Genomic DNA, 57,671 nt, shown 5'->3' with positions numbered 1-57,671 from the left:
TAAGTTAATCTCCTTACTTTAACGGTTATGATTTCTAATTATAGCATAGTGGGTCGGCAAACTAAATTCGTACCATCACTACCTTTAGCGTTTCAATCATAGGTATTTTGTGGTACGTTAGATTAATAGATATTCACACAAAAATAACGAGTGAATACAATAGAGGAAATGATAGATTGATTAAAGGGAGTGGAAAGAGTGAAAAATCACTTAAGGAAATTATTACCAACCTCTAAAGTGGGATATATAGCTATCTTTTTATTGATTGTTTCTATAATTGGAAATATCATAATCGCCAATTATATGACTCCAACGCCTCTTTATTTCTTTTGGTTGGGCGTTATTTCCATTTCTATGTATGTAATTGATTATACAAAAGACATGAAGGACGGAGCGGAAAAATGACCGATCGTTTATGCGTTAACAAAGACTGTTGGCCTAGCTTTTTATAGATTGCAGACTTCCTATATAAAAAATCCCTCACCCTCCAACTTTAACGTTGGAACGTGAAGGATATAAGCACTTAGTTATTTGCCACCTCTTGCGTGATCATAGTGATAAGTTCGGCTATTTTTACAAGCTCTGCAATCGGAATCCGCTCATTGGTCGTGTGGATTTCTTCATAGCCAACAGCTAAATTAACCGTCGGAATTCCAAATCCTGCAATTACATTTGCATCACTTCCACCACCACTTTGCACCAACTCACTATCCCTGCCAATTATTTTTGCTGCCTGTCTAGCCACTTCTACTACTTTGTCCCCTGCTTCCTGTTTATAACCTGGGTACATGATCGAAACATCTAAATCAACGGATCCACCCATCTCCTCCGCCGTTTTCTCAAAAGCACTACTCATTTTTTTAACTTGCTCTTCCATTTTTTCTGGAACAAGTGAACGTGCTTCTGCCAAAATTTCCACATAATCACACACAATATTGGTTTGGGTGCCACCCTCGAAACGACCTATGTTGGCGGTTGTTTCCTTGTCAATTCGGCCGAGCGGCATCTTTGCGATTGCTTTTGCTGCAAGTGTGATCGCTGAAATGCCTGTTTCAGGTGCAACTCCAGCATGGGCTGTCTTTCCCTTTACAACGGCCTTCACTTTAGCTTGGGTCGGGGCAGCAACAATAATATCTCCCACTTTACCGTTACTGTCGATTGCATAGCCAAATTTCGCCTTTAAGTGCGTACGATCCAATGATTTAGCACCGACAAGTCCTGATTCTTCTCCAGCTGTAATAACAAATTGGATATCTCCATGCTCTAGTTTATTTTCCTGAAGAAGTCGGATAGATTCTAAAATAGCAGCTAATCCAGCCTTATCATCTGCACCGAGAATGGTAGTTCCATCACTAACGATATACCCGTCTTTTATGGATGGTTTTATCCCCTTACCTGGCACAACCGTATCCATATGGGAAGTGAAATAAATAGGGTCTACCTCTGCTTTATTCCCTTTTAATGTGCATATTAAATTTCCTGCCCCATGACCAGTCTTAGCTTGACTATCATCTTCAACTACTTCAAGTCCAAGTTTTTGAAACTTTTTCTTAAGCACAGCCGCTATTTCTTTCTCATACTTTGTTTCAGAGTCAATTTGTACCAACTCCATAAACTCATTTACGATACGATCCTTATTTACTTCTACCATGTACTGACCTCCCTGATCTAAATGCACATCCTCTACAAGTGTGTGATCCTTTACAATGGGATATTACCGTGTTTTTTGTATGGACGTTCCTCTTGTTTATTATTTAGCATTTCTAACGCATTCATTAAGGCAATTCTCGTTTCTCTAGGATCAATGACATCATCAACCATTCCGAGACCAGCTGCTACATATGGATTCGCAAATTTCTCTCTGTACGTTTCGATTTTTTCCTGTCTTGTTTCATCCGAATTTTCACTTTCTTTTATTTCCTTGGCAAAAATAATATTTGCCGCCCCTTCTGGCCCCATCACGGCAATTTCAGCATTAGGCCAAGCATACACAATGTCAGCACCAATCGATTTACTGTTTAATGCCACATATGCTCCGCCATATGCTTTTCTTGTAATAACTGTGATTTTTGGAACGGTTGCTTCTGAATAAGCATATAAGATTTTTGCGCCGTGACGAATGATGCCACCATGCTCCTGTTTGACACCAGGGAAAAATCCGGTCACGTCTTCAAATGTGATTAACGGAATATGGAAGGCATCACAAAATCGAATAAATCGAGATACTTTGTCACTGGAATCAATATCAAGTCCTCCTGCTAGATACTTGGGATTATTACAGACTAATCCAATTGATTTTCCTTTCAGCCGCGCGAACCCCACCACAACGTTTTTAGCGAAGTCGGAATGAATTTCAAAAAATGACTGTTCATCCACAATCTGTTCAATGATTAATTTTACATCATAGGGGCGGATCGCATCAAAGGGAATCAGATCGGTTAACTCTGGACGATAATCGGATTGAACTTCCGCTACTTCTTCTTCAATTAAAGGTGGTTTTTCCTTATTGTTCGAAGGAAGATAATGAATCAGTCGTTTTACAGCATCAAGCGCTTCCTCTTCATTACTTGCTTTTATGTGTGCATTTCCACTTTTACTATTATGTACCGCAGCGCCTCCCAAATCTTCAGATGTTATTTTTTCACCGGTTACCGTTTCGATCACTTTCGGCCCTGTAATAAACATCTGAGACGTCTCCTCGACCATCACAACAAAATCGGTTATTGCCGGGGAGTAGACGGCACCACCCGCACATGGACCCAAGATGACAGAAATTTGTGGAATAACCCCTGAATAAATGGAATTGCGATAAAAAATATGACCGTAGCCATCCAAGGAAGAAACTCCCTCTTGTATCCTAGCACCACCAGAATCATTTAACCCAACAAATGGTGTCCCATTCTTTGCAGCTAGATCCATAACGGCTGCAACCTTTCTTGCATGCATTTCACCTAAAGCCCCACCGTAAACGGTAAAGTCTTGGGCAAATAAATACAAAGGGCGTCCATCAATTTTTCCATATCCTGTAACGACCCCTTCTCCAGCTGCCTTGCTCTTATCCATACCAAAGTCGGATACTCGATGTTCCATAAATGGATTTAATTCAACAAAAGATCCGTCATCAAGGAGATAGTCGATTCGTTCACGTGCAGTCATTTTTCCTTTTTCATGCTGTTTCGCTATTCGCTCATCGCCACCACCGAGTTCCACCTGCCTCCTTTTATCGTAAAGTTGATTGATTTTTTCGTAAATGTCCACTATTCCTCACTCCCTTTGACATGCTTTGTTAGTTCAAACAAGACACCATTCGCTCCCTTTGGATGAATGAAGGCGATTTGACTATTGTTCGCACCTTGTTTCGGCTCCTCATTTAACAATGGGACTCCTTCGTTTTTCAATTGAAGGAGTCGTTCTTCAAGACTATCCACCTCTAAAGCAATATGATGAATGCCTTCTCCTTTTTTATTCAAAAATTTACGAATAGCTGATTCCTCGGAAAGTGGTTCTAAAAGTTCTATGCGGCTTTCCCCAATTGATAAGAAAGCAACTTTCACTTTCTCGGTGTCTACTTCCTCTACCATGTCCAATGCTAAACCTAGCATGTGCTCGTAAAAAGGTAGCGATTGATCGATACTCTCTACCGCTATTCCAATATGAGAGATTTTTTTCGGCGATTCTAAAACCTTTTCTGAATGAACTAATCCTTTAATGTAGTGCGCTAACAAATCTGTCGATGCCCCGCTCGTAAATATTTTTTTTACTCCTTTTTCTTCTAAAAAAGCAATGTCCTCAGACGGTATAACACCACCACCTATAACAGGAATATCCTCCGCATTTTTACTTTTTAAGGCTTCGATCACCTTTGGGAACAAGGAACGATGCGCTCCAGATAAAGAGGACAAGCCAACAACGTCTACATCTTCCTGAACGGCAGCCTGTGCAATTTGTTCAGGTGTTTGTCTTAAACCGGTATAAATAACCTCCATTCCATGATCTCTTAGCGCTTGAGCAATGATTAAAGCCCCACGATCATGCCCATCTAACCCAGGTTTTGCTATTAACACACGAATTTGCTTCATATTAGATTCACCCCTAAATTCCAGTATACTCTCCAAATTCCTCTCTTAATACATTGCAAATTTCACCCACAGTAGCATACGCTTTGACCGATTCTAATATATACGGAAGCAGGTTTTCACTATCGTTTCTTGCGGCCTTTCCTAGACGATCCAAGCAATCCTGCACTTTATCGAGATCGCGACTTGCTTTTATTTGTGTTAACCGTTCTTTTTGGTTTGCCTCAAGGGTTTCATCGACTTTCAATAAATCAGGGTTCACCTCTTCCTCTAGCTCAAATTGATTCAGCCCAACAATAATCTCTTCTTTTTTTTCAATGCGTTTTTGTGTGTCATATGCGGTCTGATGAATTTCACGCTGCATATAACCATCTTCTACAGCTTGAACAGCACCACCAAATGTATCTATTTTTTCAATGTACTCCATTGCTTTCCTTTCTATTTCATTTGTTAAGTGCTCTACATAATAGGAGCCACCTAGTGGATCAACCGTATCGGCAATACCACTTTCATTTGCTAAAATTTGTTGGGTTCTTAATGCAATTCTAGCTGATTCTTCCGTTGGCAGGGAAAGGGCTTCATCGCGAGAATTCGTATGTAAGCTTTGCGTACCACCCAATACAGCTGCAAGCGCTTGCAGTGTTACCCGAACGATATTGTTGTCCGGTTGCTGTGCGGTTAATGTCGAACCACCCGTTTGTGTGTGAAAGCGCAGTTTCCAGCTTTTTGGATTTTTTGCATGATACCGCTCTTTCATAATCTTTGCCCATATCCTTCGTGCTGCACGAAATTTTGCTGTTTCTTCAAAAAATTGATTGTGTGCATTAAAAAAGAAAGCGAGCCTTGGTGCAAATTGGTCAATATCCATACCAGACTGAAGTGCAGCATCCACATAAGCAATACCATTTGCAATCGTAAAAGCAACCTCCTGGACAGCTGTAGATCCTGCTTCCCTTATATGATAGCCGGATATACTAATCGTATTAAATTTTGGTGCGTTCTCTTGACAATATCTGAAAATATTCGTAATTAAACGCATCGAAGGTTTCGGTGGATAAATATAAGTACCTCTAGCAATGTACTCTTTCAGTATATCATTCTGAATCGTGCCTGTAAGCTTTTCTGAAGGAACTCCTTGTTTCTCTCCTACCGCAATGTACATACATAATAGAACGGAAGCTGGTGCATTAATCGTCATAGATGTGCTAACCTTCTCAAGTGGGATCGATTCAAATAATTGCTCCATGTCTGCTAATGAATCGATCGCAACACCAACTTTACCTACCTCTCCTTCTGCCATTGGATCATCTGAATCATAGCCAATTTGAGTAGGTAAATCGAAAGCAACGGACAATCCCGTTTGACCTTGCTCTAGTAAATAACGGAATCGTTTGTTTGTTTCTTTAGCAGAACCAAACCCTGCATACTGGCGCATCGTCCAATATTTACTTCGATACATGGTTGGTTGGATACCCCTTGTATATGGAAACTGACCAGGAAAGCCTAATTTATCAATGTATGAATCACTTTCTTGCTCTGGTGTATATAATCGATCAATTGGAATATCGGAGCTTGTTTTAAAATCTTTTTTTCTTTCAGGAAAGCGTTCAGTTGTTTTCTCGGTTTCCTTCTCCCACTCCTGTTTTACGTGAGAGAACTGACTTTCTTGTTTCATTGTGACTAACTCCTCCTTTAAGTCCGTTCTAAATACAATCCTAACATGTTATCATTCGATACTACCCATAAAAAATCCTTTTACTTGCTATCTTTTACTTGAAATAATTACCTTGACTTGTCCATTTCTTCTTTTCACGGTAAAATACAAGTAGTATTTGTGTGAAGGAGGCGTTCATGTGGCAACAAAAACCAAAAATCCACAACCACGAAGAAAGTCCAAGCGTGAGAAAAGAATAAAGATTATCGTCTATATTATGATTATTGCTATGATACTATCAACTATTACAGCAGGATTAGCAATGTTTATTTAACATCAAAACGACTGGTGGGGGGTCGAACCTTTCATCAGTCTTTATTTTTTTTCGTGTTTTCCAATCGTTCCTTTTTATGAAACGCTGGTTTTCCATTTTTGTTTATCGTTTTTTTAAGAATTAAATATTGCTCTATTTCCTGTAACAACCTATACAGATTCGCTCTTGTTTCAAACTCTTCCCGTGTTTGAGGCAAGGCATCCTCTTCAAATTTCTTTTTTAATCGATGCACTTTTTCCAGAAATATTGTAGACGTATTTCCTGGGTGAACACTATCTGATAGTTCATCAAAAAATGTAGCCATCTGAAACGATTGGGCATAAGTATGGTTTAGCTGACTTGCAAGTGGCAGCATTCTTTTTAATAGTTCAAATTGCTTTCTCCTCATTTGAAAATAACTATAAAATGGGTGATGGGATCTGAGCAAATGATTCTCAATATCACGAACAACATAGCTTTCAGCATGATCCAAAATGACTTCTGTTTCTGTCAATTCTTTTCCAGACCAAGCCTGATCACCATCTCGCAAAAAAGTGGCTATTTCCTTCAAAATAACTTTAAAATGATGTTCTAGCCTTTCTTGGTACTCCAACAATTTTTTGTCTAGACTTGGCATATATAAATTTAAAAGCAATGCTGTTCCGATTCCAACGGTGATTAACAATAATTCATTTCCAATTAACTGAAATGAAATATCTCTTGCTTGGTATAAATGCAAAATAATGACCGTGCTTGTCACGATTCCAGGAGTAATTTTCCACTTAACTGTTATTGGAATGAATAAAAGTAGCACAATTCCAATTGTGATAGGATGGTAGGTAAGACTTTCAAACACAACAATTGAAATGAACATCGCTAGTAAAGTCGCAATAAATCGATGCCATGCACTAAGGACAGAACTTTTCCGAGTTGTTTGAATACATAAAATCGTTAAAATCCCAGCAGACACAGCGCCATCAAGCTGCATAAGCTGTGCTATCCAAATAGCAATTGGTGTTCCAACAGCCGTCTTAAGTGTTCGGTACCCGATTCGCACAGATGATTTCCCCTTCTAAAACATGCTTGCTATTTATCTTCCCTTAGTGTACCACTTAGATATGGGAAAACCCCTTGTCACTACGTGTGGCAAGGGGTTTGGTATGGTGATCTATTAAAAGCCTAATCTTAAATTAAACCTCTTGGCAATGCTCATCAAACAGCCTTTGCAATTTTCCAACAACATCAACAGGACCAAAGCCTTCAATATCGTGGCGCTCTACCATTGACACAATCTTTCCATCCTTTAAAAGTGCAAAAGATGGTGATGATGGTGGGTATCCTTCGAAGTACGCTCTTGCACGTTCCGTTGCATCTTTGTCTTGTCCAGCAAATACAGTAACTAAATTATCAGGACGTTTATCAAAGTGAATCGCATTAGCTGCAGCTGGTCGGGCTACCCCTCCTGCACAACCACAAACAGAGTTGACCATTACAAGTGTTGTACCTTTTTGGGTAAGTACTTGGTCCACCTCTTCTGGAGTTCTTAATTCTTTATAGCCTGCCTCTGTTATATCTTTACGAGCTGTGTCTACCACGTCGTTCATGAATAAATTGAAATCCATTGATCCTTCAACTCCTTTGTTGATTTCCTAAACATAAATTTATCATAGCAAAAATGTTCCAGTTTTTCAATTCTAGGCAACTATAAACATTTGATATATCACCAAATATACAGTTTACTAGCCCCTGCAACTATCCTGCACAACACGATAGTTTGGATACATCTTTATCGAAGGTCAATGCTGCAAGCTTCATTCCTTCTGCCATTGTTAAATATGGGCATAATGTCTCATTTAAATCTTCAATGGTCAATCCAAATTTCACTGCCAATGTTGCTGCATAGATAATATCTCCCGCATTCTCAGCAACGATATGGGCACCAATTATTTTGTTCGTTTTTTCATCTGCAACTAACTTGAAAACCCCTGTTGTTTCTCGGTTTACAAGGGCTCTTGGCACTGCTTCTAATGGTAGAACAGACGTCTTTACATTGTACCCTTCTTCCTTTGCATTTGCTTCCGTAAGCCCGATAGATGCAATAGACGGATTTGTGAAAGTAACAGCGGGAACATGTCGTAAATCCATTTTACGTTTAGCTACACCGAGTGCATTATCTGCTATAACTGCACCACCATAGGCTGCCACATAAACAAATTGCGGAGCTAGTGTAACATCACCTGCCGCGTAAACTCTAGGATTTGTCGTTTGTAAATAGTCATCAACAACAACTTCGCCTTTTTTCCCTATTTCAACCCCCGCGACTTCTAAGTTTAAGGAAACTGTATTAGGTGTTCTTCCTGTCGCAACTAAGACTTGGTCAGCTGTGATTACTTGTTCTTCTCCATCTTTTTCAATAATAATTCGTTTTTCTGATCCATTTTGTTCTACACGTTTATATGTTGTAATTCCTGTAATTGTATGAATGCCTTTTTCATCTAAAAAATTGGCAACAGCTTCTGAGACTTCAGGATCATATTCTTTTAGAATCCGTTCACTACGTTGCATGAGTGTGACTTCCTCTGCCCCAAGATTGTGAATCATTTGTCCTAGTTCCATGGCGATGTAGCCTGAACCGATCACCGCTAATCGTTTTGGAAGCTCTGTTAATTGAAGTAAAGTTGTACTTGTCAAATAATCAATTTCGTTTAATCCAGGTATATTCGGAATAGACGGAGATGCTCCAGTTGCAATCATGATTCTTTTCGCTGTTTTTGTTTCCCCATTCACTTCAATTGACTTCTCATCCACAAACTTTGCTTCCCCTTGAATAAAGTCAAACCCATATTCATCAATTAAATTCACATATTTTTCACTTCGGAGTTCATTTACAAGTTCATCTTTATTGCCAGTTAGCTCTTTTAAATGAACTGATCCAGCAGATGTATTTAAGCCATTAAACGGATTAGATGCAGCCATTTGATTGATTTCACCAGCACGGAGCATTGTCTTTGATGGGACACAACCAATGTTGACACACGTTCCACCTGTTGTCCCGCGTTCTATCATTAATACTTTTGCAGCTTTCTCAACAGCTTGAATAGCAGCTGAGAATGCCGCACCCCCTGATCCGATAATTAAAAGGTCATACTCTCCTTCATCACCTAAATGTAGTTTTTCTTCACCACTAACAATGGCTTCGTTTCCTGGTTTGTAGCCTGTTTCGCGAATCGCTTCTTTCGCTTTTTCCAAATCTCTTTCATCTATTTCGAACACTGCTTCACCTCTACGAAAATCCGCACTCGAATTTTCCGCCCCAGACTTGTCCAATGCCTCTGTAATGTGTTCTTCACACCCTGTACATGTCATCCCTTCTATTGGTAATCGTACTTTTTTTAAATTACTCATTATACCGAACTCCTTTTTATTTTTTATGCAATCGTTAGTCTTTGCATTCTATAGGCATACTCCAATATTTTATCCACTCTCTTGCACATAGTGCTTCACAAATCCGCCTGACTGAAACCATAGAAGCAGCATTATAAAAGAACGCCAATCCCTCCAAAAGTGGCTGCAACACCTTTATCTTTTTCTTTCTTTTACATTAATATTCCACTCCTTTACATAAATTATAATATTTTAATGTATTCCTCGCTTCTCATACACGTATCACTTATTTATCTTATTGTTTGTCGTAACAATATCATATTAAAATATAATAATATAATAAACTGAATAGTCTACTGTGTCAAAAACCACGATTCTGTTATAATTATCCATAACACACTATTAAAGCCAAAGTAACAATAACTCTTGAATGAGGAGAATGTATGATGCAGAAATATTTGTTTCAAAAGTTTTTTAACGGAATGAAGCATCAAACGTTTCATATCACCTATTGGGATGGTGCTATGGAAAAATACGGGGAAGGAGAGTCTTCTTTTACGATTGTTTTTCATGAGAAGATCCCATTTTCACAATTAGCCAAAAGTCCTGCTTTAGCCATCGGAGAAGCTTATATGAATGGGACAATTGATATCATCGGTGATATAGAAGAACTAATTAAAACGGCTAATGCAAACAAAGATTCTATCTGGTCACAAACACTTTCTCATCTACCTAAGGGAACTTCGGTAAAAAAACAAAAAGAAGATGTTCAGTACCATTACGATCTGGGGAATGACTTTTATTCATTATGGTTAGATCAAACGATGAGTTATTCCTGTGCATACTTTCAAACAGCTAGTGATTCTCTTGAACAAGCCCAATTGCAAAAAATAGATCATGTTTTAAAGAAACTACAATTACAACCAGGAGAAAAACTGTTAGATATAGGAAGTGGATGGGGATGGCTGATTATTCGTGCAGCACAGCAATATGATGTGCAAGCAACAGGGATTACATTAAGTGAAGAGCAATTCAAAAAGACACAGGAGCGGATTAATGAACTAGGTTTACAAAGCAAGGTAGAAGTGGAACTAATCGACTATCGCGAACTAGCAAAAAGTGGAAGAACTTTTGATAAGATCGCAAGTGTTGGAATGTTTGAACATGTAGGACAGGCAAACTATCCAGATTTTATGAAAACGGTGCAAAATTTACTGACTCAAGGTGGTCTGACATTGCTTCATTCAATCACGCATCCGACAGAAAAACCAATTGATCCGTGGATCTCCAAATACATATTTCCAGGCGGTTATATTCCATCCTTACGTGAAATAATTTGGTTATTGCCCGATTATGATTTTCATACGATTGATGTTGAAAGCTTAAGAATCCATTATGCGATGACACTTGATCAATGGGGAGAACGCTTTGAAAAAAATGTCGATCCGATACGTGACAAGTATGGAGAACGTTTTGTACGTATGTGGCGATTGTACTTGAGATCTTGTGCTGCATCCTTTCGTATTAGCGGCATTAACATCCATCAGATATTGTTCTCTAAAGGGTTAAACAATGATCTTTCTTTGACCCGCAAACACTTATACATCTAATCATTTTGGAACTAATAATTAGAAAGTTTTTACAGCGATAGAAGGTGATCCATTGCGTTCTGTCACCTTCTAATCGCTGTTTAGACATGAAATTGGTGCAGTTGAAATTGTTTCGATATATCCTCTAATACGTGAACACCTATAACACTGTTTCCTTTTTTATCAATAGGTGGACTAATAACTCCTATTCCCATTTTGCCAGGAACGACAGCCATAATCCCGCCGCTAACACCACTTTTCGCAGGAAAACCTACTTGAACTGCAAATTCACCTGACGCATTATACATCCCAGATGTCATCATAATTGTTAAAACAATTTTCGCAATTTCTGGTTCAATGATTTGTTCCTTGCTGTGAGGATGCTGCCCCCCGTTACTTAACCATAGGCCAATTTTAGCTAGGTCGCTACACGTGACATTAATAGAACAAATCTTAAAGTATAAATCTAAAGCTTCTTCAGGATCGCCTTCTAGAATTCCTGTGCTTTTCATAAAATAAGCCAGTGATCGATTTCGATTGCCTGTCTCTTTTTCTGATTGATACACAGCCTCGTTTAATTCGATATGTCTAGAGCCAGTAATCGTTTGCAACAACTGAATAATACGATGGAAACTAGCTTCCCCATTTTGTCCTTTTATAAGAGAAGTAATCGCTATTGCCCCCGCATTGATCATAGGATTAAATGGCTTATTTGGTTGTAACGTTTCTAATTTAATAATTGAATTAAACGGATCACCACTCGCCTCCATTCCTACTTTTGAAAACACTTTATCAAAGCCACAATCTTTCAAAGCAACAATTAAAGCAATAACCTTTGAAATGCTTTGAATGGTAAAACGCTGATCACAGTCACCAATTGTAAAGGAGTCCCGATTAATGGATGCGATTGTAACACCTAGAATAGTCGGATCCATGTTTTTCAACTCTGGAATGTAATCCGCTACTTCTCCACTATTTATTTTTTTATGATTTCGACTTATAATTTCTTCTATTTCCTCTCTGTTCACTACCTTCCCTCCATTTCGTAAATACACTCTACATATGTTCCCCAAATTAGGCGAACTTAGTATTAACGTTAACTCGTTGGGAAGAAGTATATGATTAAGACATATCAAGTAATAGATAGAGGAAATCAAGTAAGGGAGGAATTATAGAAGTCATATTTGGGTGGTGGATTTAAAACCCAAAAATAAACCCTATATGACGGACTTCATTTCACCGTCAAATAGGGCTTCATACTAGACGCGGACGCAAGAACTAATAAGATTGGCATTGTCCGCAACAACGGATTGTACCAAATGGATCATTTCCTGAACCCTTGGATCTGTTACTTTATAGTAGACAAATTTCCCTTCCTTTCGAGATGTGACAAATCCGCACGTTTTTAAGCATGCCAATTGATTGGAAATCTGCGACTGTTTCATACCCAGTTCATCGACAAGCTCACCAACATTTTTTTCGTTGTTCATTAAAGATAGTGCTATTTGTAACCGAACAGGATTTGATAGACCATGGAAAAATTTTGATATCAACTCGTTTTGTACTTGTTCAAAATCTATTTCTACGCTAGAATTCATTAATAATCACCTCGTTTTTAAAAATCGGAAGTTTAATCAATATGATACACAAAGTATTATAAAATATTATAATACTTTAATAAAAAAAAGTCACTTAACAATAAATCCGAAAATCTAGTCAACGCGTCCTCATCTGAGTTATGAGGACGCGAACTGGGTCATACTGTTCCCGAATATTACTTTTGAACACCCTCTTTAAAGTTAAAGTTATCCAGCACAGCAAGATAATTTACTAACGTCTTTATCAAGTGTTAAAGCAGCAAGTTTCAACCCTTCAGACTAGGTTAAATAAGGGTCGATTGTATTTTTAATACAAATAATCCTCAAAGTGGGTGAATGATCCACAATGAGGATTTTTTGTCCGTAATCCTAATAAACAGTTGTATTCTCCTTTGACATGTTCTCTAAAATTTCTTTTAGACGTGCTAAAAATTGCCCACAGATAAGTCCGTCTAAAATACGATGATCAAGGGAAAGGCATAAATTAACCATATCTCTCGCAGCGAACATCCCATCAATGATGACTGGTTTTTTTACAATGGATTCAACCTGTAAGATGGCAGCTTGTGGATAATTAATGACGCCCATGGATTGGACTGAACCAAAGGAGCCAGTATTGTTAACAGTAAAAGTTCCGCCTTCCATGTCAGCAGCTGTTAATTTTCCGTCCCGTGCTTTAGCTGCCAATGTATAAATATCCTTAGCAATTCCTTTAATATTTTTTTCATCGGCATTTTTTATAACTGGAACAAAAAGCTCCTGATCTTTTGCCACGGCGATCGAGAGATGAACATCTTTATGTTGAATAATCTTGTCACCAGCCCAAGAACTATTTAGCTGTGGGAATTCTTTTACAGCTTGTGCTACAGCCTTAACGAAAAAGGCGAAGTACGTTAAACCAAAGCCTTCTTCTTTTTTAAACTGATCTTTTACCGCTTTACGATATGCTACAAGATCGGTAACATCTACTTCGACCATCATCCATGCGTGTGGGATTTCTGTTTTGGCACGTACCATATTCTGTGCAATCGCTTTTCGAACTCCTGTCACAGGTATCTCCTTATCACCAGACAGAGACATAGCTTCTATTCCATCGGTGGAAGGCATATGTAAATCCGTATCGGGAACAGAATGCCCCGTCGTCTTGGCTGTTGGTTGTCCCCCTGCTGCAATGATTTTTTCTATGTCTTTTCTAGTGATTCGACCACCTCTACCAGAACCGTTCACTTCATCTAATACAATATCATTTTCCTGTGCGAGCTTTAATACTGCAGGCGAGTACCGCTTTTTCATAGGTTGATTGCCCGGTTTGTCTTGATTTGATTGTTCTGAAACCTCTTCTGTTGATTGTGGTGTAGATCTGGAGGCTTCATTAGTAGTACTATCTGAAATATCTTCTGTATCGATATAACACATTAATTCGCCAACTTCTAACGTTTCATCCTCTTTGGCAACGATTTCCTTAATCGTTCCAGTAAATGAAGATGGTACCTCAGCATTCACCTTATCTGTCATGACCTCAGCGATTGGGTCGTATTTATTGACGTGGTCTCCCACCTGGACTAACCAATTGCTAATCGTTCCTTCTGTCACACTTTCACCTAGTTTAGGCATATTAATTTTCTCTGTTGTCACTTGGATTCCCTCCTTCACCGTTAAAATTCTGCTAAATCGCGCATCGCTTTTTCAACTTTATCTGGATTAACCATGAAATACTTTTCCATTGTTGGAGCGTAAGGCATAGCAGGCAGATCTGGTCCAGCAAGTCGTTGAATCGGGGCATCTAAATCAAAAAGACAATTCTCAGCTATGATTGCTGCAACCTCCCCAATGATGCTACCTTCCTTGTTATCCTCAGTAAGCAGGAGTACCTTCCCAGTTCTGGAAGCTGCCTCTATAATCGCTTCTTTATCAAGAGGATAAACCGTACGCAGATCTAAAATATGTGTATCGATTCCGTCTTCGGCAAGTTTTTCAGAGGCTTGTAGAGCAAAGTGAACACATAATCCATACGTGATAACGGTAATATCAGAACCTTCTCTTTTGACATCTGCTTTTCCAATTGGGAGGGTGTAATCTGTTTCAGGTACCTCACCCTTTATCAATCGATATGCCCGTTTGTGCTCGAAAAAAAGAACAGGATCTTCATCACGAATTGCAGCCTTTAACAGCCCTTTGACATCATAAGGCGTGGATGGCATGACAATCTTTAGCCCTGGTTGATTCGCAAACATTGCTTCAACGGATTGCGAATGATAGAGCGCGCCGTGTACCCCTCCACCATAAGGAGCACGAATAGTAATGGGACAATTCCAATCATTATTCGAACGGTATCTAATTTTAGCTGCCTCGGAAACAATTTGGTTAACGGCAGGCATAATAAAGTCTGCAAACTGTATTTCGGCAACAGGTCGCATTCCGTACATTGCAGCTCCAATACCTACTCCTGCTATTGCTGATTCTGCTAGCGGCGTGTCTAACACCCTTGCTTCTCCAAATTCATCATAAAGCCCGTCGGTTGCACGGAATACACCACCACGTATTCCAACATCTTCCCCTAGTACAAATACCTTCTCATCACGCAGCATTTCTTCTCTTAATGCTTGCGTGACAGCTTGAATATATGAAATTACAGCCATAACGATTCCCCCTCCTTACTCTCTATATACATATTTAAGCGCATCTTCTGGCGCCGCGTAGGCCGCATTTTCTGCGTAATCTGTTGCCTCATTTACTAAATGATTAATCTCTTTCGTTAGCTGGTTCTCTTTTTCCTCTGATAAAATACCCATCTCCCGAAGATATGTCGCAAATGTATGAATGGAATCTTTCTCCCTAGCGGCTTCTACTTCTTCCTTTTCACGATAGGTGCGGTCGTCATCATCACTAGAGTGGGCTGTTAACCTGTACGAAACAGCTTCAATGAGCGACGGGCCTTCACCTCTTCTGCCGCGATTAGCCGCTTCCCTTACCGCTTCATACACAGCAAGTGGATCATTTCCATCAATCGTAATACCTGGCATTCCGTATCCTTGAGCACGATCCGAAACTTTTTCACACGCTAATTGTTTATTTGCAGGAACAGAAATCGCATATTTATTATTCTCTACCAAGAAAACGACAGGGAGTTTATGGACCCCTGCAAAATTTGCCCCTTCATGAAAATCTCCTTGGTTCGATGAGCCCTCCCCAAAAGTCACCAAGCTGACAAAATTCTTTTTTTCCATTTTTCCAGCCAAAGCGATTCCGACCGCATGTGGAACCTGAGTAGTCACTGGGGATGATCCCGTAACAATCCGGTTCTTTTTCTGTCCAAAATGACCAGGCATTTGTCTGCCAGCTGAATTAGGATCCTCTGCTTTTGCAAAACCAGAAAGCATTAAATCTTTTGCAGTCATACCGAACGCTAGTACAACTCCCATGTCACGATAATACGGAAGCACATAATCCTGTTCCCGATCAAGTGCAAACGCTGCCCCAACCTGTGCCGCTTCTTGCCCCTGACAAGAAATGACAAACGGTATTTTCCCTGCCCGGTTCAGTAACCACATTCGTTCATCAATTTTTCGAGCTAACAGCATGGTTCGAAACATATCTAACACTTGTTCATCTGTTAAACCTAATTTTTCATGACGGTTATTAGTCATTTGTTTACCTCCTAACAATAGATTTTCAGCCGTGTATTTGTTTTTCATCCACAGCTAATGCCGCTTCTCCGATAGCCTCTGACAAGGTAGGGTGTGGGTGAATACTTTCACCAATTTCCCATGGTGTCGCATCTAGCACTTTCGCTATACCAGCCTCAGAAATTAGGTCGGTCACATGAGGTCCCACCATATGAATCCCTAGTAAATCATCTGTTTGTTTATTTGCAATGATTTTGACAAAGCCATCCGTTTCACCATAGACTAATGCTTTACCAATTGCCTTAAAGGACATCTTTCCTGTTTTAATCTCATATCCTTGTTCAATTGCCTGTTCTTCCGTTAATCCGATACTTGCAGCTTCGGGATTAGAGTAAATACATGTTGGAACATTGATTTCGTTCATTTTTACTGGATCCTCTCCAGCGATATGCTCTACAGCAATCACACCTTCATGTGATGCTACATGTGCTAGCTGTAATCCACCAATTACATCGCCAATTGCGTAAATATGGGATTCCTTTGTTTGATAAACATCATTTGTTTGGATACAACCATGTTCATTTGTTTGAATATCCGTGTTGTCTAAACCGATGCTTCGGCTATTCGGAGATCGTCCAACAGAAACAAGCATTTTATCTGCTTGATATGTTTCTGATTTACCATTTTGATCTACTTGGACTTCAACCCCATTATTTATTGTAAGTGTATCTGGGAGCAATTTAGCGTTCGTATGAATAGAAATTCCTTTTTTCTTCAAAAGTCGTTTCATTTCCTTTGATACTTCTTTATCTTCAGTTGGAAGGATCCGATCCATAAATTCAATAATCGTTACTTGAACACCAAAATCAGCAAGCATGGAAGCCCATTCGATCCCGATTACACCACCACCAACAATTAAAATAGAAGCAGGCAGCTCTTCCATCAATAATGCTTCATCAGAAGTTACGACATATTGACCATCTATTTGTAATCCTGGTAGGGACTTTGGTTTAGAGCCTGTCGCAATTAACACATTTTTCGGGATGAGCATTTCGTTTTCTTCTCCATTGTTCATTTCAACAGATACTGTACCTGCAGTAGGAGAGAAGATGGATGGGCCTAATATACGACCATACCCTTCAAACACATCTATTTTCCCTTTTTTCATTAATCCTTGCACGCCTTGATGAAGCGTGTTCACAATCGTTTGTTTTCTTTCTTGTACTTTCAAAAAGTCAACCTTAGGATCTGCTGTGGTTATACCGAATTGGTCTGCTTCCTTCGTTTGCCGAAACACTTCTGCACTTCTTAATAAAGCTTTGGAAGGTATGCAACCCCTATGTAAACATGTCCCACCAAGCAAACCATGTTCTACGATTGCCGTCTTTAAGCCAAGCTGTGAGGCTCTGATCGCAGCAACATAGCCACCAGTACCTCCTCCTATTATTACTAAGTCGTAATCTTGCGTCATATCATTCTCTCCCTTTCCTACTTGCATTCGGATATTGCTTTGGAGTTTCTTCCTTTTTCAATACACGAAGCGTCCCTTCACAGAGTGCTTGTAATTCGTTTTCTCCAGGGTAAACCATAACATCTGCAATCCAATTCACCCGCTCCGAGATCATCGCTACAAATTCTTTCCCATATGCTAAACCACCTGTTAGGGCAATAGCATCCACCTTACCATATAATACAGCACTCATTGAACTGATTTCCTTTGCTATTTGGTAGGCCATTGCTTGATAAACAAGTACTGCATCCTGATCCCCTGCTTGAATTCGATTTTCTACGTCTCGAGCATCGTTCGTATCCAAATAGGCAACAAGTCCACCTTGACCAACAAGCTTTCTCATGATTTCATCACGGTAGTACTGTCCCGAAAAACAAAGTGATACGAGATCACCTGCTGGAACAGTACCTGCACGTTCAGGGGAAAATGGACCGTCTCCGTGAAGACCATTATTCACATCAATGACACGTCCTTGTTGATGTGCCCCGACTGTAATCCCACCACCCATGTGACAAACAATAAGATTCAATTGCTCATAAAGGTTACCGAGATCTTTCGCTACATGACGAGCAACCGCCTTTTGATTTAATGCATGAAAAATACTTTTTCTTGGTATTTCTGGTACGCCAGAGAGTCTGGCGATTTGTTCCAATTCATCAACGACAACAGGATCTACGATATATGCCGGAATATTTAAACCACTTGCAATTTCATGTGCAAGAATACCACCAAGGTTCGAGGCATGCTCTCCGTTGTATCCCATTCTTAGATCCTGCAGCATATTGTCATTCACTTCATATGTTCCACCTTCTATTGGTCGTAACAAACCACCACGTCCACACGTAGCGTTCATTTTAGAAAGATTGATCCCTTCCTTATCTAATTCCTCTAAAATAACCGTTTTCCGAAAATCGTATTGGTCAATAATGCGATGAAAAGAAGCAATATCGTCGTTGTTGTGTCGGATTGTCTTCTCAAATATGCATAATTCATCATCAAACACACCAATTTTAGTAGAGGTAGAACCTGGATTTATTACCAATATTCGATACGTTTGTTGTTGCAAAACAATGAACCTCACTCTCTATGTTCGCTACTGTTATCTTCTGCTAATAATGTGGTGCCCATTTAATAAAAATGTACTTCTGGATTGTTGTAATCCCTGGATACGTTCCTCGGCCATCCGGTCTGCAGCTACATAAGTAGGAATGTTGTCTCTTTTAGATATAGCGAACACACGCATTAAATTATCATATATGGTTTCCACTCTTTTCATTGCGCGTTCACTGTCATACCCATTTAGTTCATCTGCTACATTAATGACTCCGCCAGCATTGATCACATAATCAGGAGCATAAACAATTCCTTTTTCATGCAAAATGTCTCCATGTCTTGTTTCTTTAAGCTGATTGTTTGCGGCACCAGCCACAATCGTTGCTTTCAATTGAGGAATCGTTTCATCATTAATTGTTGCACCTAACGCACAAGGTGCATAAATATCACAATAAACGCTATAAATCTCATCTGGTTCTACAGCCTTTGCACCATAATTTTCGACTGCACGCTGTACGGCTTCCTTGTTTATATCTGTGACGATTAAGTTTGCGCCCTCTTTATATAGATATTCACACAGTTTATAAGCTACATTGCCAACACCTTGGACGGCAACCGTTCTTCCTTCTAATGAATCAACGCCATATGCTTGTTTTGCAGCTGCCTTCATTCCCTTATATACGCCATACGCTGTAACTGGAGAGGGGTTTCCCGAAGAACCAAAGGCTGGGGAAATACCTGTTACAAAATCCGTCTCTTCATGAATCGTATCCATATCGTTTACGGTTGTTCCGACATCCTCTGCAGTAATATATCTGCCGTTGAGACTTTGGATATACCTGCCAAAGGCACGAAACATTGCTTCGTTTTTATCTTTTTTAGGGTCTCCAATAATAACCGTTTTTCCACCGCCAAGGTTAAGTCCAGCCGCCGCATTTTTGTAGGTCATTCCTTTTGCAAGTCTTAGTGCGTCAATGATGGCGTCTTCTTCTGAGGCATATGTCCACATCCTTGTTCCACCTAATGCAGGTCCTAACGTTGTGTCGTGAATCGCAATAATTGCTTTTAAGCCTGAAGCCTTGTCTTGACAAAAAACAAGTTGTTCATAATCGTACGTTTCCATATATTTAAACATTTCCATGTCGTTACCTCCTAATGGTTAGATGACAAAAGAGCCAAAGCGATCGAATATAGCTTATTTTCCGCTGAATCAGATCTAGATGTTAATACGATTGGTATGTTTGCACCATAAATAATCGAAGCTACCTTCGCATGAGCAAAATAAACAAAGGACTTATATAATGCATTACCAACTTCAATTGTTGGTACCAATAAAATATCGGCATCACCAGCGACTTCTGAGCTTATTCGTTTTTCAACTGCTGATTCCTTGTTTACTGCATTGTCAAAGGCTAACGGGCCATCAACAATACAATCTGTGATTTGATTTCGTCGTTGCATTTGTGTTAAAGATGCCCCATCCATGGTTGCTTGCATAGAAGGATTAACATGTTCAACAGCTGCAATTGGCGCAACTTTCGGCAAATGGATGCCAACACGATTTGCTACTTGAACAGCATTATGAATAATTTGTGCTTTTTCCTTCAGAGAAGGTGCAATATTCATTCCAGCATCTGTTAAAAAAATAAGCTTTTCTCGATCTGGAATTTCAAATAAGGCTACTTGTGATAGGATATTATCTGATCTTATACCAACATTCTTATCCAAAACGGCAGTTAATAACTCTTTAGTAGAAATATCTCCTTTCATCAGTACATCTACTTCGTCACTAGCTACTACTTTCATCGTTTCGTATGGAACGTTACGATCATCTTGAACATGCACGATTGTGATGTTATTTTGATCCACATTTAAGTGAATGTTTGCCGCAATCATTTTTATTTTTTCCTGATCACCAAATAAAATAAAGGAGCACAAATGAAAATCTAACGCATTTTGAATTGCTTGTAACACTCCTTTGTTAGCTGCTTGAGCAACAGCGATTGTTTTCTTTTTGGATATATCTATTTCTCGTAATAATTCGGATAGCTGTTCCATGATCTGCCTCCAACATTTTTGATCCTCCACAAATTAATGATGCAAAAATCGTGCCAATACCTATTTAATGAAAGCGCTTCATTGTGTTCAACCAACACCTGCACATTTTAGCAATCATGCAAATTATTGCATGCCATCTTTATCAATTTTGTATTTATCCATTTTATAATACAGGTTTCGAATCGAAATACCTAAGGCGATCGCCGTTTTCGTTTTATTATAACCATTTGCCTCAAATGCATCTGTTATGACTTGTTTTTCAAAAACTTCAACGGACTCCTGTAACGAAAGTTCCCCTTCCCAATGAAAACTTCCTGATATTTCTTGTCCATCATCGTGTTCCATTTTGGACAGAGAAGGGATGTGGCGGCGTTGAATCATTTCTTCATTTACTTCAATATAAATCATAGCTCGTCCTAGCACATTTTCTAATTCTCTTACATTTCCAGGCCAATGATAGCTCTTTAAATAGGAAATTGCTTGGCTACTAATGGACGTAACATTTCGACCATAGTCCTGATTAATTTTTTGGATTAAATGATTCGTAAGTTCCTCTAAATCGCCAATCCGTTCTCTTAGTGCTGGGATAAAAATGGGTAAACGATTTAAACGGTAATATAAATCTTCTCGAAAATCTCCATTCATGATCGCTTTTTCAAGATTTACATTTGTAGCGGTGATGATACGAACATCAATCGTTACAGGCTTGGTTCCGCCTACTCGTACAATTTCATTTTCTTGCAACACACGTAAAAGCTTAGCTTGCATATGTAAAGACAACTCACCAATTTCATCTAAAAAAATACTGCCATTGTTCGCTTCTTCAAACAAGCCTTTTTTACCACCTCGTTTTGCTCCTGAAAAGGCACCCTCCTCATATCCAAAAAGTTCGCTTTCCAGAATGGACTCTGCAATCGCGGCACAGTTTACCCTGATAAACTTGTTATGTCGGCGCCCACTTTCGTTATGAATAGCATGGGCAAATAGTTCCTTACCAGTACCTGATTCCCCACGTAATAGTACAGTTGCTGGTGTTCTAGCACCAACTTTTGCCTGTTCCAATGCTAATGTCATTTCATTCGAATCTCCAATAATGTCATCAAAGGTGTATTTTGCTTCTAGATTTCGAATAATTTGGCGAGCGCGTTTTAATTCACTTGTCAGCTCGCGTATTTCTGTTACGTCATGCAAAACACCGACGCTTCCCTTTAGCTTTCCATCTACAATTACTGGAGCCACATTAACGAGTACATCTTTTTTGGTTGGACCAACCTTCATTCGGACTCCGCGAACGCCTCTTCTCGTTTGCAATACTTTCATGTGCATACTTTCACCTTCAGAAATGTCTACAGTTGCTGGTTTTCCAACTATTTCTTTTTCTGTTAATCCAGTTATCCGTGTGTATGCAGGATTTACCATAATTCCAATTCCGTTTTCATCAACCACACTAATTGCTTCATCTGACGAATGAATGATTGCTTCTAGCATTGTCTTAACGTCTTTTAAATCCGTTAATTCCTCAGCAAGATCAACCACTTCTGTAATATCACGAAAAATAGCAAACGCACCTTTGAGGTTGTCCTTTGCATCAATAATAGGAATTCTAGTTGTAATGATCTTTCTTCCGTTTTCTAGTGTGAGTTTTTGATTTACTTCCTTTCTTCTTGTCCTTAATGTGTGTGGTAGCCGCGTATGTGAAATAATTTCTTCAATCGGTCGAAAGAGAAATTGATCCTGCGGTATGCCCACAATACGCTCAGCACTTCTATTAACAAACACCACGTCTTCCTGGTCGTTTATAACGATCATGCCCTCATGGATATGATTGAGGATTAACTCGCGGTTTGCTGCTTGCTGCTTCATTTCATGTAATAACGTTTCTTTTTCCTCTAGTAATTCTGCTGTTATTGTAGCAACTGAGCCAGGGATCACAACGGTTTTTCTGCTTCGTTCCTGAAGAATTTGCTCTAAAACTTCTTCACTCCCTGTTGCTTCTATTACGATGTCAATTCCTTCTCTTATCCAGTCTCTCCATTTATGGGCGGTTGTTATGCTATGTTGAGCGGCTAACTGCAACCCTGGGGCATCCTGCTTTATATCCACGATCGCCACTATTTCCATTCGATTTGTCTCTAGCAACAATTTTAATAAGGCAGTTCCACCCTTTCCAGCACCAATGATTAATACTCGTTTCAATCGCTCATCACATCCTGCAATTTTTTGCGTACTTTTATCGTAAACGATTGTGCATAATATGGCAAGAGTGGAATGGTTTTCAGAATCCTACTGCTTTGCTATACTAAAAATGCGTGTTCAAAGTGAGAGGAGTTTAAAATGGGTAGATTGATGGCACTTTTAATACTAGTTATTCCTGGTATTTTGGCAACGATTGGAATAAAAATAATGAGGGATGCCCTTTTTGGGGTTTTTTATCCTATTTTCTTTTATTTAGGTATACAGTTTTTCCTCGGACTTATATTTTTCCTTGGAGGATTAAGTTTCATTGCAGGCTTTATTTTTTATCGTGATAAAAAAAGAAATCTCACAAAGGGGAAGGGACGCTCTAAAAAAAAACGATGAGGATGCCCGTAAAAAGGCACCCTCATTTTTTTCATTGATTAAAAAACATGTCGTATAATGATCTTACTGCTGGCTCTAGATTGGAAGATTTCACACCAAACATAACCGATACTTCGGACGAACCTTGATTAATCATTTCAATATTTATATTGGCATTTGCAAATGCGGCAGTTGCATTTTTTGCAACACCAACGGCACTATTCATTCCTTCTCCAACAATCATGATCATAGCTAAGTCTCGTTCGATTGAAATGGTATCAGCTTTGAGTTCTTCTTTGATCCGACTCATAATTCGTTCTTCTTTTTCAGGTGTTAATTGGCTTTCTCTTAAAATGACTGTCATATCATCAATCCCAGACGGAGCGTGTTCAAATGAGATATGTTCATCCTCAAGAATATTTAATAAACGACGACCAAACCCTATTTCACGGTTCATTAAATACTTACTAATATACAAACTAATGAAACCTGTATCACTAGCAATACCTACTACTGGGTTACCATTAAGCTTTCTTTCAGACACAATCATTGTGCCACTTGCAGAAGGATTATTCGTATTTTTTATACAAACAGGGATTTTCGCCTTAAATGCAGGAATAAGAGCTTCGTCATGAAAAACTGAAAATCCAGCATAGGATAACTCCCGCATCTCTCTATAAGTAAGCGTAGTAATTTCTTTTGGCTGTTTGACGATCGTTGGATTGACACAGAAAACAGAATCAACATCCGTGAAATTTTCATATAAATCCGCTTTTACTCCAGCGGCAACAATTGATCCAGTAATGTCTGAACCACCACGCGGGAAGGTCATTAACGTACCTTGTTTTGTGTAACCAAAAAATCCAGGAATCACCAATATTTCATCCCTATTTCTTAGTTGATATAATTTTTCAAAGCTTTCTTCTAATATTTGAGCATTTCCTGGTTGGTCGCTTACAAAAATTCCAGCATCCCTCGGGTTTATGTAGGTTGCATTCGTACCAGTTGATGCCAAATAAGCTCCAAAAACCTTGGCTAAGGAATCTTCCCCAATCGCCTTTAAGGCATCCATTTTTAGTTCATTTGCTTGATCGGATGCTACCACACTCGCTATATCATCCTGAATCACACGTAATAACATGTCATCCAGACCTAGCGCTGTAGTAATATCTGAAAAACGGTTTACAATTTTGTTCATCGCATTTTGATAATCTTTACCATCCAAAAAAGCTTCTCCAAGTTCAATCAAAAGGTCTGTTACCTTTTCATCTTCTTTAAATCGCTTTCCAGGCGCAGACACAACTACGATTTTTCTTTCCTTGTCTGCTTTGATAATATTTGCCACTTTCTCCAATTGCTCTGCACTCGCAACGGAACTTCCACCAAACTTTACTACTTTCATTCATCTCTCTCCATTATCTTTTTTTATAATTGTACGGATCTCGAATAGTTAAAATATTAACACAGTTCGTTGTAAATTGGCTAGTTAAAAGAGTGTAAATCAAACTTATCTCAAACAAAAAAACCTTTGACCTATTTAGAGTCAAAGGTTTTTTATTGTTACTTTTCTATGAACATTTGGGTCCAATTGTTCCCTTTTTTTGCATAGCCTACTCCAATATGTGTGAATTTTTTATTTAAAATATTTTTTCTATGACCGCTACTTCCCATCCATGCTTTGACAACTTCTTTAGGGGTTTTCTGCCCTTGGGCAAGGTTTTCTGCTGCGCTTTGATACTTAATTCCAAAATTACGCATCATCTTGAACGGTGAGCCGTACGTGGGACTGGTATGGGAAAAGTACCCTTTATTTGCTATGTCCTCTGATTTGTACCTTGCAACTCGTGACAATTCCCAATCTGGTTTTAAAGCAGGTAGACCATATTTAGCACGCTCTTGATTTGTTAATTGTATTACCTTGTGTTCAATGCTCTTCAATTCGCTAATGGTAGGTATCGTTAATTTTTGGTCGGGATAGATGAGATCAGGATTCTCTATTTGTGGATTTGCCTCAATAATTTCGGTAACCCCGATCTTAAACCTTTCAGCAATTTTCCACATACTATCTCCTGACCTCACAGTGTAAGATGATTCTGCTGACACAACAAAAGGGAACAACCATAAAACAAATATCAATACAATTAATGTTTTCTTCAAGTTACCTTCCTCCTTCTGTTTTACATTCCCACAAAAGGAGTTTATTTATTCACTTTTCTTCGTAGTTGTTAACGTATGTATTCTTTCATACACTCCGTTAAGGTAAGGTTTCATCGTTTCAACTTGCTCGGTGCTCGAGTCTAAGTCGGTCAGCAACCATTGCTATAAATTCACTGTTGGTTGGCTTTGCCTTTGAAATACTAACGGTATAACCAAATAAAGAGGAGATGGATTCCATATTCCCTCTACTCCATGCCACTTCGATCGCATGACGAATAGCACGTTCAACTCTAGAAGCAGTTGTATTATACTTTTTGGCTATGTCAGGATAGAGCACCTTTGTAATAGAGCCTAACAATTCGATATCATTATAAACCATTGTAATTGCCTCTCTGAGGTACATATAACCTTTGATATGTGCTGGCACCCCAATCTCATGAATAATGTTCGTAATGTTCGCTTCAAGGTCTTGCGCTTTATTTTCCTTTTTTTGTTTTGGACGAGAAGAAAAATTTCCGTCAAATGAAGGTGGAGTTAACCCACTAACCTGCCTGATTTGTTCGGCCAAGTTTTCTAAATCAAATGGCTTAAGAATGAAATAAGCTGCACCTAAATCAACGGCTTTTTTTGTAACTTCCTCCTGTCCAAATGCAGTAAGCATAATTACATTTGGAAGTTTTTCCTTTTTCAATTCTTTTAACTTTCCAAGAACAGCTAAGCCGTCTACATGAGGCATAATAATATCGAGAATTAAAACATCTGGATCTAATGAATCAAGCATTTCTAAACATTCTTTACCGTTGTAGGCAGTGCCGACGACCTCAATATCTGTTTGATCATCGAAGTATTCACCCATCATGTTAATCAATTCTCTGTTATCATCGACCAAAAACACCTTAATTTTTTCCAATTTTCTTCCTCCTTAACCTTTATCCTCCTATAATTCCATGTAACAGATTCGACACAACTTCGAAAATTCCTTCTTTTATTGAAAAATCATTGATTTTTTTTGCGTTTTCTTTAATTTACTCAAATTATCTTCCGTTTTCGATAGATTACGACAAAAAACATAAGTGTTTGTCGAAAAATCTTTATTTTTAATTATAACATACTTCACAATTATCTAAAATATTAAAATAGAAATAAGAAGCGCCATGCGCTTCTTATTTCTATTTTAAATGCGTTTAATACTAGCTCGCTTCTTTTTTGCCCTTCTTATAAATGTCAATACCTGCTTCCTGCAACATCCATTCAATATGAACACCGTAGCCACTTGTTGGGTCATTGACAAAAACGTGTGTGACCGCTCCGATCACTTTTCCATTTTGAATGATTGGGCTGCCACTCATTCCTTGTACAATTCCACCCGTTTTATCAAGCAGTTCTTCATCTGTAATCTTTATGATTAAACCTTTTGTGGATGGAAACTTTTGCGGTTCACTTCGTACGACCTCTACATCGAATTCCTGGATCTTTTCTCCTTCTAATACCGTTAATATTTTTGCTGGCCCTTCTTTTACTTGATCCGAAAGTGCTATTGGCATTGGTTTATTATATTTACCATCATTCAATTTCTTGTTAAGTTTCCCAAATATACCAAAAGGTGTATTTTTTGTTATCGAACCTATTTCATTTTCTTTTACAGAAAACTTTGCTTGCTTTTCCCCTGGTTTGCCGCTATTTCCTTTATCGATGGAAGTAACATTAGAACGTACAATGGTACCATTTTTTATTTCTATCGGCTTTTTTGTGTCCATATCCGATATGACGTGCCCAAGTGCTCCATATTTTTTAGAATCGGGGTGGTAAAACGTCATTGTTCCGATACCAGCTGCAGAATCTCGTATATACAAGCCGATTCGATACGTTTCATCACTTGGATCTAAGGTAGGCTTTAATTCCTTTATTACTGTTTTGTTACCTCTCTTTACCTTCACTTTTAGGGGGTTACCACTTTGGCCTGCTTCTTTTATAAAAGGACTAACATCAGCCATTTTTTTCACTTTTTGTCCATTGATTTCTAAAATAATATCGCCAACATTGATTCCTGCTTCCTCACCTGGAGATATTTTTCCATCTTTCGTTTGAACGAGGTGGTGTCCAACAACAAGGACGCCTAGTGTATTTAACTTAACGCCTATCGATTGTCCACCAGGAATTACTTTAAAATCATCAAGAACTTCTACGTTGACTTTTTTTAGTGGTACACCAGCCAATTCATATATAATGTTACTATCTCCAGTTGCAACCGATTGAAAACTTGCTGGACCAAGTGCTTGAATTACCTTATTCTGGTTGTCTTGATTTTTTATCTTTACCTTTTCACCCATAGTTGGAACGCTAATTTGTTCATTGTTTTGGAATGTTGTTAATTCATTCGGGATTGATAAATACGTTTGTATTGGTGTTAAAAATGGAATGAACAGGAAAGTGATTAAGAGCAAAATTCCTATTCCATTGCGCATGTGATTTTTAAAATTCATTGGTTCACTCTCCTCGTTCCTAACCCATACCCTATTTTATTTATTTCTGTATTTATAATTTGACCTTCATCCATCGTTTTTAAACCCAGTAAAGTTGAGAAAAAAGGGGTAAGATTTCCTGCTGCGCCAACTATTTTCCTTTGATCAAGTTATTTAAGAAAAAAAAGAACTTTGCCAGATTTGGCAAAGGTTTATGTTACATGCTGATTGTTTTTAAATTTTTCAGCCAAGTTAATGAGTTCCTTTGCATGCTGTTTGGTTGTCTTAGTTTGTTCTGCGCCGGTAATCATTCTGCTTATTTCGTCACTTCTATCTTCTTTCGATAGTTCTTTAACAATTGTATAGGTACGTTCACCTTCCACCTTCTTTTCAATTAAAAGGTGGGTATCTGCCATGGCTGCAACTTGTGGTAAATGTGAAATACACAACACTTGCGATCCAGATGAAACATCGTATATTTTTTCTGCAATTGATTGTGCAACTCTGCCGCTTACTCCTGTATCTACTTCATCAAAAATAACGCTCGTTACCTTTTGATGTCGAGAAAAAATTTTTTTAAGGGCAAGCATAATTCTTGATAGTTCGCCACCTGAAGCTATTTTATGGAGTTCCTTTAACGGCTCCCCGGGGTTTGTTGTAATTAAAAAGCGTACGATATCCATACCTGAGGCGTGCAATTTACTAATGATAGGGTCTTCGACAGATCCTTCTCTTTTTTTAATACTTACGTCAAATGAGGCTTTTTCAAGGTACAAGTCTTTCAATTCGCGGTATATAGCTGTGGTTAATTCTGCAGCAGCTTCCTTTCTCTTTTCATGTAAGTGCTCTGCCTCCAATAACGTGTCCTTGCCAATTTCGGATACTTCCTGCCCTATGTTTTGAATGTGACTTTCTCGGTTTTTGATTTGATCTATTTCATCTTCAACTTTTGACAGATACTCTAACATATCATTGACAGAAGTACCGTATTTTTTCTTTAACCGATTGATTTCGTTCAGTCTACTTTCCAATTGATTTAGCCGGTTCGGGTTAAAATCTAACTCATCTAATCGATTTCTGATTTGAAACGTCATTTCTTCTACTAAATAGTACTGGTCTGAAAACTGACTTCTAATTTTTTCAATCGTTTCATCAAATTCACTTGCACTTTCAAGCCCTGTCAGTGCTAGTGAAAGCCAATCCAATCCTCTTTGTTCTCCGTACAAAGCATTATACGCATCTTGTAAGCCATTAAATATTTTCTCGAAATTAGCTAACGAATTCCTCTCTTCAGATAGATGATCATCTTCATCTGGTGATAATTCAGCCTGTTGAATTTCTTTCACTTGAAATTCTAATAGGTCTAAACGCTGAGCCATTTCCTGTTCATTTTGATTTAATTGTTTATAACGTTTTTTAAACGATTCCAACTTTTGAAACAAACGAGAGTATTCCTTTTTAATGTGGTCAATCTTGTCTTTATTATACAGATCTAATAGCTCGATATGTCTTTCGGGATCCATCAACGATTGTGTCTCGTGTTGGCTATGAATATCAATAAGCGCCTTTCCAAATTCCTTTAAAATGGCTAACGTAACGAGCTTTCCATTTACACGGCAAATACTCTTTCCGTTTGAGGTGATCGAACGTTGCAGTACTACCATCCCATCATCTTTAATATCAATACCGAATTGGCTGCCTTTCCCATATACCGGATGATCCTTATTTTCAATTGTAAACAGTCCTTCAATGTCTGTTTTTGATTTTCCATGACGGACATATTCAACAGAACCTCTGCCACCAGTTAGAAGCTGGATCGCATCAATGATAATCGATTTTCCTGCACCTGTTTCACCTGTGATAACTGTTAAACCGTTGTGGAACGTAATGGATATTTCATCAATAATAGCAAAGTCTTTTATTGATAATTCAATTAACACGTTTATAGCACCCCATTCTTTCCAGCTCATAGTGCGTGTTCAAACCTCTCATAACATATCTAAAAACTGATCTTTAATTTGTTGTGTATCGTTTTCTGTTCGACAGATAATTAAACATGTGTCATCTCCACAAATTGTTCCTAATATCTCAGTCCACTCAAGGTGATCAATTAGCACTCCGATAGCGTTCGCATTTCCTGGTAACGTTTTCAACACAATAAAATGACTTGCAACATCGATACTAACAAATGCATCCATGATAAGTCGCCTTAATTTTTCAAGTGGGTTAAAGCGTTGATCAGCTGGTAGGCTATATTTATAGCGATCATTGTGAGTTGGTACTTTAACTAGGTGAAGTTCTTTAATGTCACGAGAAACAGTAGCTTGTGTTACGTTATACCCAAGACCTTTAAGACTGTCAACGAGTTCATCCTGCGTCTCAATATCATTGTTCGTAATTAATTCACGTATTTTAATGTGTCGCTGAACCTTGTTCATCGTTTCCCTCCAATCGTATAAAAAGGACTACCAAGTTAAGTAGCCCTAAAATATGTGTTCAATAGATAATGCTAGTCTTATTTGTAGTGGGTTTGATGTGCTTGTTTAACTATGCTACTTATTTCGACATCAACATCTATTTTTCCTTCTTTATCCCCACTCCAAAACAAATGGGCTAAAAATTCAATATTCCCCTCACCTCCTGTAATCGGTGAAAAGGTCAACCCCTTTACAACAAAACCTTTTTCAACAGAAAAATCAAGGATTCGTTCTAACACTTTTGTATGTGTTGCTTGGTCACGTACAATCCCATTTTTTCCAACTGATGCTTTACCAGCTTCAAATTGTGGTTTAATCAGGACCACGACATCACTATTTGGGCATAAAAGCTGTGAAAGCACCGGTATGATTAAGGTTAAAGAAATAAAGGATACATCGACACTAGCGAAGTTTGGTAACCCTTCTGTTAGCATATCGGCAGTAACATACCTGAAATTTGTACGTTCCATGACGACCACTCTTGGATCGCTTCGAAGCTTCCAATCTAATTGATTGTACCCTACATCAACGGCATAGCTACGTTTTACTCCTTTTTGCAGACCACAATCGGTAAATCCTCCTGTTGAGGAGCCGACATCGATCATTATTTTATCCTTTAAATAAAGCTGAAAAATGTCCACTGCTTTTTCTAACTTCAAGCCGCCACGCCCTACATAAGGTATGAGTTTCCCTTTTATTTGAAGAGGAATGTCATGATTTACCTTCATGCCTGGCTTATCTAACCGATGCTGTTCAGAATAAACTAACCCTGCCATAATGGCTCTTTTTGCTTTCTCTCTCGTGTCAATTAAATGTCTGTCAACTAACAATAAGTCTAACCTTTGCTTTTTAACCATTTTTGCTCATACCCTCTTGGGATTAAGTCTTCTACCTGTTTCACTACGTTTTCTTTTGTTAATCCAATTTCGTTTAATAATTCCTTAACAGAGCCATGCTCAATGAATTTGTCAGGTATACCCATTCTTCTAATCGATTGGTTTTGGTACGCATTGGCTTCAGCAAATTCCAAAACAGCACTGCCAAATCCACCTTGTAAGACAGCCTCCTCAATGGTAAGCAATGGAATATTGGCCTTCATGAATTGATGAAGCATATTTTCATCTAATGGTTTGATAAATCTCGCATTCACAACCTTAGCAGAAATACCTTTTGCCGCAAGTTCCTTTCTTGCCTCTAATGCCATCATTAATGTTGTACCAAACGTTAAAATTGCTACATCGGTACCCTCTTGCACAATTTCCCAGCTACCAATTGGGATGGAATGTAATGTCTGATCCATCTCTACTCCAAGCCCGTTTCCTCTTGGGTATCGAACTGCAATTGGTCCGTCATTGTATTCCAAGGCTGTATGAACCATATGTTGACACTCATTTTCGTCCTTTGGCATCATCACTACCATATTCGGCAGATGTCGTAAAAAAGCAATATCAAATACTCCCTGATGTGTCTCACCATCTGCACCGACTAAGCCAGCTCGATCTATTCCAAATGCGACATTTAAATTTTGGCGACAAACATCGTGAACAATCTGATCATACGCTCTCTGAAGAAATGTCGAATAAATAGCGAGAAATGGCTTCATCTCTTGTGTAGCTAGGCCTGCTGACATTGTTGTGGCGTGTTGTTCTGCTATTCCTACGTCGATTAAACGATTCGGAAATTCATTCTGAAACTTTTCTAACTTAGATCCTAAAATCATAGCAGGTGTCACAACGGTAACCCGATCATCTTCCCTGGCTTTTTGTTGTAATGTATCACTTACAACCTGACTCCATGCTGGGGGGGCATTAACAGGTTTAATTTTTTCACCAGATTCTATTTTATATGGGCCAACTCCATGCCACTTATCTTTTATATCCGTTTCTGCGGGACGATACCCCTTCCCTTTTTCAGTTATCACATGGATTAAAACAGGGCCATCTGTTTTCTTTGCATAGGAAAGATTTTCAAATAAATCGTCAAAGTTATGCCCGTCCACTGGTCCGTAATAAGTAAAACCAAATTCCTCAAACAACATGCCTGGTATCATAAAATATTTCATACTGTCTTTAAAACGTTCTGCTGCTTGGGCAAGCTTTCCTCCAACAGCAGGTATTTTTTTCATGAGTAGTTCAAGTTCATCTTTTACCCGGTTATATTTCCCTGCACTTCGCATTCTTCCAAGTGCATTGTGAAGTGCACCAACATTTGCAGCAATTGACATTTCATTATCGTTTAAAATAACAATCAAATTCTTTTTTTCATGTCCAATATGGTTTAAGGCTTCAAGTGCCATACCCCCAGTTAATGCACCATCTCCAATTACTGGGACGATCGAATGATTTTCACCTTTCAAATCTCGAGCGAGCACCATACCCATTGCCGCTGACAGAGAAGTGGAGCTATGGCCGGCTTCCCATACATCATGCTCACTCTCTCGCCTTTTTGGAAAGCCGCATAATCCCTTATATTGTCTAAGCGTATCAAATTGGCTTGTCCTTCCAGTAAGCATTTTGTGAATATATGCTTGATGGCCAACATCCCAGATTAATTTATCCACGGGACTAGAAAATGCTTTATGTAGTGCTAGTGTTAACTCAACTACTCCAAGATTGGCACCCAGGTGTCCACCTGTTGTCGATAGTTTTTTGATAAGAAAATTTCTAATTTCTGAAGCTACGTTTTCTAATTCTTCGTTCGATAAGGCCTTTAAAAACGAAGGATCTTTCATTTTCATAAGATCCATGATGGGAATCCGCCCCTTTATAAAATTCACTTACCCTTTTTATCCTGAGATAAAATTTTGATTTTTAATTTTTCCTCTAGTATAGCCAGTATTTTACCAGCGTAAAAAATAATTTGTGTGGAAGAATGGATGGCAAAATATTTTCCAAGTGCCTTACCTCCAACGGTTAAGGCGGCAACAAGGCTAGTCATCAGAACAGATAAGACAATATAGGTAGCAGAACCCTCGCTGTTCCCAAAAACGTTTGCCAATTGAATGACAACGATTGCGGATGCTGTACCACTTACAATCCCTGATATATCGCCAATTACGTCATTACAAAAACTGGCAACCCTTTCAGCATTTCTGACAATAGCAATAGCTTGCTTCGCTCCTGGAACTTTCTCCGCTGCCATCGCATGAAAGGGTGGTTCATTTGCTGCAGCAGAAGCGGTACCTAGCATGTCAAATATAACACCGATTAAAACAATGATAAAAACAATAACTAAACCAGCAATCCATACAACCTCACCTAAAACTGACGATGAAACAACTGAAAAAATAGCCGCTAACACGAAAGTGATAACGGCAATACTTATACTGAATTTAAGTGATTTCTTTATTTGACTCTTCATTTATTTAATCGTATCCTTTTTTTAAATTAGATTACTTGCTTCTAATTTGTTGTCAACTTTATGTACATGCACTCAAAATATGTAGGAAAGGAATGGTCACGAAACAGGTAAAAATTGCAGCTTAGGTCCAGTAGGTTTTCCCAGTCAAGTACCAAGTGTCACCACTTTGGCGGTTCCCCTTTAAACTTGACTCAGCATCGTTTCCGAATGCTGGACTGGATTACCACTTAGTCCGCACTATAATCCCTGTTCCATGTCCATTTCGAACAGTCTAGGAGGTTTCCTCAACAGCCTTTAACCGTTCCTTAGCCTCTTTTGCAGAGCTGATTTCATACGGTGAAACTACCAGAATAGTGGCCACCTATTCTGGTAACGATAAACGTAATCCCCTCAACTCCACTCAAGGCAGGCTACGCTGCGGGTAGAGATTCCCCATCCCTATTACGCAGGTTCATACCCCATTTCATAGTGCCCCTAGGCTTAGGGTTACACTACAAAGATGGGCCTCCGCGGAAGAAGGGTCTTCGCCCACATGCCTTTGTGGATCGCCCTTCAACCTTAACTCCCAGCACTGACCCAAGGCTGGGCGCCTCAAGCCAGCACAAGGAACTTCATCGATGTGCCCTTTGGCGGATTTTTAGGCCCGCCTTCAGGAACGGAGGACTGACTAGAATACTGCACCATTCCTTCTATATTACTTATATTAACATATTCTTATACATTTCTCAATCTAAAATTTAATGATCACGCTGGTTAAAGTATTCGATTAGTTCTTCTAAAATCGTTGAGTTTACATCGGCCTCTAATAATTTTGATTTTGCGAGTTGAACATAACGTTGCTTTTGTTGAATAGCTCCATCCAATCCAAGTAGACGTGGATACGTGCTTTTTAACTTTTGTTCATCTCCTCCGACCGCTTTTCCGATTTTATTAGGATTACCTGTCACATCTAAAATATCATCCTGGACTTGAAATATGAGTCCTAAGTAATAGGCGAACGTCTCCATTGCTTTGAGTTGTTTTTGGTTGGCATCAGCCATGAATGCGCCTGATCGTATCGCACATTTTAACAATTGACCCGTTTTCAAATGGTGGATCATTTCTAATTCTTCCACAGTAATCATTTTATTTTCAGCTTCCATGTCTAATACTTGACCTGCCACCATTCCCCTTGGACCACTTGCCTCAGCTAATTCCTTCATAAGAAATACTTTATGAGAATCTGTAAGCTGTGAATCTTTGGAAATGATTTCAAAACTATACGTCAGTAATGCATCCCCCGCTAAAATAGCGGTTGCCTCATCAAACATTTTGTGATTTGTCCATTTCCCTCTGCGATAGTCATCATCGTCCATTGCAGGCAAGTCGTCATGAATTAATGAATACGTATGAACCATTTCAAGTGCAACGGAAGCAGACAGCACTTTCTCGTATGTTGAACCAAAGGCCTCACAGGACGCCATCATCAAAATAGGCCGAATTCGCTTACCACCTGCTTCAATCGAATACAACATCGATTTCTTTAATGGATCAGGGATAGCTATCATTGAAATGTAGTTTTTTAATTCCAGGTTGATCACCTGTTGTCTTTCGCTTAGATACAATTCAAAAGGAGCTTGCACGCTATTCTTCCTCCTGGACGATGAATGGTTCAAATGTACCTTGCTCATTCACGATTTGTTCCATTTGTCCCTCAACCTTGGTGAGTTTTTCACTACACAGTTTAGAGAGCTTCATTCCTTCTTGGTAATAGTTGATTGCTTTTTCTAGTGGAACGTCTCCCTCTTCCAGTTTTTCGACGATTTTTTCCAACTGTTGCATGGCCTCTTCAAAAGATAGCTCAGCACTTTTATCATCGTGATCGTTCGTCATATCTCTTCTCCCTCCTCGATCCCCCATACTTGGCAATCTAATGTTCCGTCCTGCAATCGAACCATTATTAAATCGCCTGGTTGCGTTTGTTTTGTTGATTTAATAATTTGCCCATTCTTTTCGGTTGCGATCGCATATCCGCGCTTCATTGTTTCCAGCGGGTTCAACAATGTAAGTTTATCTAACACTTGGTTAAAAGAAGTTTGTTTGTCTATCCATTCTTTACGCATTGCTCGATCGTTTCTTTGGTACAGAAGCTGTAAATGCTGTTTAGCTTGATCTATTTGTCGCTGTGGATGCTGCTGTCCAAAGCGAATTCGGATTTGTCGTAGCCCTTCCTTTTTTTGGTTCAAAAAATACGTCATAATCCGCCCTAGTTTTTCAACACTTTTATCCAGGTCTTGTTCTTTTTGTCTTAATAGCTGCTCTGGATAACGGAAGGCATATGATTTGTTCACTTGAGACAGTCTCCTGGTTTGTTCTAAAACGGTTCCCTTTACTACCATGTGTAAGGATCGGGTAAGCGTATTTACACGGTTTATTAATTCCGTTTGGGAAGGTACTGCTAATTCTGCCGCTCCAGTCGGTGTTGCAGCCCTTACGTCCGCAACAAAATCACTTATCGTATAATCTGTTTCATGTCCAACTGCAGAAATGATCGGAATCTTTGATTTAGCAATCGCTCGAGCAACGGCTTCTTCGTTAAAACACCATAGTTCTTCAATCGAGCCTCCACCCCTACCAACAATGAGGACATCAAACAGATTAAGCTGGTTGGCTTTTTCGATAGCAGCCACAACAGAACTAGCCGCTTTTTCCCCTTGAACCAATACAGGGAAAATACTAACCTTTACCAACGGGTATCTACGTTTAATTGTTGTGAGTATATCCTGAATGGCTGCACCTGTTGGAGATGTCACAACCCCAATATGGCTTGGGTATGATGGAATGGCTTTTTTTTGAAGTGGGTCAAAAAGACCTTCTCGATGTAGCTTTTCCTTTAATTGTTCAAAGGCGAGGTATAATGCCCCAATCCCATCTGGCTCCATTGTCTGAACATAGAGCTGGTATTGTCCTTGGGGTTCATAAATACTTACTTCCCCTTTTACAAGTACATTCATACCGTTTTCGGGTTTGAATTTGATCGTACGGTTATTCCCTGAAAACATGACCGCTTGAATTCTGGAACGATCATCTTTTAATGTAAAATACATATGTCCTCGACTATGGTGGTTAAAGTTAGATATTTCAGCTTTCAACCAAATTTCCTTTAAATGCTTGTCCATTTCGAGTTTTCTTTTTATATACCTTGTTAACGCACTAACGGTTAAATAACGATCTGTTGCCATTCTACTTCCTCGACCTTCTATTTTAATCCTGCTTGTGCTGATTTAATTGTATTATGTAAAAGCATTGTAATGGTCATTGGACCGACACCCTTTGGGACAGGTGTAATGTATGATGCTTTCTCTTTGGCAGATTCAAACTCTACATCACCAGTTAATTTACCTTCTGCATTTCGGTTAATTCCAACATCGATGACAACAGCACCGGCTTTTATGTCCTCACCACTTATAAAGTGTTCCTTGCCTACGGCCACAACTAAAATATCTGCTTGTTTCGTAAAGTGACGGAAATTTTTTGTTTTTGAATGAATGTAAGTCACAGTAGCATTTTCATTTAACAATAATTGTCCAACCGGTTTTCCAACAATATTACTCCGTCCAACTACAACGGCATGTTTTCCTTCTATTTGAATATTTTTCGATTTTAACATCGTTATGATTCCATAAGGTGTGCATGGAAAAAATGTTTCCTTTCCAGTCATCATTTTCCCGATATTAATTGGGTGAAATCCGTCCACATCTTTGGTAGGATGAATTGCCTCAATGATTACCTGCTCATCTATGTGATCTGGTAATGGTAACTGAACTAAGATCCCGTGGGTTTTGGGATCATTGTTTAGCTTTTTTATTAACTCTAATAGCTCAGATTGTGATGTAGTATTATCCATTTCGATTAATTTTGAATCAATCCCAACCACATCTGATGCCCGTTGTTTTCCACGAACATAGGAGATAGATGCTGGGTCATTCCCAATAATTATCACAGTAAGACCAGGAGTTACCCCATGTTGCTTAAGTTTTTCCACTTGTTCTTTCATCTCTTGCCGTAGGTTTTCTGATAATGTTTTTCCATAGATGACTTCTGCCGCCATTGTTCTCCCCCTATTTCAACATTTTTGACAAGACACCATTGATAAATTTACCTGATTTCTCATCTCCAAACTTGTGTGCAAGTTCAACCGCCTCGTTGATCGCAACACCTGTTGGTACCTCATCATTATACAGTAATTCATATGTTGCAATACGTAAAACCGTTTTTTCTACAGAGGCTAGCCTATTTAATGACCAATTTTGTAAATGATCAGCGATCTGTTGATCAATAGAACTCTTTTTTTCATTAACACCAAATACAAGCTCACGTAAAAAGGAATCTTGAACTGGTTTTTCTAAAACATGTTCCAATGCTTCGGATGGATCAACTGCATTTATATCCATTTGAAAAAGAACTTGAAATGCTTTTTCTCTCGCTGTCCTTCTATTCATTACCAATTCTCCTTATCATTCGTTCCTTTGATAACAGTTGTATAAATAATATCATGTTCCATCTAGTAATGCTAATGAAGGAATTAATATAATAGGATGTTCAATATCCTAGTACTACCAGCAAAAACGATGAATAAAAAAAGCCCTGAGAGATACAAATCTCTCTGAGCCATACTTTATTCTTGAACCTCTGTAGTATCTTCTTCTTTATGTTCTGTTTGAACGCCTACAACATGTACGTTCACCTCGGTTCGTTCTAATGCTGTCATATTGCGTATTGCTTGACGAACATTCGTTTGAATTCTTTGTGCTACATCTGGAATGCTGCTACCGTAGTCAAGTACAACGAACGTATCAATGATCACGCCTTCTTCCGTAAGTTCCACCTTAACCCCTTTACCGTGAGATTTTTTCCCAAATCTCTCTGCTACACCTGAGGCGAAATTTCCACGCATCGAAAAAACACCGCCGACCTCTGATGTAGCAATACCAGCAACAACCTCAATGACCTCAGGAGCAATTTCCACTTTCCCTAAATCCGAATTATTTCCTACGCTTAACAAAGGGTTTTCGCTCATTCCCTTCACCCCTTCCTTTCCACTTCACTTTCCATTATAGTATATTTTTCAAGGAATTTCGTATTAAAATCACCATCAATAAAAACTGGATGATCCATAACCTTACTATGAAACGGTATTGTTGTGAAAACGCCCTCGATTACAAATTCACTCAGTGCACGCTTCATCCTTTGAACTGCTTCATCACGTGTTTTTCCATAGGTAATTAACTTTGCGATCATGGAATCGTAAAAAGGTGGTATGGAATAGCCTGGATAAGCAGCAGAATCGATACGCACTCCAAGCCCACCAGGTGGCAAATACATCTCGATCTTACCAGGTGATGGCATAAAGTTTTTGGATGGATTTTCTGCATTTATTCTACATTCAATGGCCCATCCATTAAACTCAATATCTTCCTGTTTAGAGGATAGCTTCTCATTATTTGCAACTTTTATTTGTTCCTTTATGAGATCAATACCAGTTACCATTTCTGTAACGGGGTGTTCAACTTGGATTCTCGTATTCATTTCCATAAAGTAAAAAGATTGATCTTGTTGATCAAAAATAAATTCAATCGTGCCAGCGCCTGAGTAACCAACCGCTTTCGCTGCCTTCACAGCAGCTTCACCCATTTCAGCCCTAATTTCTGGTGTAATAGCAGGACTTGGTGTTTCCTCTATCAGTTTTTGCAGCCTGCGTTGGATCGTGCAGTCTCTTTCACCAAGATGGATTACATTGCCGTGATTATCCGCCAGTACTTGTATCTCTACATGGCGAAAATTTTCAATGAATTTTTCGATATAGACTCCAGGGTTTCCAAAAGCAGTTTCTGCTTCTCTTTGGGTCACTTGAATCCCTTGTACAAGGTCTTCTTTTGTTCTTGCAATTCGGATCCCTTTTCCACCACCACCAGCTGTGGCTTTAATTATGACAGGATAACCTATTTCTTCAGCAATACGTAATCCTTCTTCTTCATCAGCTATAATTCCTTGTGAACCTGGGACGACAGGAACACCAGCTTCACGCATTGTTTCACGCGCCACATCTTTTGTCCCCATTTTTTGAATGGCATACGGACTTGGGCCAACAAATGTGATATTGCAAGCTTTACATATTTCTGCAAAGTCAGCGTTTTCGGACAGAAAACCATATCCTGGATGGATGGCGTCTACTTCCGTTAGTGTGGCGACACTCATTATATTTGTAAAGTTCAAGTAACTATCTTTACTTGATGTAGGTCCAATGCAATAAGCTTCATCAGCTAATTGTACATGGAGTGCATCCCTATCTGCCTCGGAATAAACTGCTACTGTTTCGATATCCAATTCTATACAGGCACGAATAATACGAACAGCAATTTCTCCCCTGTTCGCAATTAAGAGTTTCTTAATCACATTGTCATCCCCTTACTCCGACTTAACTCTAAATAATGGTTGGCCGTATTCAACCAGTTCCCCATTTTCTACTAAAACTTCAACAATTTCACCATTTACTTCTGCTTCAATTTCGTTAAATAATTTCATTGCTTCTACAATACAAACCACTGAGTTCGATTTCACTTTTTCTCCTTTTTGTACAAATGGGTCACTGTCTGGTGTTGGAGAACTGTAGAAAGTACCGACCATTGGAGAAACAATTTCATGATCATAATTTGTTGAAGCTGCCGTTTCCTCTACTTCTTGTGTAGCTACTGATTTTGATTTCTCAGCTGTTGCTACTGGCTTTTCGTCTACTTCTACTTGAACCGGCTCATATGTACTCCTACTACTTTTGGGTACCTCCTCAACTTGAAATGATTCTTTTTCTTTTTTCATTGATACCTTTGTTCCATTACTTTCATAGGAAAATTCATCGATGGATGATTCATCAATTAATTTAATTAGTTCTCTAATTTCTTGAACCTTTAACATTGTCTGGCACCCCTTAATCTTTTCAATTTTAACAACAGGTACTAATAACTCCTATTAACATTCTACGACAAATACATATCCTACATCAACAATCATCTATGTAAGGATAACAAAATTTAAAAGAATTGAATAGTAACCTACAAAATCATCGCAAAAAGACAAAACCTTTGTACAACAAAAGTTTTGCCCTTTAAATAATTTATGTTGAATTGCGTATGACTTCATTAAAATGGAAACGTATACGATGCATTAACTAATTGGTTGATACTTTACATCGACCGATATTTGTCCAAATTCATCCATAACCGATCTCATAATGTTATTCGCTTCTGTCTTAGAAAGTTCTTCATCTGCTCGCACTGTTACATGGACAACGTCATCGTCTTTACGCACCAGCACATCTTGGTAATTTGCTTCAGCTAAAATGCTTTCCTCTAAAATGGACTCTTTCGTTGAAACTTTTTCTAGTTGCTTCATTTCGGATCTTGCTTGATTTTTCTCTTCTGACGTAGTACTGCTAGAAGCAACAACTTCTTCTAATTGTGTTTTAATCGCACTTCTCTCATCCTGGATTTGCAATCGAATCGAGTCAAACAATTGATCTGATGAAATTTGAGAGATTACACTTCCGTCAGCTGCTTCGCTTACTTCATCCGCTTCACCTGCTTCTACTGGATCGATGTTCCCATCCTCCATGTCCGAGGTCGTTTCATCTACGTCTGTTTCTGAATAGCCAATCATTGATAGCTGATCACTTCCTGGAGAAGTCATGTAATAAACACTTAGGACAATCATAAGACTTAACATTGTAAGTAACCAAACCGTTTGTTTTTTTAACATATTTTTTCCTCCTTAATTTTTCGGCATTACCGATATTTGATTTGTAGGCACATCTAGAACTCTTGACACAGCATCGATGACCCATTTTTTTATTTGTATATTTTCTACACCCTTGGCTACAACAAGTACCCCCCTAACTTCGGGCTTTTTTGTTTGAACCAACAGTGGAACCTCTTTATCCCCTTGTCTCACTAATACAACTTGTTGTTCTTTTGTTACGTCTTCCACAATACGTTCTCCACCATTTTTATCGGTTTCTTCTGTTGATTGTTGGCCAAGAATGAGGTTTTTTTCATAAATTTTTTGTTTGGTTGAATCGAGATTGACCATTACATCAGCATCTGATATTCCCTGAATCTTATTTAGAAGCGTTTCTAGATCTTTTTCATACTGACTCTCAATGCTTTTTACAAATTCACTTTTGTTATCATCTTTTTGTAGGATCGTTTCTTTTTCTCCTTGAATATCTTTACTTTCGTTTTCTGAAGGCAAAGGAGGTGCCGCTTCCTCTTTAGATGGTTGGAAGATATTACTCACGATTAAGAGTAGCACTCCAGTTAAGGCAATAATCAAAATGTAGCCTACCTTATTCGATTTATTCGTATCGTCTTGTTTAAAGTGGATGCTAGACAGCCAATTTTTTAGTGGATTTTTCACTGTACCCCTCCCTCCCATTCAATCGTTACATCTTTTTTTTGAAGCTGCCATTCTTCTTTTAAATAAGAACGAATGCGACTAGTGTTAGAAGTGTCTTCTGTTTCCTTCTTTTCATCCTCTTCCTCGTCACCAACACGAATTACCACTTCATCAACGTTCCCAGTTTCTATTTCCTGTACATCTTCCTTTTTAAGGATTACAGATACTTTCTCAAGAGAATCATAATTCACCTCTCGCTCATCATTTAACTGAAATGACATGTCAACAATGGCAACACCATAATTATCCCTCAACCCCTCTTTCACGATATCTTCCATTTGGACAGCCATCTGTTCTAAAATATATGCACGCTTAGAGGCTTGTATTTCTTTTTTCTTTAATTCGATGGAATTTTCTATGTTTTTTTCTTCATTAGATGTATTAAAGCTTGCAATGGCGCGATTTATGGTTTGATCAACATCCGCTTGAAATAAATAGAATACAGGCTTTAAAAAAATGAGTATAAGAAGAAGACCAACTACTACTTTAATGTAATTCTTCATTGTTGAATTTGGCAGAAGCAGATCAATTATTGTTGCTAACAAAATAAATAAGATAATTTGGGTCACCCATTGAATTACGAGTTCGATAGCTGGCCCCTCCTTTCCTATTTTTGTCCAATCATCGAAGCATCATCGTTACGTTACTAGAAGCGACAATAATAACAATGGCAAGGAAAAACATGACAGTAACAACAAGTAAGGCCGCAAAGACAAAAAGGATGTGTTTGCTGATCGTATCCATACTTTTAATGACTGGGCCATCACCAATAGGCTGTAATAATGCGGCTGCAAACTTATAAATAACAGCAATAGCAAACACTTTGACAGCAGGAAATAGGGCTAGTCCCAAAACAATAATGACCCCGACAATACCAATTGCGTTTTTTAAAATGAGAGAAGCACTTAACACCGTATCTGCTGCATCCGTAAACATCCTGCCAACGACTGGAATGAAGTTACCCGTAACAAATTTAGCCGTTTTCATTGCAACACCATCCTGGATGGCACTTGCTGCACCTTGTACAGAAATGACCCCAAGGAAAATGGTGAGGAATACACCTAAAAGAGCGAGTCCACTATTTCTGAGAAGGTTTGCTAACTGGGTCACATTGTATTTTTCGTTTAACGTACTTACAATGCAGAGAAGTGCTGACAAAAAAAATAGTGGAAGAACGATATTCGAAATTAACACACCACTCGCATTAATCAAGAATACAACTATTGGATGAAAAAAAGACACTGCCACTACATTTCCAAACGAAGCCATTAACCCTAGCATCAATGGCAACAAGGCAAGCATAAAGCTACCCATCATATCAATTGCCTCTTTTGCATAGGAAACAGCTAAGTAAAAGCTATTTAAAGCAAGCACAATAAGTACTAAATATACAATGGCATATGCCACCTTGCTCACTGCATGGTTTTCAAAGGCATTTTGTATCGTTTGCAATAGGACACTGAAAATCGTGAGCAGAATAAGGCTACCTAACAATTTTCCATTCATTACGATTTCATAAAAGAGATACGTTAACATCCCAGTAATCCAGTCCTTCACGGATACTGTTCCTTCTCCTTTAATAAATTCTAAGAAATTGCTTTTTTTTATCTCAGGTAGATATCCACCATATTCATCGACAACCTTATTCCAGTAACGATTAATTTCGTCAAACGAAAGAGCATCGAATGTTTGTAAATCTACTGTTTGATTATTATCAGGTGCTGCCAGAGCTTGTTTGGGGAAAAAAGATAAACCAACGAACAAAACTACAATAATTGGCGCATATTTGAACATTTGCTTCCTCCCCTATTACGTGACCTTTCACCCTGTTACGTAGGAATAAATCCAACAATTGTCTCAATTACAGCGGTTAAGATCGGTACTGCCAATACTAAAATAAACACCTTACCTGCTAACTCGATTTTAGCAGCTACAGAGCTTAACCCGGCATCCCTTGTAATATGAGCCCCAAATTCAGCAACATAAGCGATTCCGATAATTTTTAAAATGGTCTCGATGTACATTCCGTTTACATTTGCCTTTTGACCAAGGTATTCAACCAACTTAATCACTTCGGCTATTTGTTGAATGACAACGATAAAAATAAATATCCCTGCTAGTAAAATGAGAAAAAAAGCAAGTGGTGCATGTTGTTCTTTTATAAGAATGTATAGTAAACTTGCGACAATCCCAAATGCGACGATTTGTATAATTTCCATAACCTACCCCTGATATAAAAAGACAGATTTTATTTGTTGAAATAAATCGGCTATACCATCAATTACCATAGCTAAAACAATAATAAATCCTATTAGTGTCGCAAATTGTGCAATCTCTTCTTTTCCCATTTGCTTCAAGATTGTATGAATCATAGCAACGATAATGCCTATTCCTGCAATTTGAAATAAAATCGATGCATCATTTAGCATTCAACTTTACTCCTTTCCATAAAAGAGGTTGCCTGGCGACCTGCACATAAGGATCATTGCAATGCACCCTCCCTTTGTCTGTAATTAAATCAAAAGCAAAATGATGAGTAATCCAGTCAGAAATCCTAAGCTTTTCACCATCTTGCCATATCGATATTGATGATCTTGTGCCTCTTGAAGCTCTCTTTCTAGGTGGGTTAGGGCAAGCTGGATATGTTTTTGCTGTTGTGTGAAATCATGTTGCCCTAACGTACGTCCAAATTGAAGCATAATTTCTTTTTCATTTTTTTCCATTGCGGTTATTGCCCAAAAACGTTGGATATTTTTTTTCCAGACTTCAAACAAATTTGATTGACCTTTAGATAAATCTTTACTAACCGATTGAAAAAACCAGCAGATTGGCTCAGGCAGTTGCTTTCCAATAGCAATACATGCCTCTACTATTGGAGATTGACTGTACAGAATTTCCGCTTCTAATATTTGTAACGCATTTTTTAATTGTCTAATTTGTTTTGGGCGATCATTGAGCTTTTTTGCAAATTCAAACCCCACCCAAGTAGTAGCGCTTAGCAGGAGAAGTGCTCCGATCCATTTCATTGTTTGTGCACCTCGGTTTCATCAAGATATTATGTCCCGACTCATTTAAAATGGACTCTATTTTTCCAGGCTGGTTCACTCTATTAAGAATTACGAACCGTTGAAATGCTTCTTCATGAAATAATGGGGCTAGTGATGGTCTTTTCTTTATATCTGTTAATGAGTCACCATGCACAGTGCAAATAACTTTTACACCAGCATGAATGGCCTCCATAAGGGCCTGTACATCTTTTTCACTACCTATTTCGTCTACTACGAGCACTTCTGGAGACATGGAGCGAATCATCATCATCATTCCTTCTGCTTTTGGGCAAGCGTCCATAATGTCTGTACGCTTGCCGAGCTGATGTTGTGGCACTCCCTTTACACTTCCAGCAATTTCAGAACGTTCATCTATAACAGCAACTTTTTTGGGCGTAACCTTTCCCCAACCACTGGATGCGATTCTCACAAGATCTCTTAGAAACGTTGTTTTACCAGTTTGCGGGGGACCGATAATCAATGTACTAACATATGAATGATCATAAAGATAGGAAATAAAAGGTGCTGCAACTCCAACTTTCTCCTTCGCAATTCGGATATTGTAAGAAGAAATATCTTTGATCGCTTTGACCACTCCGTTCGTCGTGTTGACCTTACCAGCTAATCCGACCCTATGTCCCCCCTCGATTGTGATAAACCCTTCGCGTAGCTCGTCCTCCATTCGATAGAGAGAAAACTGACTAAGTTGATTTAACACATACATCCCATCTTCATCTGTCGGAACTACATTTTCGATCCAGTCTTCATGATCATCAAAAACCAATTCAATTGGCTGATTGATTCGAAACCTAATTTCTTGAAGGGTTGTCCAACGATCAGCTAAAAAGATTATTATTTCTGACTTTATATGTGGGGGGAAAAGACGTGTAATAGCATTCATCATATAAACCTCTTTCCATACCTCTTAGTTTGAACTTCCTCTTTCAGTTCGTCCTCTTTTTCTGGACATCCTTTTTTAGTGATACTTACTGATAAATGTATGCTGTACGAATAGGTTTATGACAATCACAATTTCATTTAGTTGATAGAGTGGGTAGACAAATACAGCTTACCTATTAGATAACGAGCGGAAAAGTGAACTCGTTTCAGTAAGCTGAAACACCGGGGGATCTAAAACACTAAAGCCATTTAAAGATGGACCACTTTTCTTTACTCAAATGCGTGGGTTTTGTCCTTCATCGGCTCTATGAACCACTTTTCCTTGCTCAAATGCGTAGGTTTTGTCCTTCATCGGCTCTATGAACCACTTTTCCTTGCTCAAATGCGTGGGTTTTGTCCTTCATCGGCTCTATGAACCACTTTTCCTTGCTCAAATGCGTGGGTTTTGTCCTTCATCGGCTCTATGAACCACTTAAATGAACAAAAGTGCGGTCGGACTTGTCGATGACTGATTACTGATTTGAGGGATCTAGGGAGAGGGAGCTAACCGATAAATGCCATATCTTGTAGTACTATGTACATCTTGCACAACGAAGCAGGCAGGCTAGTTAACTAGTATATACATTTATCACTCACCAACAATTTTCCACAAAATACAAAAAATCCGTTATTACAATGTAATAACGGATTTTTTGGTCATCTATTTATGCTCGGGATACATATTTTCCATCATTGGTGCTGATCAATAAAACGTCTCCTTCGTTAATGAAAAAAGGAACCTGAACAGTAAGTCCTGTTTCTAACGTTGCTGGTTTGGTTCCACCACTTGCGGTGTCTCCTTTTATTCCTGGTTCTGTCTCTGTAACGGTTAACTCAACATTATTTGGTAGATCTATACCAATTGTTTCCCCTTGATAGACCATCATGCTGATTTCCATATTTTCCTTCAAGAAATTTAATTCATGTTCGATTTGAGTTGTAGGTAATTCTATTTGTTCATAAGAGTTATTATCCATAAAGGTATGCATGTTACCAGAGGAATAAAGGTATTGCATTTTTCTATTCTCAATATGCGCTCTACTTACTTTTTCTCCTCCACGAAATGTTTTCTCCTGAATATTACCATTTCTTAAGTTACGCAGCTTGGAGCGTACAAATGCTGCTCCTTTGCCAGGTTTTACATGTTGAAAATCAATAACTTGCCAAATACTATTATCTACCTCTATCGTTAATCCTGTACGAAAATCATTTACAGATATCATTTCTGTTTTTCCTCCTCCTAAACACCCATTGTTTACAGTGTTATTAGTTCTTTTGGTGAATGGGTTATTCTCTCATTTCCATCCTTTGTGACGATCGTGTCGTCTTCAATTCGACAACCTCCAACATTTGGAACATATATACCTGGTTCAACGGTAACAACCATCCCTGGCTCAAGCGGTTTATTTGTTCGAAAAGATAAACCAGGCCCCTCATGAACATCCAAACCAATTCCATGCCCAGTTGAATGTCCAAAAAAATCACCATAGCCTTTTTCCTTAATATAATCTCTTGTCAGCGCATCCGCGTCTGCTCCAGTTATACCTGCTTTTATACCATCCATGCCTCGTTTCTGAGCTTCTAAAACAGTGTCATAGATTGTTTTTAATTCCTTACTAATTTCCCCAACTGCTACAGTTCTCGTAATATCGGAACAATACCCTTTATAGAGTGCACCAAAATCCAATGTTACAAGTTCCCCTGCTTCGATCACTTTGGTGGACGCAACACCATGTGGTAAAGCAGATCGCACTCCAGATGCAACAATTATATCAAAGCTAGAGGATGTTGCTCCTTCCTTACGCATAAAAAATTCTAGTTCATTAGAAACATCTATTTCTTTTACACCAGGTTTGATGAACGTCAAAATATGTTTGAATGCTTTATCGGCGATCTGAGCAGCATCCTTTAAAATTTGGAGCTCATCGTCAGATTTTATTAATCGTAGCCTTTCCACAATCCCACTAACAGGGATAAACGCACCATTCACCGCTTCTTTATACTGTTCAAATATCGCATAGGTAAGGTCGTCTTTTTCAAAGCCTACTTTTGATATGTTGCGGTTACTTAATTGCTCTGCTACCTCTTTTACAATCGATTGTTTATGCTCAATGATGTCAAAACCTTCAATTTGCTCGTTTGCTTGTTCTATGTATCTGAAGTCGGTAATAAACAATGCCTGCTCATGGGTAACTAAAACAACACCAGAAGTACCTGTAAAGCCTGTTAGATACCTTCTGTTCTTTCCATTCGTAATCAATATGGCATCTACATTTTCATTTTGTAACGATTGACGTAAATCATCTAATTTCCCCACTTTTATCCTCCTTGTCTTTATTACTTATGCATTTTCTTCCATAAACACTGTCGCTGCTAGACGGTAACCAATAGAACCTAAACCAACGATTTGGCCTTTACAAACAGGTGCTAGCATAGAAGTATGTCGAAAAGATTCTCTTCTATGTACATTAGATAAATGTACTTCAATAACCGGAACAGAAATGGAACTGATCGCATCCCTAAGAGCAATACTAGTGTGTGTGTATGCTCCAGGATTAAAAATAATGCCTCTATATTTCCCCTCTGCTTGTTGAATCAAATCAATTAATTCACCTTCATGATTTGATTGATAGTCTTCCACGACGTAATCGAAAGTTTTAGCAAAGTTTGTAACGTCTTGCACAATCGACTCTAGTGTAGCACTCCCATACACTTGTGGCTCGCGGTTGCCAAGTAAATTCAAATTCGGTCCATTTAAAAGCAGCAGACGCTTCATATACTCCCCTCACTCCTATACAATATCGAAAATAACGTTTGACCATCTAAGTTTATCACAATTAGATGGTCTTTGTAAGTTGAACATGTCGTGCTTTCTATATTACGTTTCTGCTTTCGATTTCGGTTCGTTTTGCTTAATGGAATCATAATACTCATAGGAAATGGAATATCCGATAAAGGTTCCATATAGGATAAAAAGGCAGACAGTTGTCACCACTGTGTCACTAGTAAGTTTCGTCATTGACTTTATATTTGGAAAAATTGGTTGTAATAAGTAGAATACTAAAAACCACAGGACAACTCCGAATACAATGGAAGGCCATATTCCTTTCATCTTTCTTAGCAAAGCATAATAGAGTATGGCTATTAAAATGGAGATAAGACCAAGCGCTATGATGGCTAACAGTTCCCCTAGCCAACCGTCAGACCATTTTGTTTGAAGCCATGATCGGATTAAAAAAGTTGCAGGAGATACGGAACTAAAATTAAAATAATGGGTAACCGCACCTAAAAAACTCCACAAAAGCCCCCCTATTACTCCTGTCACGATTGCTTTAACAAAGGCAGACATCGGCTTTTCATTTTGATTCTGATTTTGTTCTAATTTTTCTTTCTCCATAAACGACACCTCCACCCATTAGGATGACCCAAATTCGTTCCATTCATCCGTCTTACTATGATCAAAACAGTAATGAAAAAGGACTTATTTTGTAGTAAAATAGATGATAACAACATGAAAAGTGGCCGACTAAAATGTTTGAAAATGCCCTAACACGGTAAGCAAGTTATTGTAGAAAGTGTTATGTATTTACTTTTAAAAATTAGAAATAAGAAAAGATGATCGTGTTGAATATTTTTCTCTAAAAAGGAAAGAATTTAATGTAGATAGAAGTTTAATGCTGCGTTTTTGGGGTTGTTGTCATTATTCTAGCAAGTTCGACGGCTTTTAAACTTTTACTATTCTCGGTTACTTGTATATTGTTTCACTTACACTATTGCTAATTCTCACTTTTAAATCCAGACTCTAGCATCTGCTAATGAATCCAAGCAATCTAAAACAACCAAGTATATGTAGCAATCCATTCGTTAAAATGTTCTAGAATAGGATGAAAATGATGCAAATTGTGGTATACAGAATAGTAAGGCAGTGTAAGTCGATGACATAGTGAAGGGAGGATTTAATTTAATGATTCGCCATAAGCTGTCTCTATTTGTTTATTTGCTTATTGGCCTCGCGATTTTTGGATTTGTCACACAGCTAGCGACAAACACAACATCTCTTCTATCCAGTTTAGTAATGATGGCTGCAATCGGGGCTGCAATGTACGGGTTGGTTTATTTCTTTTTTCTAAGAAAGCGAACCTCAAATGAAATGAGGAAATACAAAAAAGCGGTTCGGCAAACAAAAAAGAAATATAAGAATGATGTTCCGTCGAAAAAAACGTTATCCCATACAATAAAAAAGAAAGCTCCGTTAACACAAAAAAGCAGGTTATCTAAAACAAGACCTACCCATTTAAAGGTTATAGAAGGAAACAAGCAGAAACGAAAAAATCGAGCTACTTTTTAATGGCTCGATTTTTTTCTATTTAGACTCTCATATGTTTCTAAGCAGAATGATATGACTACCCACTATATGAATTGGATCTTGTTCATTTTTTATTCTTCGTTATTTTGTTGCACTTTCCGAAGACCTTGAATCCTTGTTTTATCCTCTTCAAAGAATTGCACGAGATCCCCTATACGGTCAATGGAGTTCCAACTTAGATGATGCTCTATTCCTTCAACATCCTCGTATATTTTTTCCTGTTCCACTCCTATAATTTCTAAAAACTGCTCCAATAAATCGTGTCGATAAACGAGGCGCTTTCCTATCTTATGTCCTTTTGACGTCAGTATTAGTCCTCTATATTTTTCATACTTTAAATAGGCATCTTTATCTAATTTTTGAACCATTTTCGTAACGGAGGAAGGATGCACGTTTAACGATTCAGCAATATCTGAAACCCTAGCGTATCCTTTTGTTTCTATTAATAAATAGATTTGTTCGATATAATCTTCCATGCTTGGTGTGGTCATTACGATCCTCCATTTCTCCCGATTTCTATTATGACTAGCTATTAAAATGATACACCAGTTTCATAACCGAAACAAGAGCATCTATAGTCTTCAGAAAGATAAATCAATTTGGCAAGTCACCATTATAAGTGCGTGTTCAAAAAGTCAGCAAATTAGAAGCAAGCAGGTCGAGGCGGCGTAGTTTTGAGTAACGGAACGTATGCTTTTAATACGTGAGTAACGGAAAAACAAGCCAACGAAGAGATGCGCCGCTTATCATTTGGTGACTTTTTAAACAACCTCTAAAAGGGGCTACTAAGAATCGTAGCCCCTGCTTTACAATTATAGCCCACATTTTAATTGTGCATTACAATTTGTACACGTATTACATCCACCAACATCTTCTACCGTTCCTTTTCGGCAAACTGGACAAGTATCGCCTACTTCTGAGCCTATCGTAACATTGGTTTTCTCCAATTCATGTACTGTGTCCATTAATACAACGTGTGGTTTGTTGGTTGTTTGTTGTTCTGTTTCGTCAAAGCTGTTATCTTCTGCCTTTAACGTTAGGACTTGGGTATCACGACTACCATCAACATAAACGGTACCACCTTTTGCTCCACCTTTATAAAGACGACGATACACATTCTCTACTTGTTCTACTGCATATCCTCTAGGTGCATTGACCGTTTTTGAAATCGAGCTATCTACCCATTTTTGAATCACACATTGTGTATCTGCATGGGCTTCAGGTGATAGTTCCATTGCAGTAACAAACCATTCTGGCAGTTTTTCTGAATCTTGATCTGGATGACTGTCTAAGTATTCTTGAACAATCGCTGCCTTTACTTCGATGAACTTGCCTAATCTTCCGCTTCTATAATAAGAAAAGGAAAAATACGGTTCTAATCCCGTGCTCACGCCAACCATTGTCCCTGTGCTTCCAGTTGGAGCGACAGTTAATAGATGTGAATTTCTAATTCCGTATTTCAAAATGCTTTCCCGTATATCTTCTGGAAGTTTTTTTACGTACCCTGTATGAATAAAACGTTGACGCAATGCCTTCGTTTCTTGTTCAGTTTCGCCTACAAGGAATGGAAAGCTTCCCTTTTCTTTCGCTAGTTCTACTGAAGTACGATACGCAGTTGTTGCAATTGTTTCAAAGATTTTGTCTACGAGTTCATTTCCTTCTGTTGAGCCATATTCTGTTTCACAGTAGATCAACAAATCGTGTAATCCCATTACACCTAATCCGACGCGGCGTTCACCAAGTGCTTGTTTTTTATTTTCTTCTAAGAAATATGGAGTAGCATCAATAACATTATCCTGCATACGAACCCCAATTTCAACGGTATTCTTAAGTTTTTCAAAGTTGACTTGCTTATTTTGTTTGTCCGCAACAGATGCCAAGTTAACAGCAGCTAAATTACAGACAGAAAATGGTGCAAGAGGTTGTTCACCACACGGATTTGTTGCAACTACTTGTTGACCATATGCTTTTGCATTCGTCATGTCATTTGCATTATCAATAAAGAAAATTCCAGGTTCCGCTGAGTAGGTAGCACAAATGTTGATTAGGTTCCAAAGCTCTTTCGCTTTAAGACGGCGATACACCCGAACACCATAACCCATTTCTTCCCACTTACGGACATCTCCTACCTCATGCCACGTTTCATTGTACTCTTGCATTTCCTGTTCTGTATAATTTTCAACATTTGGGAAGCGCAACTTGTACTCTCCATCATCTTCAACTGCATCCATAAATTCTTTTGTTAAACAAATTGAAATATTTGCTCCAGTTAAGAATTCTGAATTATGAACAGCATAGGTTCCACCAGTTTGTAGCTTTTCTTCGGCTTCTTTTATCGCATTATCTGTAAACCCACCTTGACCTGGCATATTTTTATAATTCACAATACCTTGGTACAAATCTCTTTCCGTTTCTGTAAGAGGTGTGAATTTCAGCTTTTCTTTAGCTAGTCGTTTGATTTGCTCATCCTCTGAGTTTTCAATTAAGAAACGTAAGATCCGAGGATTTTGCATTTTTGAAATAATGAATTCAATAATATCTGGATGCCAGTCTGCTAACATAATCATCTGTGCTCCACGACGGGAGCCACCTTGTTCAACGAGATGGGTTAGTTTTGCAATATCATCTAGCCATGATACAGAACCAGATGATTTTCCATTCACCCCTCTTGCAAGTGTATTTCTTGGACGAAGAGTGGAACCGTTTGTACCAACTCCACCACCTCGACTCATAATCTCCATCACCTGTTTACGATGATCAGATATTCCTTCTCTAGAGTCTTTGATGTATGGCATTACATAGTAGCGATAGGTAATGTTCATCTTCAGCTTGACCTGTTAAGATTACTTATTTTCCCCCGCCTAACACCGTGCGTGCGACTTTCACCGCACACGGCGCCCCATCTACTGTTATATCAGTAACTTGTTTCTAACTTTTCTCTGAACTTTTCGATTTTTTTACGTTTCTTCGTGTCCAGTTTGGAAATGTCTCCGTTGTGTAATAAGCTATGGCATTTAATATGCATACTCGCTAAATTGTTGACTTTATTTATGAGATCAAGAGGAAGCTTTGGGTTAACATGATGTGTATGAGTGCGATTAGCCTCTAGATACTCATTGCATATTCTACATTTCCCTTTGTCCCTAATGAACGCATAACATCTGTTCATTATGTACTCAAAGGAGTATTTTTGTTTCCTTGGTTCCCGTTTGGCGTAGGCTATTGCGTGAGCTAACCCTAAGCTTCTTAGCTCGTCTGCTCTCGCTTTCGGTGGTTTCTTCTTCGTCCGGCTTTCGTAGATTTCTCTACCCTTTGCCGTGAATGGAGTTTCATTTGGAGACTTGGCTTTTCCTTTTTTAAAGGTTACGAACGATAGATTCGTTACCCCTAAGAAAAGCTGTTCCTCCTCACCCTTTGACTTTTTCTTCTTTAGCTTCTTCCTGTCTTCCTTTGATAAAGGTTTGATAGGAATTGCTGGAAGTTTGGTGTCATATTTGGAGTGTACTCCTAGAAGGTTATCCACTGATTTAGCTTTCTTCCATGTGGCACCGATAGGTGCTATTGAGTTCCAAGCTGCATAGCTTAATACCCTGGAATATTTCTGTGTAAGGATGCTTATATCTGAAGCGTATTGAAAATAATTCAATATTCCCCTTATTTTAGAGTTGATTTTTATTAGGTCGTTAATTTTCTTATCATGAGTATCTCTCATGCGGACCATATATAAATCTTTTTTAATTTGTCCAATTTTCTTGGCAAATTTTTCTCTGTTTGGAGTGCTTTTGGATACAAAGCCTTTTCCTTGTTTAGATTTCCCTGGTACACGTTTGTAGTTAAAGCCAAGGAATGTGATGTGCCTTTTTTGGATGTTTGTAATCTTTGTTTTCTCTTCCGACAGCTCAAGTTTGAGTTCATCTTTGAGAAACACGCCGATTTTATGTTTCCATTTTAAGGCATTATTCTGGCTATTGGTTAGTACAACCCAGTCGTCTGCATATCTGATTAGGTAAGCCGGTTTAAGGTTTGACCTTTTCTTTAGGGCATTGATTTTAACATCTTGTCTTGAGTATGTGTGTCTGGTTTCCTTTCCTTCCCAATTGCTACTCATCCATTGGTCGAATGCGTCCAAATAGACGTTTGCAAGGAGAGGAGAGATTATGCCACCTTGGGGTGTTCCCAACTCGTTGTAGCGGATTTCCTTAAATACACCCGCCTTAAGCATACTCTTTATGACCATTAGCATTCTTCGATCTTTTATACCCATTCCATACAGTCTTTTCAGAAGTACGGTGTGGTTTATTTTATCAAAGAATTTGCTGATATCTCCTTCAATGACCCATTTGTAGCCCGTAGTGTGGGCTAAATCGCTAATTCTGTATAGTGCTTGGCTAGCTCCCCTCATTGGTCTAAAACCATACGAGTGGTGGAAGAATTGTGCCTCTAGGATTGGCTCGATTGTTATTCTTACGCATTCCTGCACTATTCTGTCTTCGATTGTGGGTATCCCTAATGGGCGTTTTTCCTTTTTACCGGGTTTGTCAATCATTTTGCGTCGAACTGGTTTAGGTTTGTACCAATCTAGATGGTTTTGGAAAAGTGTTATTACCTCTTCATATTCCATTTGAAGGATATCGTTGATATCTTTACCATCTACGCCTGGAGTTTTACTTCCTTTATTGGCTTTAACTTTGTGAATAGCTGAGATGATGACTGTTTCCGATTTGGCTATTTCAATGAGGTCTTTGAAACTAGGTCTTTTGCCTCGGTCGAATGCCTCCTTGGAAATTTTGAACATCTCATCCTGTATTCCACGTAATTCATTTTCGGTGTTCGGATAGTTAAGTTTTTGTACCATAGGCATCACCCCCTTATGGTTATTTGGGTGAGTATGGCTTTAATCAGGTATGCTCCACGGCATCCTTAACAAGTTAGTGTTACTGATAATCTTATTGAGTTTTGCTAAAACCAACAGTAGACTATGCCCCTTCGCCATTACCATAGGTTATTCCCTTGTTCCGCCCAGCTAGGCTAAGAACTTTCAACGTTTATCGTTTACTATGGGTTAAGACTACTACGGGCTAACCGCCACCAACATTCAACAGGCATTTCCTCCTGTTTAGAGACATCGAGGTAAATTCCCACCCTTAGCATTCTCTTGTTGGCTTCCAACGTTCCTCAAAAACTAGCCTTCCATATGAATTTAGGTGCCTTCTTTAACCCGTCAATCACCTTTTTGTCCGTTTTCGGAGGGACTCTAGGCAAATATCCTCTATGGGATAAATATAGCTGGTGCAAACTGCAATACACCCTGCCATGATTGAAAGCCACTTTGGGCCCTCTTACATCTCTGTAAGAGTACTTTAACGAGCCGTACATTCGAAGGTTCGTCAGTTCCTTTAATATGCCAATACTAGGAACATTCTCACCATATTCATTTTGTGGCATCCCGACTACTTTCTGTTTCTCCTTTATAAAGGTCAAACAGGTTTCGCCGTCTTCAGCGAACTTCAGACTAGATACAGGGATTTGTACTAGCATGTCGCAGGATCAGATTCACTCATCATCTGCCGAAATTCAGATGGTCCGGGAATTTCACCCGTGGATCGTTTTTGAAGTTAAGCAAATTAGTTTTGCTCGCTAACCTTGTAGGTGGTTTCCCACTCTTTTTCGGTTAAGCAACGTTGCATACACAATTAAAGTAAGTAACGTCTGTATCAGCTCCAGCTCCATATAACACACGTCCAGCAGGGATGAAGTTTAAGCTTGATAATTCATTGTAAAAATGATGAAACCACTCCTGCTGTTTTTCATCTGTATTCTCTACTTTTGCTAAACCAGTTGCATTTCTTTTTGCAATCTGCTCGTAGAAAACCTCTAATGGCTTGTCAATGACATCTAAAGATCTTGTAACAACACCAGATTCAATTTCGTCATCGTTATCTAGTACGGAAACAAACTCTTTATCCACTTTGATATCTGCTGTTTTATCTACCAAGTTGATCGATTTCACAAAACCTAGACCTCTTGCCGGGAACTTCGGATCAGCTTTTACAGTTAATACAACAAAATCACCTTCTGTTAACGTGATTTTTTCAGTATCCTTAAAAGCATACCGATCCAGCATGACAAGTCGTGAAACTCCCTTATGGGTCAACGTCATATCTTCGGTGATTTCATGTACTTGGGGAAATAAGCGAATGTCTTTGTTCAATTTTTCGACATTAATCCCCAGTTCGTTTTTGGTGAGTATTGCCATCTACTTACCATCTCCTCTTCCACTTTTATATTATTTCTGTTAGACTACTCAACTGATGCTAGTTTTTAATCCACTATTAACATACCACATTCAACTAAATTAAAACAATATATATTGTGTTCAAAATAAAAATTTATACTATATATTGTATTTGGAGCAATTCAAGTTCATTTTGTCAAACCATGAAAATGAATGAAAAAAGGAATAAATCAATGAAATAGAAAGAAGCATTGCAGAAATCAGTAGAAATACCAGAATTTCAGACATTGCAAAACTTAATAAAAATTATCCTAAACTTAGACAAAACACGACGTCTTTTGCAGGATTTGAAGCGCACTCAAATGTTCCAATAAAAAGAAGTAAGGCATTTCCTAAAAGTGCGTGTTCAAAAAGTCGCCGAATTAGAAGCAAGCAGGTCGAGGCGGCGTAGTTTTGAGGAGCGCAGTGTAGAAATAACCTACATGAGCACAAGGATTGCTTCCCTGAATATACATCGCACGAAGGAAAAGCGGGTTTCTTTTCCAAGGACCGGAAAAACAAGCCAACGAAGAGATGCGCAGCTTATCATTTGGTGACTTTTTATACGAAAATGGGGGTTATGCTGAATTTTGGCGCAAAAAAGCACCCCCCTTAAATGAAATTGTTCATTTTAAAAATTTATGGAACATTATTGTAGTTAATTATGCTGATTTGTTTTCTT

54 protein-coding genes and 2 pseudogenes (1 of these 56 running past the window's edge) are annotated in these 57,671 nt (G+C 38.5%); 5 read left to right on the top strand and 51 right to left on the bottom strand.

Translation table 11 applies throughout. The features are described from left to right. Window position 1, bottom strand: a 1-nt sliver of a protein-coding gene (locus NC797_RS12650; RefSeq protein ID WP_272437152.1) for a DNA polymerase IV. Its footprint begins 1,247 nt before the window's first position; a 1-nt sliver of its 1,248-nt coding sequence is all that appears in the window; its start codon straddles the left edge of the window (only 1 of its three bases is visible, at window position 1); its stop codon lies beyond the left edge, outside the window. 197 nt (window positions 2-198) lie between these two features. Here NC797_RS12650 and NC797_RS12645 point away from each other — a divergent pair, with 197 nt between their 5' ends. Then, on the top strand, window positions 199-405 hold the full coding sequence (locus NC797_RS12645) for a hypothetical protein (protein ID WP_272437151.1): 207 nt from the start codon (window positions 199-201) through the stop codon (window positions 403-405). Window positions 406-523: 118 nt separating this feature from the next. Here NC797_RS12645 and NC797_RS12640 read toward each other — a convergent pair whose 3' ends face one another. Genes NC797_RS12640 through NC797_RS12625 form a run of 4 tightly spaced genes read right to left on the bottom strand, consistent with a single transcriptional unit; the run spans window position 524 to window position 5,751 of the window. Then, a complete protein-coding gene (locus tag NC797_RS12640) occupies window positions 524-1,651 on the bottom strand; it encodes a M20/M25/M40 family metallo-hydrolase (RefSeq protein WP_272437150.1) in 1,128 nt (375 codons plus the stop codon). Window positions 1,652-1,701: 50 nt separating this feature from the next. Further along, a complete protein-coding gene (locus NC797_RS12635) occupies window positions 1,702-3,261 on the bottom strand; it encodes an acyl-CoA carboxylase subunit beta (RefSeq protein WP_272437170.1) in 1,560 nt (519 codons plus the stop codon). Further along, window positions 3,258-4,079 carry a methylmalonyl-CoA epimerase gene (gene mce / locus NC797_RS12630; protein WP_272437149.1) on the bottom strand — a complete coding sequence of 274 codons (822 nt, stop codon included), beginning with the start codon at window positions 4,077-4,079 and terminating at the stop codon, window positions 3,258-3,260. Before mce ends, NC797_RS12635 begins: the two co-directional genes overlap by 4 nt. Window positions 4,080-4,092: 13 nt before the next feature. After that, the gene (locus tag NC797_RS12625; protein WP_272437148.1) at window positions 4,093-5,751 is read right to left on the bottom strand and encodes an acyl-CoA mutase large subunit family protein; all 1,659 of its coding nucleotides are present in this window, start codon (window positions 5,749-5,751) and stop codon (window positions 4,093-4,095) included. Window positions 5,752-5,929: 178 nt separating this feature from the next. On the opposite strand from NC797_RS12625, the gene prli42 reads away from it, so the two are divergent. Continuing rightward, the gene (prli42, locus tag NC797_RS12620; protein ID WP_272437147.1) at window positions 5,930-6,064 is read left to right on the top strand and encodes a stressosome-associated protein Prli42; all 135 of its coding nucleotides are present in this window, start codon (window positions 5,930-5,932) and stop codon (window positions 6,062-6,064) included. A 34-nt stretch (window positions 6,065-6,098) separates the two neighbouring features. On the opposite strand, the gene NC797_RS12615 is transcribed toward prli42, so the two are convergent. The 3 genes from NC797_RS12615 to merA all read right to left on the bottom strand — a co-directional run bounded on the left by NC797_RS12615 (window position 6,099) and on the right by merA (window position 9,448). Next, a complete protein-coding gene (locus NC797_RS12615; RefSeq protein WP_272437146.1) occupies window positions 6,099-7,100 on the bottom strand; it encodes an aromatic acid exporter family protein in 1,002 nt (333 codons plus the stop codon). Between the two features lie 133 nt (window positions 7,101-7,233). Then, complete coding sequence (locus NC797_RS12610; RefSeq protein WP_272437145.1) at window positions 7,234-7,665, bottom strand: BrxA/BrxB family bacilliredoxin; 432 nt, start codon at window positions 7,663-7,665, stop codon at window positions 7,234-7,236. Between the two features lie 130 nt (window positions 7,666-7,795). Continuing rightward, on the bottom strand, window positions 7,796-9,448 hold the full coding sequence (gene merA, locus NC797_RS12605) for a mercury(II) reductase (protein WP_272437144.1): 1,653 nt from the start codon (window positions 9,446-9,448) through the stop codon (window positions 7,796-7,798). 422 nt (window positions 9,449-9,870) lie between these two features. On the opposite strand from merA, the gene NC797_RS12600 reads away from it, so the two are divergent. Next, entirely contained in the window at window positions 9,871-11,037 is a 1,167-nt protein-coding gene (locus NC797_RS12600; protein ID WP_272437143.1) for an SAM-dependent methyltransferase, read from the top strand. 80 nt (window positions 11,038-11,117) lie between these two features. Here NC797_RS12600 and glsA read toward each other — a convergent pair whose 3' ends face one another. The 10 genes from glsA to NC797_RS12550 all read right to left on the bottom strand — a co-directional run bounded on the left by glsA (window position 11,118) and on the right by NC797_RS12550 (window position 23,057). Next, on the bottom strand, window positions 11,118-12,044 hold the full coding sequence (gene glsA / locus NC797_RS12595) for a glutaminase A (RefSeq protein ID WP_272437142.1): 927 nt from the start codon (window positions 12,042-12,044) through the stop codon (window positions 11,118-11,120). A gap of 231 nt (window positions 12,045-12,275) precedes the next feature. Beyond that, window positions 12,276-12,614: an ArsR/SmtB family transcription factor gene (locus tag NC797_RS12590; RefSeq protein ID WP_272437141.1), complete on the bottom strand. Its 339-nt coding sequence runs from the start codon at window positions 12,612-12,614 to the stop codon at window positions 12,276-12,278. A 369-nt stretch (window positions 12,615-12,983) separates the two neighbouring features. Continuing rightward, window positions 12,984-14,249: a dihydrolipoamide acetyltransferase family protein gene (locus tag NC797_RS12585; protein WP_272437140.1), complete on the bottom strand. Its 1,266-nt coding sequence runs from the start codon at window positions 14,247-14,249 to the stop codon at window positions 12,984-12,986. A gap of 20 nt (window positions 14,250-14,269) precedes the next feature. Then, on the bottom strand, window positions 14,270-15,253 hold the full coding sequence (locus NC797_RS12580) for an alpha-ketoacid dehydrogenase subunit beta (RefSeq protein WP_272437139.1): 984 nt from the start codon (window positions 15,251-15,253) through the stop codon (window positions 14,270-14,272). Window positions 15,254-15,268: 15 nt separating this feature from the next. Continuing rightward, a complete protein-coding gene (locus NC797_RS12575; RefSeq protein ID WP_272437138.1) occupies window positions 15,269-16,261 on the bottom strand; it encodes a thiamine pyrophosphate-dependent dehydrogenase E1 component subunit alpha in 993 nt (330 codons plus the stop codon). Between the two features lie 25 nt (window positions 16,262-16,286). After that, a complete protein-coding gene (lpdA, locus tag NC797_RS12570) occupies window positions 16,287-17,711 on the bottom strand; it encodes a dihydrolipoyl dehydrogenase (protein ID WP_272437137.1) in 1,425 nt (474 codons plus the stop codon). A 1-nt stretch (window position 17,712) separates the two neighbouring features. After that, window positions 17,713-18,816 carry a butyrate kinase gene (gene buk / locus NC797_RS12565; RefSeq protein WP_272437136.1) on the bottom strand — a complete coding sequence of 368 codons (1,104 nt, stop codon included), beginning with the start codon at window positions 18,814-18,816 and terminating at the stop codon, window positions 17,713-17,715. 33 nt (window positions 18,817-18,849) lie between these two features. Beyond that, window positions 18,850-19,944, bottom strand: coding sequence for a branched-chain amino acid dehydrogenase (bcd, locus tag NC797_RS12560; protein ID WP_272437135.1), 1,095 nt, complete (start codon window positions 19,942-19,944; stop codon window positions 18,850-18,852). Between the two features lie 11 nt (window positions 19,945-19,955). Continuing rightward, the gene (locus NC797_RS12555) at window positions 19,956-20,861 is read right to left on the bottom strand and encodes a bifunctional enoyl-CoA hydratase/phosphate acetyltransferase (protein ID WP_272437134.1); all 906 of its coding nucleotides are present in this window, start codon (window positions 20,859-20,861) and stop codon (window positions 19,956-19,958) included. 123 nt (window positions 20,862-20,984) lie between these two features. Continuing rightward, complete coding sequence (locus NC797_RS12550) at window positions 20,985-23,057, bottom strand: sigma 54-interacting transcriptional regulator (protein ID WP_272437133.1); 2,073 nt, start codon at window positions 23,055-23,057, stop codon at window positions 20,985-20,987. 138 nt (window positions 23,058-23,195) lie between these two features. Between NC797_RS12550 and NC797_RS12545 the strand changes: the two genes are divergently transcribed. Continuing rightward, a complete protein-coding gene (locus NC797_RS12545) occupies window positions 23,196-23,441 on the top strand; it encodes a DUF2627 domain-containing protein (RefSeq protein ID WP_272437132.1) in 246 nt (81 codons plus the stop codon). Between the two features lie 31 nt (window positions 23,442-23,472). Here NC797_RS12545 and NC797_RS12540 read toward each other — a convergent pair whose 3' ends face one another. The 29 genes from NC797_RS12540 to NC797_RS12400 form a co-directional block, all read right to left on the bottom strand. Further along, a complete protein-coding gene (locus tag NC797_RS12540; protein ID WP_272437131.1) occupies window positions 23,473-24,822 on the bottom strand; it encodes an aspartate kinase in 1,350 nt (449 codons plus the stop codon). A gap of 158 nt (window positions 24,823-24,980) precedes the next feature. Continuing rightward, on the bottom strand, window positions 24,981-25,577 hold the full coding sequence (gene safA, locus NC797_RS12535; RefSeq protein WP_272437130.1) for a SafA/ExsA family spore coat assembly protein: 597 nt from the start codon (window positions 25,575-25,577) through the stop codon (window positions 24,981-24,983). 118 nt (window positions 25,578-25,695) lie between these two features. Then, complete coding sequence (gene spo0A / locus NC797_RS12530; protein ID WP_272437129.1) at window positions 25,696-26,487, bottom strand: sporulation transcription factor Spo0A; 792 nt, start codon at window positions 26,485-26,487, stop codon at window positions 25,696-25,698. Window positions 26,488-26,767: 280 nt separating this feature from the next. Continuing rightward, on the bottom strand, window positions 26,768-28,060 hold the full coding sequence (gene spoIVB, locus NC797_RS12525; RefSeq protein WP_272437128.1) for a SpoIVB peptidase: 1,293 nt from the start codon (window positions 28,058-28,060) through the stop codon (window positions 26,768-26,770). Between the two features lie 191 nt (window positions 28,061-28,251). Continuing rightward, entirely contained in the window at window positions 28,252-29,979 is a 1,728-nt protein-coding gene (gene recN / locus NC797_RS12520; RefSeq protein WP_272437169.1) for a DNA repair protein RecN, read from the bottom strand. Between the two features lie 48 nt (window positions 29,980-30,027). After that, window positions 30,028-30,477, bottom strand: coding sequence for a transcriptional regulator AhrC/ArgR (ahrC, locus tag NC797_RS12515; RefSeq protein ID WP_272437127.1), 450 nt, complete (start codon window positions 30,475-30,477; stop codon window positions 30,028-30,030). A gap of 77 nt (window positions 30,478-30,554) precedes the next feature. Further along, window positions 30,555-31,373 carry a TlyA family RNA methyltransferase gene (locus NC797_RS12510; protein ID WP_272437126.1) on the bottom strand — a complete coding sequence of 273 codons (819 nt, stop codon included), beginning with the start codon at window positions 31,371-31,373 and terminating at the stop codon, window positions 30,555-30,557. Next, window positions 31,352-33,262: a 1-deoxy-D-xylulose-5-phosphate synthase gene (gene dxs / locus NC797_RS12505; protein ID WP_272437125.1), complete on the bottom strand. Its 1,911-nt coding sequence runs from the start codon at window positions 33,260-33,262 to the stop codon at window positions 31,352-31,354. The genes NC797_RS12510 and dxs overlap by 22 nt, the downstream gene beginning before the upstream one ends. Before the next feature lie 26 nt (window positions 33,263-33,288). Beyond that, entirely contained in the window at window positions 33,289-33,876 is a 588-nt protein-coding gene (locus NC797_RS12500; RefSeq protein WP_272437124.1) for a hypothetical protein, read from the bottom strand. A gap of 737 nt (window positions 33,877-34,613) precedes the next feature. Further along, the gene (locus NC797_RS12495) at window positions 34,614-35,498 is read right to left on the bottom strand and encodes a polyprenyl synthetase family protein (RefSeq protein ID WP_334313203.1); all 885 of its coding nucleotides are present in this window, start codon (window positions 35,496-35,498) and stop codon (window positions 34,614-34,616) included. 1 nt (window position 35,499) lies between these two features. After that, window positions 35,500-35,748 carry an exodeoxyribonuclease VII small subunit gene (locus tag NC797_RS12490; protein ID WP_272437123.1) on the bottom strand — a complete coding sequence of 83 codons (249 nt, stop codon included), beginning with the start codon at window positions 35,746-35,748 and terminating at the stop codon, window positions 35,500-35,502. Beyond that, complete coding sequence (gene xseA, locus NC797_RS12485) at window positions 35,745-37,097, bottom strand: exodeoxyribonuclease VII large subunit (RefSeq protein ID WP_272437122.1); 1,353 nt, start codon at window positions 37,095-37,097, stop codon at window positions 35,745-35,747. Before xseA ends, NC797_RS12490 begins: the two co-directional genes overlap by 4 nt. Before the next feature lie 17 nt (window positions 37,098-37,114). After that, window positions 37,115-37,966, bottom strand: a complete 852-nt coding sequence (folD, locus tag NC797_RS12480) for a bifunctional methylenetetrahydrofolate dehydrogenase/methenyltetrahydrofolate cyclohydrolase FolD (protein WP_272437121.1) — start codon at window positions 37,964-37,966, stop codon at window positions 37,115-37,117. A 10-nt stretch (window positions 37,967-37,976) separates the two neighbouring features. Further along, window positions 37,977-38,357: a transcription antitermination factor NusB gene (gene nusB, locus NC797_RS12475; protein ID WP_272437120.1), complete on the bottom strand. Its 381-nt coding sequence runs from the start codon at window positions 38,355-38,357 to the stop codon at window positions 37,977-37,979. Between the two features lie 176 nt (window positions 38,358-38,533). Further along, complete coding sequence (locus NC797_RS12470) at window positions 38,534-38,935, bottom strand: Asp23/Gls24 family envelope stress response protein (RefSeq protein WP_272437119.1); 402 nt, start codon at window positions 38,933-38,935, stop codon at window positions 38,534-38,536. Window positions 38,936-38,940: 5 nt separating this feature from the next. Next, entirely contained in the window at window positions 38,941-40,311 is a 1,371-nt protein-coding gene (gene accC, locus NC797_RS12465; RefSeq protein ID WP_272437118.1) for an acetyl-CoA carboxylase biotin carboxylase subunit, read from the bottom strand. 12 nt (window positions 40,312-40,323) lie between these two features. Further along, the gene (accB, locus tag NC797_RS12460) at window positions 40,324-40,827 is read right to left on the bottom strand and encodes an acetyl-CoA carboxylase biotin carboxyl carrier protein (RefSeq protein ID WP_272437117.1); all 504 of its coding nucleotides are present in this window, start codon (window positions 40,825-40,827) and stop codon (window positions 40,324-40,326) included. 249 nt (window positions 40,828-41,076) lie between these two features. Continuing rightward, a complete protein-coding gene (locus tag NC797_RS12455) occupies window positions 41,077-41,667 on the bottom strand; it encodes a SpoIIIAH-like family protein (protein ID WP_272437116.1) in 591 nt (196 codons plus the stop codon). 12 nt (window positions 41,668-41,679) lie between these two features. Continuing rightward, the gene (spoIIIAG, locus tag NC797_RS12450; RefSeq protein ID WP_272437115.1) at window positions 41,680-42,324 is read right to left on the bottom strand and encodes a stage III sporulation protein AG; all 645 of its coding nucleotides are present in this window, start codon (window positions 42,322-42,324) and stop codon (window positions 41,680-41,682) included. After that, window positions 42,321-42,932 (bottom strand): stage III sporulation protein AF, encoded by a 612-nt coding sequence (gene spoIIIAF / locus NC797_RS12445; protein ID WP_417168714.1) that lies wholly within the window; start codon window positions 42,930-42,932, stop codon window positions 42,321-42,323. Before spoIIIAF ends, spoIIIAG begins: the two co-directional genes overlap by 4 nt. 52 nt (window positions 42,933-42,984) lie before the next feature. Beyond that, entirely contained in the window at window positions 42,985-44,157 is a 1,173-nt protein-coding gene (gene spoIIIAE, locus NC797_RS12440) for a stage III sporulation protein AE (protein WP_272437114.1), read from the bottom strand. A 35-nt stretch (window positions 44,158-44,192) separates the two neighbouring features. Beyond that, window positions 44,193-44,582, bottom strand: a complete 390-nt coding sequence (gene spoIIIAD / locus NC797_RS12435; RefSeq protein WP_272437113.1) for a stage III sporulation protein AD — start codon at window positions 44,580-44,582, stop codon at window positions 44,193-44,195. A gap of 3 nt (window positions 44,583-44,585) precedes the next feature. Next, a complete protein-coding gene (spoIIIAC, locus tag NC797_RS12430; RefSeq protein ID WP_272437112.1) occupies window positions 44,586-44,792 on the bottom strand; it encodes a stage III sporulation protein AC in 207 nt (68 codons plus the stop codon). A gap of 84 nt (window positions 44,793-44,876) precedes the next feature. Further along, window positions 44,877-45,389: a stage III sporulation protein SpoIIIAB gene (gene spoIIIAB, locus NC797_RS12425; RefSeq protein ID WP_272437111.1), complete on the bottom strand. Its 513-nt coding sequence runs from the start codon at window positions 45,387-45,389 to the stop codon at window positions 44,877-44,879. Continuing rightward, window positions 45,334-46,311, bottom strand: coding sequence for a stage III sporulation protein AA (gene spoIIIAA / locus NC797_RS12420; protein ID WP_272437110.1), 978 nt, complete (start codon window positions 46,309-46,311; stop codon window positions 45,334-45,336). The genes spoIIIAB and spoIIIAA overlap by 56 nt, the downstream gene beginning before the upstream one ends. 703 nt (window positions 46,312-47,014) lie before the next feature. After that, the gene (gene efp, locus NC797_RS12415; RefSeq protein WP_272437109.1) at window positions 47,015-47,572 is read right to left on the bottom strand and encodes an elongation factor P; all 558 of its coding nucleotides are present in this window, start codon (window positions 47,570-47,572) and stop codon (window positions 47,015-47,017) included. 32 nt (window positions 47,573-47,604) lie between these two features. Further along, window positions 47,605-48,666 carry a M24 family metallopeptidase gene (locus tag NC797_RS12410; protein WP_272437108.1) on the bottom strand — a complete coding sequence of 354 codons (1,062 nt, stop codon included), beginning with the start codon at window positions 48,664-48,666 and terminating at the stop codon, window positions 47,605-47,607. A gap of 24 nt (window positions 48,667-48,690) precedes the next feature. Beyond that, window positions 48,691-49,125 carry a type II 3-dehydroquinate dehydratase gene (gene aroQ / locus NC797_RS12405; protein WP_272437107.1) on the bottom strand — a complete coding sequence of 145 codons (435 nt, stop codon included), beginning with the start codon at window positions 49,123-49,125 and terminating at the stop codon, window positions 48,691-48,693. Window positions 49,126-49,227: 102 nt separating this feature from the next. Beyond that, the gene (locus NC797_RS12400) at window positions 49,228-49,746 is read right to left on the bottom strand and encodes a YqhR family membrane protein (RefSeq protein ID WP_272437106.1); all 519 of its coding nucleotides are present in this window, start codon (window positions 49,744-49,746) and stop codon (window positions 49,228-49,230) included. A 567-nt stretch (window positions 49,747-50,313) separates the two neighbouring features. Here NC797_RS12400 and NC797_RS12395 point away from each other — a divergent pair. Further along, the gene (locus NC797_RS12395; protein ID WP_272437105.1) at window positions 50,314-50,697 is read left to right on the top strand and encodes an SA1362 family protein; all 384 of its coding nucleotides are present in this window, start codon (window positions 50,314-50,316) and stop codon (window positions 50,695-50,697) included. An 89-nt stretch (window positions 50,698-50,786) separates the two neighbouring features. On the opposite strand, the gene mntR is transcribed toward NC797_RS12395, so the two are convergent. From mntR to NC797_RS12375, 4 genes and pseudogenes are all read right to left on the bottom strand, one after another. Further along, entirely contained in the window at window positions 50,787-51,206 is a 420-nt protein-coding gene (gene mntR, locus NC797_RS12390; protein ID WP_272437104.1) for a transcriptional regulator MntR, read from the bottom strand. Between the two features lie 321 nt (window positions 51,207-51,527). After that, window positions 51,528-53,528, bottom strand: a pseudogene (locus tag NC797_RS12385) (vitamin B12-dependent ribonucleotide reductase); the annotation flags it as partial. 101 nt (window positions 53,529-53,629) lie between these two features. Beyond that, window positions 53,630-55,570, bottom strand: coding sequence for a group II intron reverse transcriptase/maturase (ltrA, locus tag NC797_RS12380; RefSeq protein WP_272437102.1), 1,941 nt, complete (start codon window positions 55,568-55,570; stop codon window positions 53,630-53,632). A gap of 834 nt (window positions 55,571-56,404) precedes the next feature. After that, window positions 56,405-56,971: pseudogene (locus NC797_RS12375) on the bottom strand (ribonucleotide reductase N-terminal alpha domain-containing protein); the annotation flags it as partial. Between the last annotated feature and the right edge of the window lie 700 nt (window positions 56,972-57,671).

It is taken from the genome of Terrihalobacillus insolitus, assembly GCF_028416575.1.
Taxonomy (GTDB): domain Bacteria; phylum Bacillota; class Bacilli; order Bacillales; family Amphibacillaceae; genus Terrihalobacillus; species Terrihalobacillus insolitus.
Note: the sequence above shows the minus strand (reverse complement) of the source record. Positions and strands in the feature narration are given on the sequence as shown.

Coding starts and splice junctions, on each gene's coding strand:
- NC797_RS12400 (WP_272437106.1), bottom strand. CDS start 49,746: ATGGAGAAAGAAAAATTAGAACAAAATCAGAATCAAAATGAAAAGCCG.
- spoIVB (WP_272437128.1), bottom strand. CDS start 28,060: ATGAATTTTAAAAATCACATGCGCAATGGAATAGGAATTTTGCTCTTA.
- aroQ (WP_272437107.1), bottom strand. CDS start 49,125: ATGAAGCGTCTGCTGCTTTTAAATGGACCGAATTTGAATTTACTTGGC.
- lpdA (WP_272437137.1), bottom strand. CDS start 17,711: ATGACGCAAGATTACGACTTAGTAATAATAGGAGGAGGTACTGGTGGC.
- mntR (WP_272437104.1), bottom strand. CDS start 51,206: ATGACCACACCAAGCATGGAAGATTATATCGAACAAATCTATTTATTA.
- spoIIIAD (WP_272437113.1), bottom strand. CDS start 44,582: ATGGAAATTATACAAATCGTCGCATTTGGGATTGTCGCAAGTTTACTA.
- NC797_RS12590 (WP_272437141.1), bottom strand. CDS start 12,614: ATGAATTCTAGCGTAGAAATAGATTTTGAACAAGTACAAAACGAGTTG.
- NC797_RS12625 (WP_272437148.1), bottom strand. CDS start 5,751: ATGAAACAAGAAAGTCAGTTCTCTCACGTAAAACAGGAGTGGGAGAAG.
- bcd (WP_272437135.1), bottom strand. CDS start 19,944: ATGGAAATGTTTAAATATATGGAAACGTACGATTATGAACAACTTGTT.
- spoIIIAB (WP_272437111.1), bottom strand. CDS start 45,389: ATGAAATGGATCGGAGCACTTCTCCTGCTAAGCGCTACTACTTGGGTG.
- NC797_RS12500 (WP_272437124.1), bottom strand. CDS start 33,876: ATGAAGAGTCAAATAAAGAAATCACTTAAATTCAGTATAAGTATTGCC.
- NC797_RS12490 (WP_272437123.1), bottom strand. CDS start 35,748: ATGACGAACGATCACGATGATAAAAGTGCTGAGCTATCTTTTGAAGAG.
- ltrA (WP_272437102.1), bottom strand. CDS start 55,570: ATGGTACAAAAACTTAACTATCCGAACACCGAAAATGAATTACGTGGA.
- spoIIIAE (WP_272437114.1), bottom strand. CDS start 44,157: ATGTTCAAATATGCGCCAATTATTGTAGTTTTGTTCGTTGGTTTATCT.
- NC797_RS12555 (WP_272437134.1), bottom strand. CDS start 20,861: ATGGAACAGCTATCCGAATTATTACGAGAAATAGATATATCCAAAAAG.
- efp (WP_272437109.1), bottom strand. CDS start 47,572: ATGATATCTGTAAATGATTTTCGTACAGGATTAACGATAGAGGTAGAT.
- NC797_RS12455 (WP_272437116.1), bottom strand. CDS start 41,667: ATGTTAAAAAAACAAACGGTTTGGTTACTTACAATGTTAAGTCTTATG.
- ahrC (WP_272437127.1), bottom strand. CDS start 30,477: ATGAACAAGGTTCAGCGACACATTAAAATACGTGAATTAATTACGAAC.
- spoIIIAC (WP_272437112.1), bottom strand. CDS start 44,792: ATGCTAAATGATGCATCGATTTTATTTCAAATTGCAGGAATAGGCATT.
- NC797_RS12510 (WP_272437126.1), bottom strand. CDS start 31,373: ATGGTTAAAAAGCAAAGGTTAGACTTATTGTTAGTTGACAGACATTTA.
- NC797_RS12470 (WP_272437119.1), bottom strand. CDS start 38,935: ATGAGCGAAAACCCTTTGTTAAGCGTAGGAAATAATTCGGATTTAGGG.
- NC797_RS12575 (WP_272437138.1), bottom strand. CDS start 16,261: ATGACTAATAACCGTCATGAAAAATTAGGTTTAACAGATGAACAAGTG.
- xseA (WP_272437122.1), bottom strand. CDS start 37,097: ATGGCAACAGATCGTTATTTAACCGTTAGTGCGTTAACAAGGTATATA.
- NC797_RS12610 (WP_272437145.1), bottom strand. CDS start 7,665: ATGGATTTCAATTTATTCATGAACGACGTGGTAGACACAGCTCGTAAA.
- NC797_RS12545 (WP_272437132.1), top strand. CDS start 23,196: ATGGGTAGATTGATGGCACTTTTAATACTAGTTATTCCTGGTATTTTG.
- nusB (WP_272437120.1), bottom strand. CDS start 38,357: ATGAATAGAAGGACAGCGAGAGAAAAAGCATTTCAAGTTCTTTTTCAA.
- NC797_RS12580 (WP_272437139.1), bottom strand. CDS start 15,253: ATGGCTGTAATTTCATATATTCAAGCTGTCACGCAAGCATTAAGAGAA.
- NC797_RS12395 (WP_272437105.1), top strand. CDS start 50,314: ATGATTCGCCATAAGCTGTCTCTATTTGTTTATTTGCTTATTGGCCTC.
- NC797_RS12600 (WP_272437143.1), top strand. CDS start 9,871: ATGATGCAGAAATATTTGTTTCAAAAGTTTTTTAACGGAATGAAGCAT.
- NC797_RS12540 (WP_272437131.1), bottom strand. CDS start 24,822: ATGAAAGTAGTAAAGTTTGGTGGAAGTTCCGTTGCGAGTGCAGAGCAA.
- spoIIIAA (WP_272437110.1), bottom strand. CDS start 46,311: ATGAATGCTATTACACGTCTTTTCCCCCCACATATAAAGTCAGAAATA.
- folD (WP_272437121.1), bottom strand. CDS start 37,966: ATGGCGGCAGAAGTCATCTATGGAAAAACATTATCAGAAAACCTACGG.
- NC797_RS12640 (WP_272437150.1), bottom strand. CDS start 1,651: ATGGTAGAAGTAAATAAGGATCGTATCGTAAATGAGTTTATGGAGTTG.
- mce (WP_272437149.1), bottom strand. CDS start 4,079: ATGAAGCAAATTCGTGTGTTAATAGCAAAACCTGGGTTAGATGGGCAT.
- accB (WP_272437117.1), bottom strand. CDS start 40,827: ATGTTAAAGGTTCAAGAAATTAGAGAACTAATTAAATTAATTGATGAA.
- dxs (WP_272437125.1), bottom strand. CDS start 33,262: ATGGATCTTATGAAAATGAAAGATCCTTCGTTTTTAAAGGCCTTATCG.
- merA (WP_272437144.1), bottom strand. CDS start 9,448: ATGAGTAATTTAAAAAAAGTACGATTACCAATAGAAGGGATGACATGT.